This is a genomic window from Pseudomonas entomophila (assembly GCF_023277925.1).
Taxonomy (GTDB): Bacteria; Pseudomonadota; Gammaproteobacteria; order Pseudomonadales; family Pseudomonadaceae; genus Aquipseudomonas; species Aquipseudomonas entomophila_D.
Map to the genome: position 1 here is coordinate 5,067,501 of NZ_CP063832.1, position 57,671 is coordinate 5,125,171.

Here is a 57,671-nt window from a genome sequence, read left to right on the forward strand (position 1 = left end):
CGCGCTTGACTGCGAGACAAACACGTCGAGCAGGTACGAAAGTAGGTCTTAGTGATCCGGTGGTTCTGTATGGAAGGGCCATCGCTCAACGGATAAAAGGTACTCCGGGGATAACAGGCTGATACCGCCCAAGAGTTCATATCGACGGCGGTGTTTGGCACCTCGATGTCGGCTCATCACATCCTGGGGCTGAAGCCGGTCCCAAGGGTATGGCTGTTCGCCATTTAAAGTGGTACGCGAGCTGGGTTTAGAACGTCGTGAGACAGTTCGGTCCCTATCTGCCGTGGACGTTTGAGATTTGAGAGGGGCTGCTCCTAGTACGAGAGGACCGGAGTGGACGAACCTCTGGTGTTCCGGTTGTCACGCCAGTGGCATTGCCGGGTAGCTATGTTCGGAAGAGATAACCGCTGAAAGCATCTAAGCGGGAAACTTGCCTCAAGATGAGATCTCACTGGAGCCTTGAGCTCCCTGAAGGGCCGTCGAAGACTACGACGTTGATAGGTTGGGTGTGTAAGCGCTGTGAGGCGTTGAGCTAACCAATACTAATTGCCCGTGAGGCTTGACCATATAACACCCAAGCAATTTGCTCATGCGAATTGCGGTGGTGAAGACGAAACGAACCGAAAGTTCGCGACGAACCACAAGATCACATATCCGAATTGGCTGGAGTATCCATCTGGATCTTCTGGCAACAGAATTTCTTGACGACCATAGAGCATTGGAACCACCTGATCCCATCCCGAACTCAGCAGTGAAACGATGCATCGCCGATGGTAGTGTGGGGTTTCCCCATGTGAGAGTAGGTCATCGTCAAGATTCATTTCGCAAAACCCCTATCTGCGCGAGCAGGTAGGGGTTTTGTCTTTGCGCGATCGAAACGCAGCCCCCTGCCGGCGAACACCGGCACCGCCGGTGCCAGCCACCGCGGCGCGCTCTTCGCCGACAAGGCTGGCGCCTACAGGGGCGGCGTCCCCGTGATAAGGTTCCATACCAGTACCACCGCCCTACCAGAGAGCCCCAATGGCCACGACCACCTCACTTCACCCAGGCTTCATGATCGTCCAAGGCAACCGCCTGGATGACCTGCGCAACCTGGTGGTGAGCGTGATGCGTCGCTACCCTTTGGCGCCTCTGGAAAACGAAATCGCCCTGGTGCAGAGCAACGGCATCGCCCAGTGGCTGAAACTGGCCCTGGCCGAGGATCCACAGGACGATGACCAGGGCGGGTGCGGCATCGCCGCCGCCATCGATGTGCAATTGCCCGGTAGTTTCATGTGGCAGCTGTACCGCCGCGTGCTGGGGCGCGACGAAATTCCCGAAGTGTCGCTGCTGGACAAGGCGCCGCTCACTTGGCGCCTGATGCGGCTGCTCCCGGAAGTGATCGAGCTGCCGCACTTCGAACCCCTGCGCCGGTTCCTCACCGATGACAGTGACCTGCGCAAGCGCTACCAGTTGGCCGAGCGCCTGGCCGACCTGTTCGACCAGTATCAGGTCTACCGTGCCGACTGGCTCAAGGACTGGGCGTCCGGCGCCCATGTGCTCAACACTGCACGCGGTGAGCGCAAGCCTTTGGCGGCGGGTAACCGCTGGCAGGCCGAACTGTGGCGGATCCTGCTTGAAGATGTAGGCGAAGAGGGTATGGCCCAGAGCCGCGCCGGTGTGCACCAGCGCTTCATCGAACGCATCAACAGCCTGGAGCAGGCGCCTGCCGGCTTGCCGGCCCGGCTGATCGTGTTCGGCATCTCGTCGCTGCCCGCGCAGATTCTCGAGGCGCTGGCGGGCCTTGCCCGTTTCAGCCAGGTTCTGCTGTGCGTGCACAACCCTTGCCGCCACCACTGGGGCGATATCGTTGCCGACAAAGACCTGCTGCGTCACCAGTACAAGCGCCAGCAGCGCAAGCAGGGCACGCCCCTGCAACTGGATGACGAGCTGCTGCACCAGCACGCCCACCCGCTGCTCGCCGCCTGGGGTAAGCAGGGCCGTGACTACATCAACCTGCTCGACAGCTACGACGACCCGGGTAGCTACCAGACAGTTTTCAGTGACGGCCGCATCGATCTGTTCAGCGACGCTGATCCCCAGACGCTGCTCAACCAGCTCCAGGACGACATCCTCGAACTGCGCCCACTGGCAGAAACCCGTGAGCAATGGCCTGCGGTCGATCCGGCGAAGGATCGCTCCGTGCGTTTTCATGTGGCCCACAGCCCCCAGCGCGAAGTCGAGATCCTGCATGATCAGTTACTGGCTCGTTTCAGTGCCGACCCTACACTGCGGCCCCGGGACATCATCGTCATGCTGCCGGCGATCGACACCTATGCCCCGCACATCCGTGCGGTGTTTGGCCAGTTGGAGCGCAACGACCCCCGCTATATTCCCTTCACCCTGACCGACCAGGGCCAACGCGGGCGTGACCCACTGCTGATTGCCCTCGAGCATCTGCTGAAACTGCCTGACAGCCGTTTCGCCGTCAGCGAGGTGCTCGACCTGCTTGATGTTCCTGCAGTACGGGCCCGCTTCGCCATCCAAGAGAGCGACCTGCCCACCCTGCATCGCTGGATCGAAGGCTCCGGCATTCGCTGGGGCCTGAGCGCCGAGCAACGCGCCAGCCTGGGGCTGCCTGACGGGCTGGAGCAGAACAGCTGGCGATTCGGTTTGCGGCGCATGCTGCTGGGGTACGCGGTTGGCGTAGGTGAAGGCTGCGACGGTATCGAGCCATACGATGAAATCGGCGGGCTCGATGCGGCCCTGATCGGCCCGCTGGTGGCCTTGCTCGATGCCCTGGACATCGCCTGTCAGGCGCTTTCGCAACCGGCAACGGCGACACAGTGGGGCGAGCGTCTGCATGCTTTGCTGCAGATATTCTTCCTGGCCGAAGACGACCACGACGAGTTGTTGCTGGTCCAGCTCCAGGACCTGCGCGATACCTGGCTGGAGACCTGCGAAGCGGTCGGCCTGCAGGATCTGTTGCCGCTCACCGTGGTTCGCGAGGCCTGGTTGTCGGGCCTGGACCAGGGCAAGTTGTCTCAGCGCTTCCTCGCCGGCTCGGTGAACTTCTGCACCCTGATGCCCATGCGCGCCATCCCGTTCCGCGTGGTCTGTCTGCTGGGCATGAACGATGGTGACTACCCACGCGCCCAGCCGCCACTCGATTTCGACCTGATGGCCAGTGATTACCGCCCGGGCGATCGTTCACGCCGGGAGGACGACCGCTACTTGTTGCTCGAGGCGCTGCTGTCGGCCCGCGACCAGCTTTATGTCAGCTGGGTCGGGCGCAGCATTCGCGACAACAGCGAACGGCCCGCTTCGGTTCTGGTCGGTCAGCTGCGCGACCACCTGGCCGCGGGTTGGCAACTGGCAGGAGCTCGGCAGGGGCAACGGGAAGACCCGGGCCAACAGTTGTTGCACGCACTGACCCAGGAACACCCGCTACAGCCATTCAGCCTGCGTTATTTCCAGAAAGGCAGCCCGTTGTTCAGCTTCGCCCATGAGTGGCGGGTGCTGCATCAGCAGGACACGGACAACGCTGCGCAGCACACACCGCTATCGGCCTACAGCAGTGATGAGCCATTGAGCCTGGTGCAGTTGCAGGACTTCCTGCGCCACCCGGTACGGCACTTCTTCAGCCAGCGCCTCAAGGTCTTCTTCGAGGCGCTGGAAGCACCGACCCCGGATGAAGAACCCTTCATCCTCGATGCGCTGCAACGTTATGGCTTGAGCGAAAGCCTGCTGGGCGCGGCGCTGGCCGACCCGGACAACGCCGAGCGTGCCCTGCAGGCCCAGGCCCGACGCCTGCAGGCCTGCGGCCTGCTGCCCCTGGCCGGCTTCGGTGAAGCGTTGCAGGCCGAGCTGATCCAGCCGCTGCCGGACTTGTTGCAACGCCACCGTCAGCTGTTGCAGCGCTGGCCGACGTTGGTCGAAGGCGCCTTACCGCTTCATTTCAAGCAGGGCACGCATCGATTGGAAGGCTGGTTGGGGCGTGTCTACCAGGCCGAGGACCAGAGCCTGTTGAGCATCGCCACTGTACCCAATACCCTCGGTGCCGGGCGCAACAGCCTGAAGTGGCATCGGTTGATCCCGGCCTGGGTCATGCACCTGGCCGCGTGCGCCTCGGGTTACCCCTTGCACAGTGCACTGGTGGCCAGCGACCTGACCCTGCTGCTCGCCCCGTTACCGCAAGCCGAGGCCGGCGAGCGGCTGGGCGAGCTGCTGGTGGCGCGCCAGGCCGGCATGAATACCCCGCTGCCGGTGGCGGCCAAGACGGCGTTCGCCTGGCTCGCCCAGGAAGACCCGGACAAGGCGCTGGCCGCTGCCACCCGCGCCTACGAAGGTGACGGGCAGATCAGCTACGGCGAACGCAGCGAGAGCCTGGCTCTGGCCCGCCAGTACCGTGACTTCGCCGCCCTCGCCCTGGACGAGACCTTCGAGGGCTGGTGCGAGACGCTTTACCGCCCCCTGTTCGCAGCACCCTGGCAGACCCTGGGTAACCCGGAGAGCGCCCAATGAGCCAAGCCCGCCCCCTGGCGTTGCGGTTCCCACTGCACGGCAGCCAGCTGATCGAAGCCAGCGCCGGTACTGGCAAGACCTTCACCATCTCGGCGTTGTACCTGCGCCTGATCCTGGGGCACGGCGGCGAGCAGGGCTTTGCCCGTGAACTGTTGCCCCCGCAGATCCTCGTGGTGACCTTCACCGACGCGGCCACCAAGGAGCTGCGCGAACGTATCCGCACACGGCTGGCTGAGGCCGCGCGGTTCTTCCGTGATGAGCTGGATGATGCCGACCCACTGCTGCACCAGCTGCGCGATGATTATCCACAGGCACATTGGCCGCGCTGCGCAAGCCGCCTGGAGATCGCCGTGCAGTGGATGGACGAGGCCGCGGTGTCGACCATCCACGGTTGGTGCCAGCGAATGCTGCGCGAGCACGCTTTCGACAGCGGCAGCCTGTTCACCCAGAGCCTGGAAACCGATCACAGCGAACTGCTCGGCCAAGTGATGCGCGATTACTGGCGACGTTTCTGCTATGCCATGCGTGGCGAGGCACTGGCCTGGGTGCGTGGCAACTGGGGCAGCCCCGATGCATTGCTGCCGCGTATCCGCCCGCTGTTCGGCCGGGTGCACGGCGAGCAGGACGACGCTGAACCCCAGGCCTTGATCGAAGCCACCCTACGCCTGCGCACCGAGCAGTTGGGCCAGCTCAAGGCGCCCTGGAGCGCTTGGGCGGATCAATTGCAACAGCTGTGCCGCGATGCCGTGGCCGCCAAGCAGGCCGATGGCCGCAAATTACAGGCACGCTACTTCGAGCCCTGGTTCGACAAGCTGCGCGCCTGGGCGGGCGATGAGCAGGCCATGGAGCTGGACCTGGGCACCGGTTTCACCCGGCTGACCACCGCCGGCCTGGCCGAGGCGTGGAAGTCCGGTGAGCCTCCGGACCACCCAGCCCTGCGCGCCATGGAAAGCCTGCGCGAACAGTTGCAGGGGCTGGCCAGCCCCGATGTCCGATTGCTCGAACATGCCGCCGCGTGGGTGTCGGCGCGCTTCGAAGTGGAGAAGCGCCGCCGCGCGGAGATGGGCTTCGACGACATGCTCCTGCGCTTGCAGCATGCCCTGGGCAGCGAGGCTGGCGAGCGTCTGGCCGGTTTGATCCGCGAGCAATTTCCAGTCGCGCTGATCGACGAGTTCCAGGACACCGACCCGGTGCAGTACGGCATCTTCGAGCGCATCTATCGCATCAGCGAGAACAACCCGGATACCGGGCTGTTCATGATCGGTGACCCGAAGCAGGCCATCTACGCCTTCCGCGGTGCCGATATCCACACCTACCTGGCGGCGCGCCGTGCCACCAGCGGCCGCCTGCACAGCCTGGACACCAACTTCCGTTCGAGCCAGGCCATGGTCGCGGCGGTGAACCGTGTATTCCTCCACGCCGAGGAACGTGGCGAAGGCCGCGGCGCCTTTCTGTTCCGCGCCCACGGTGACAACCCGTTGCCCTTCGTCGAGGTTCACGCCAAGGGGCGCGCCGAGCAACTGCTGGTCGATGGCCAGCCTTGCGCGGCCTTGCACTGTTGGCAACTGGAGAGCGACGAGCCGGTCTCCAACACCCTCTACCGCCAGCGCCTGGCAGCCAGCTGCGCCAGCCATATCGTGGCCTTGCTCAATGGTGGGCAGCGGGGTGTCAGTGGTTTTGCCGACAAGGACGGCACGCTGCGCCCCTGCCTGCCCTCCGATATCGCCATCCTGGTGCGCGATGGCCGCGAGGCGCAGCTGGTCCGCACGGAACTGGCCGCCCGCGATGTACGCAGCGTGTACCTGTCGGACAAGGACTCGGTGTTCGCCGCCCAGGAGGCCCATGACCTGCTGGCCTGGCTCAAGGCCTGCGCCGAGCCGGATTCCGAGCGCCTGCTCAAGGCCGCCCTGGCCAGCCTCACCCTTGACCTGCCGCTGATCGACCTGGAGCGGTTGAACCAGGATGAGCGGGTCTGGGAGAACTGGGTGATGCGCTTTCGGCGCTACCGCGACACCTGGCAGCGCCAGGGCGTGCTGCCGATGCTGCGCCGCCTGCTGCACGACTTCCAGCTGCCGCGCGGCCTGATGTCGCGCAGCGATGGCGAGCGGGTGCTGACCAACCTGCTGCACCTGGCCGAACTGTTGCAGCAGGCCGCCGGCGAGCTCGATGGCGAGCAGGCGCTGATTCGTCACCTCGCCGAGCACCTGGCCAATGCCGGGCAGGTGGGGGAGGAGCAGATTCTGCGCCTGGAAAGCGACGAGCAACTGGTCAAGGTGGTGACCATCCACAAGTCCAAGGGCCTGGAGTATCCCCTGGTGTACCTGCCGTTCATCTGCACCAGCAAACCGGTGGATGGCCAGCGCTTGCCCCTGGCCTGGCATGACGACGATGGCGTGGCGCACCTGACGCTCACCCCCGATGCCGAGCAGATCGAGCGCGCCGACGACGAACGCCTGGCCGAGGACCTGCGCCTGCTCTATGTCGCCCTGACCCGTGCCCAGCATGCGTGCTGGCTGGGTGTCGCCGACCTCAAGCGCGGTACGCAGCGCAGCTCGCAGTTGCACCGTTCGGCTCTGGGTTACCTGCTCGGCGGCGGCTTGGCATTGAAGTCGTCGGGTGAACTGAGCGAATGGTTGCAGACGCTGGTCGCAACCAGCCCGGCCATCGCCAGCGGGCCGGTGCCGGAGGCGGACGTGCAGTGCTATCGCATGCCCGAGAGCCAGCGTGAGCTGCTGGCGCCACGCAAGCCGCGACGAGCGGCGGCTGAACACTGGTGGATCGCTTCCTACAGCGCCTTGCGCGTGGGCGACCAGACCCTGGTCGCCGACAGCTCCCAGGCCCAGCAACTGCTGGATGACGAGGTGCTGGACAGCCTGCAATTGCGCGAAGTACCGGCCGAGGCGGGTGATATCCACCGTTTCCCCCGAGGCCCGAACCCCGGTACCTTCCTTCACGGCCTGCTGGAGTGGGCTGGCAATGAAGGTTTCGCCGAGGTCGCCGCACAGCCGGATCGGCTCGCGGACACCGTTGCCCGACGCTGCAACCGGCGCGACTGGAAAGGCTGGATCCCCACGCTCACCCAGTGGTTGCAGCAGATGCTGGTGCAGCCGATGCCGCTGGCGGATACCAGCCTCACCCTCGCCGAACTGGGCCAGTACCAGATCGAGATGGAGTTCTGGTTCGCCAGCCACAACGTCGATGCGGTGCAGCTCGACCAACTGGTGCTGCGCCACACCCATGGCGGCGTGGCCCGTCCGGGCGCGCAGCCGACCCAGCTCAATGGCATGTTCAAGGGCTTCATCGACCTGGCCTTCGAACTGGACGGGCGCTACTACGTGGCCGACTACAAATCCAACTGGCTCGGCCCGGATGCCCAGGCCTACGGGCCGCTGGCCATGGAGCAAGCGATTCTTGATCATCGCTACGACCTGCAATACGTGCTCTACCTGTTGGCCCTGCACCGGCAGTTGCGCGCCCGCCTGCCCGATTACGATTACGACCGCCATATCGGCGGTGCCCTGTTCATCTTCCTGCGTGGCGTAACGCCTGCGGGGCACGGCCTGTATCACGCCCGTCCGCCCCGTGCGCTGATCGAGGCGCTGGACGCGTTGTTCCAGGGGATCCATGCCCCCGAACAGCAGGACCTGTTTGCCGGAGCCGTGCCATGAGCCGAAGCCTCGATGACCTGCTGCCCACCGCGCTGCAAGCCGAGCACCTGAGTGCGCTGGCCCCCCTGCGCGACAGCCAGGACCTGCTGGCCCTGCTCGACCGTTGGGTGGAGCGCGGCTGGCTGCGGGCCTTGGACCGCGCGTTCGTGAGCTTTCTCGAAGAGCGTGCCCCTGGCTGCGACCCACTGGTGCTGCTGGCGGCGGCCTTGGCCAGCCATCAGCTGGGCCATGGCCATGTCTGCCTGGACCTGGCGCAGACCCTGGCCGAGCCGGACTTCGCCTTGTCGTTGCCCCCGGAAGGGGATGCCCTGGCCGGGCCATTGCTGCTGCCTTCGCAACTGCTGGCCAGCCTTGACCTGAGCACCTGGCTGCAGCGCATCGACGAAAGCGCTCTGGTGGCCAATGGCGACGCCATTGAGCAGCGCTCCCGGCCAATGGTGCTCAGCGCACAGCGCCTGTACCTGCGGCGCTACTGGACCTACGAGCGACGCATCGACGCTGCCCTGCACCAGCGTCTGGCTTGCCTGCAACCCCTGCAGGACGACCTCTCGCTGCGCCTGGCGCAGCTGTTCGAAGGCGGTACGCCGGGTGCCGAGGTGGACTGGCAGAAACTGGCCTGCGCCCTGGCCACCCGCGCCGGGTTCAGTGTCATCACCGGTGGCCCCGGTACCGGCAAGACCACCACGGTGGTGCGCTTGCTCGGCCTGTTGCAGGCGCCTGCGGTGGAGCAGGGCCGCCCCTTGCGCATCCGCTTGGCGGCGCCCACCGGCAAGGCCGCGGCACGCCTGACCGAGTCCATCGGGCAACAAGTCGAGCGGCTGCAGGTGGCTGAAGAAGTGCGCGCGCACATCCCCACCGAAGTGAGCACCGTTCACCGTCTGCTCGGCAGCCGCCCAGGCTCTCGCCATTTCCGCCACCATGCGGGCAACCCGCTGCCGCTGGATGTGCTGGTGGTCGACGAGGCGTCGATGATCGACCTGGAAATGATGGCCAACCTGCTCGATGCCCTGCCACCCCATGCGCGGCTGGTGTTGCTGGGTGACAAGGACCAGCTGGCGTCGGTGGAGGCCGGAGCGGTGCTGGGTGACCTGTGCCGCGATGCGGAAGACGGCTGCTACTGGCCGCAGACCCTCGCCTGGCTGGAACAGGTGGGCGGGCAGTCGCTCAGTGGCATCGGCTTGAAGCCGGGCGATGGCCAGCGCAACCCGTTGGCCCAGCAGATCGTCATGCTGCGCCACTCCCGACGCTTCGGTGAAGGCAGCGGCATTGGCCAGTTGGCGCGTCTGGTCAACCGTCAGCAGGCCCGGCAGGCTCGCGAGCTGTTGACGAGCAATTCAGGGGATGTCTTCTGCCTGACGGGTGCTCAGGACAAACGCTTCGACCGCTTGCTGCTCGATGGTCTCGACCAGGGCCCCGAAGGCCCGCAAGGCTATCGCGGTTACCTGCGTGCCATTGGCCGCCTGCGCCCGCCACCGGGTACCCTGGCTGACGATCCACGTTGGGAGCTGTGGGCTGGAGACGTGTTGCGCAGCTTCGAGAACTTCCAGTTGCTTTGCGCCGTGCGCAAGGGCGCCTGGGGCGTCGAGGGCCTGAACGAGCGGGTGGCGCGGGTGCTGCACAATGCAGGGCTGATCGACAGCCAGCAAGCCTGGTACGAGGGGCGCCCGGTACTGGTGACGCGCAACGACTATGGCCTGGGGCTGATGAACGGCGACATCGGCATCGCCCTGCGCCTGCCGGACGATCAGGGCCAGGCCCTGCTGCGCGTCGCCTTCCCGCGCAACGACGGCAGTGGCGGTGTGCGTTTTGTCCTGCCCAGCCGCCTGAGCGAGGTGGAGACCGTGTTCGCCATGACCGTGCACAAGTCCCAGGGCTCGGAGTTCAGCCACACTGCGCTGGTGCTGCCCGATGCGCTCAACCCGGTGCTGACCAAGGAACTGGTGTACACCGGCATCACCCGGGCCAAGCACTGCTTCAGCCTGATCGAGCCACGGGCCGGGGTGTTCGAGGAGGCTGTCGGGCGCAAGGTCAGGCGTGTCTCCGGCCTGATGCTGGAACAGGTGTGATGCGGGTGTAGCGACGCGGTGTGCTATCGTTGCGGCATTATCCGGAAACCTTCTGAGAGATTTCCCTCCATGACAGTGGCTGTCTCGGCCTTGAGACGCGTGATGGGCTGTGTGCTCTCGCTGCTGACGGCCATGCTGTTGTCGAACGGCGCTCCCGCCTGGGCGGGCAGCGCCGCGTCGGATGCGCAGGTCCAGCAGCGGGCCAAGGCCGTGACCCAGGTTGTGCTTGGCATTCTGAGCTACGCGCGCTGGCCCGCCGAACCCAACCCCCTGCGTTTGTGCCTGGTCGGCCCCACCGAATACGCGGACGACCTGATCAAGGGCAATGTGCAGAATTCCGGGCACGCCTTGCAGGTACGGCGTTTGCTGGCCGGTGATGCCAGTGTCGGCAGTGGCTGCGACGCGGTGTACATCGGCAAGCTCGACAACGCCCAGCGCGAGCAGTTGTTCAAGGCCATCAACAGCCACCCGGTGCTGAGCATCAGTGAAGCCGATGACCCGTGCACCGTTGGCAGCCTGTTCTGCCTGCGCGTCGGCGACCAGCAGGTGGCTTTTGACGTCAACCTCGATTCGGTGGCACGCAGCGGTGTGCGCATCCACCCCAGTGTGCTGCAGCTGTCGCGGCGCCGGGCGGGGCAGCCATGAAGCGGCGTTTCAGCCGGCCGACCCTGCGCGCGGTGCTCGGCCGCGGCCACCTGAGCGTGGCGCTGCTCGCCGCGGGCCTGGCCGGTGTGCTGGTAACCCTGCTGGGCGTGGCGGCGCTGCGGGTTTACGCCAACCACAACCTGCACTTGATCGCCCGTTCCATCAACTACACCGTCGAGGCCGCCGTGGTCTTCGACGACAGTGCCGCAGCCAATGAAGCCCTGGCGTTGATCGCCGCCACCGAAGAAATCGCCGACGCCAAGGTCTATGGCAACGACGGTGACTTGCTCGCCCACTGGCAGCGCGACGAGCAGGGGATGATGGCGCAGTTGCAGAGCCAGGTGGCGCGCAGCCTGCTGGAGGAACCGATCAACCTGCCGGTGCAGCACATGGGCCAGAAGGTCGGCCATATCGAGTTGACCGGGCAGGGCGGCAGCCTGGTGCGTTTCCTGCTCAGCGGCCTGGTGGGCATCCTGGTGTGCACCGTGCTTAGCGCGGTGCTCGCCCTTTACCTGTCGCGCCGCCTGTTCGGCGACATCATCCGCCCGTTGCGCCACTTGGCCAGCGTTGCCCACGCCGCCCGGCGCGAGCGCAGTTTCGACCGGCGCGTGCCGGAAACCCAGATCGCCGAACTCAACGAGCTGGGCAACGACTTCAATGCGCTGCTCGACGAACTGGAGGTCTGGCAGAGCCACCTGCAGAGCGAGAACGAGACCCTGGCGCACCAGGCCAGCCACGACAGCCTGACCGGCTTGCCCAACCGAGGCTTCTTCGAGGGCCGCCTGACCCGCAGCCTGCGTAACGCCGCCCGCCAGCAGGAACACCTGGCGTTGCTGTTCCTCGACAGCGATCACTTCAAGCAGATCAACGACAGCCTCGGCCACGCGGTGGGTGACCAGGTGCTGATCAGCGTCGCCAGCCGGGTGCGTGCGCAGTTGCGCGAGCATGACCTGGTGGCGCGCCTGGGCGGTGACGAGTTCGCCGTGCTGCTATCGCCGCTGCAGGCGCGCGAGGACGCCGAGCGCATCGCCGAGAAGATCGTCGCCAGCATGAAGCTGCCGGTGCAGCTGGAGGATGGCAACAGCATCACCACCTCGCTGAGTGTCGGTATCGCCTATTACCCGGACGACGGCCAAGACCCGGCCAGTCTGCTCAATGCCGCCGACGCGGCGATGTACCAGGCCAAGCGCAAGCGCCGTGGCCATTGGCAAGTGGCCCAGCCGGAACGCTGCGCCACTGACGTTAAGAACAGGAGCTGAACCGTGATCTACCGCCTAACTTCCCTGCGTTTTCCCGTTATGGCCGTGCTGCTGGCACTGCTCACGCTCACGGCTTGCCAAAGCGTGCCGCCCAAGGGGCTGACCCCCGAGCAGGTGGCCGTGCTCAAACGCGAGGGCTTTGCCCCGACCGACGAGGGCTGGGCGTTCGACCTGTCGGGCAAGGTGCTGTTCGGCAGTGACCTGGACAGCCTCAACAGCGCCAGCGAATCGATCGTCGAGCGCATCGGCAAGGCGTTGCTGTCGGTGGATATCCAGCGCGTGCGCATCGATGGCCATGCCGATGCCTCGGGCAAGGCGGCTTACAACCAGCAGTTGTCGGAGCGCCGCGCCCAGAGCGTGGCCAAGGCGTTGATCGGCATCGGCATGCAGCCGCAGAACATCCAGACTCGCGGGCTGGGCAGCAGCCAGCCGGTGGCGGACAACCGCACCAGCGCCGGGCGCCTGGAAAACCGGCGGGTGTCGATCGTGGTGGCGTCGGATTGACGGGCCCTGTTCGCCGGCAAGCCGGCGCTAATTGACCTGGCGTGGCCTCTGTAGGAGCGGCTTTAGCCGCGATCACCCGCAAGGCGGGTGCCAGATGCCGCGATGCCTGCATCGCGGCTAAAGCCGCTCTTACAGAGGACTTGCAGCCCCAATCAATCCTGAGCGAATTTCATCTCGCGGGTTTCCCCCATGAGCAACGGCGCATTGGCCTCGGTCACTTCACGGATGTAATCCCACAGCAAGGTGATCCGCTTCAGCTTGCGCAGATCCTCCCGGCAGTACATCCAGAACTGCCGCGTTACTTCGATCTCCTCCGGCAACACCGTCACCAGCCGCGGATCCTGCGCCGCCAGGAAGCACGGCAGGATCGCCAGCCCACGCCCTTGTAACGCCGCCGTGTACTGGGCAATCACGCTGGTGCTGCGCAGGTGCGCGTTGGCGTTGGGGATCAGGTTGGCCAGGTACAGCAGCTCCGAGCTGAACGCCAGGTCGTCCACATAGCTGATGAACGGGTGGCGCGCCAGGTCGACGACTTCGCGGATAGGCTCATGGCGGTCGAGATAGCCCTGGGTCGCGTACAGGCGCAAGCGGTAGTCGCACAGCTTGCAGCACACATACGGGCCATGTTCGGGGCGCTCCAGGGCGATGACGATATCGGCCTCGCGCTTGGACAGGCTGATGAAGTGCGGTAGCGGCAGGATATCCACCGAGATCGCCGGCCAGGCATCGACGAAGTGGCTCAGTTGCGGGGTGACGAAGAAGCTGCCGAAACCTTCGGTGCAGCCCATGCGCACATGCCCCGACAAGGCCACGCCCGAGCCCGAGACCTGCTCGCAGGCCATGTGCAACGTGCTTTCGATCGACTCGGCATAGCCCAGCAAGCGCTGGCCTTCGGCAGTAAGAACGAAGCCGTTGGTCCGCGATTTCTCGAACAGCAAAGTGCCCAGCGCCCCTTCCAGTGAGCCGATGCGCCGCGACACCGTGGTGTAGTCCACGGCCAGGCGCTTGGCCGCGCTGCTGGCCTTGCGGGTGCGCGCTACCTCAAGAAAGAACTTGAGGTCGTCCCAGTTCAGCGCGCTCAGGGAGGTGAGGTCTTTTTGCATGATGATCCGGTTTTTTTGTGCATTCTTGTTGGATGTTTGCACATCTATACTCGAACTCAGCCCCCAAGCGCCACCCCGTGTTCGCTCCGGCGTAGGCGTCTTCGTTCCGACAATAATTCCAAGGAGAGCGCAGATGAACGCACCCCAGGCACCCGCCCATACCCAGGTCGAACAGGTCAAGCTGCTGATCGACGGCCAATGGGTCGAGTCGAAGACCACCGAATGGCGCGACATCGTCAACCCGGCCACGCAACAGGTGCTGGCGCGAGTGCCGTTCGCCACCACCGAGGAAGTCGACGCCGCCGTGGCCGCCGCCGAGCGCGCCTTCAAGACCTGGCGCGACACCCCCATCGGTGCGCGCATGCGCATCATGCTCAAGTTGCAGGCGCTGATCCGCGAGCACAGCAAGCGCATCGCCGTCACCCTCAGCGCCGAGCAGGGCAAGACCATTGCCGACGCCGAGGGCGATATCTTCCGCGGCCTGGAAGTGGTCGAGCACGCTGCGTCCATCGGCACCCTGCAGATGGGCGAGTTCGCCGAGAACGTCGCCGGCGGTGTCGACACCTACACCCTGCGCCAGCCGATCGGCGTGTGCGCCGGCATCACCCCGTTCAACTTCCCGGCGATGATCCCGCTGTGGATGTTCCCGATGGCCATCGTCTGTGGCAACACCTTCGTGCTCAAGCCGTCCGAGCAGGACCCGCTGTCGACCATGATGCTGGTCGAGCTGGCGCTGCAAGCCGGCATCCCGGCCGGCGTGCTCAACGTGGTGCACGGCGGCAAGCAGGTGGTCGATGCGATCTGCACCCACAAGGATATCAAGGCGATCTCGTTCGTCGGTTCGACCGAGGTTGGTACCCACGTCTACAACCTGGGCAGCCAGCATGGTAAGCGCGTGCAGTCGATGATGGGCGCCAAGAACCACGCCGTGGTGCTGCCCGACGCCAACCGCGTGCAGACCGTCAACGCCCTGGTCGGCGCCGCCTTCGGCGCGGCCGGCCAGCGTTGCATGGCCACCTCGGTGGCGGTGCTGGTGGGCAAGGCCCGCGAGTGGCTGCCGGATATCAAGGACGCGGCGAGCAAGCTCAAGGTCAACGCCGGCAACGAGCCGGGCACCGATGTCGGCCCGGTGGTTTCCAAACGCGCCAAGGAGCGTGTGCTGGGCCTGATCGAGAGCGGCATCAAGGAAGGCGCCACGCTCGAGCTCGACGGCCGTGACGTGAAGGTGCAGGGCTACGAGCAAGGCAACTTCATCGGCCCGACCCTGTTCTCCGGGGTGAAGACCGACATGCAGGTGTACACCCAGGAAATCTTCGGCCCGGTGCTGGTGACGCTGGAAGTGGACACCCTCGACGAGGCCATTGCCCTGGTCAACGCCAACCCGTTCGGTAACGGCACCGGCCTGTTCACCCAAAGCGGCGCGGCGGCGCGCAAGTTCCAGAGCGAGATCGATATTGGCCAGGTCGGCATCAACATCCCGATCCCGGTACCGGTGCCGTTCTTCAGCTTCACCGGCTCGCGCGGCTCCAAGCTCGGCGACCTCGGCCCGTACGGCAAGCAAGTGGTGCAGTTCTACACCCAGACCAAGACCGTCACCGCCCGCTGGTTCGACGACGACAGTGTCAACGACGGTGTGAACACCACCATCAGCCTGCGCTAAGCCATCAGCCTGCTCAAAGGAGAACGCCATGCGTATCGCATTCATCGGCCTGGGCAACATGGGCGCGCCCATGGCCCGCAACCTTATCAAGGCTGGGCACCAGCTCAACCTCGTCGACCTGAACCAGACCGTGCTGGCGGAGCTTGCCGGGCTGGGCGGGCAGGTCAGCGCATCGCCGAACGCGGCCGCCGCCGACAGCGAGCTGGTGCTCACCATGCTGCCCGCGGCTGCCCATGTGCGCAGCGTGTACCTGGACGAAGAGAACGGTGTGCTGGCCGGCATCCGCCCCGGCACCCCGACCGTGGATTGCAGCACCATCGACCCGCAGACCGCCCGTGACGTGTCGAAGGCCGCGGCGGCCAAAGGTGTCGACATGGGGGATGCGCCGGTCTCCGGCGGTACCGGCGGTGCGGCGGCCGGCACCCTGACCTTCATGGTTGGCGCCAGCGCCGAACTGTTCGCCACGCTCCAGCCGGTGCTGGCGCAGATGGGCCGCAATATCGTGCATTGCGGCGAGGTCGGTACCGGGCAGATCGCCAAGATATGCAACAACCTGCTGCTGGGCATCTCGATGATCGGTGTGTCCGAGGCCATGGCCCTGGGCAACGCGCTGGGCATCGACACCCAGGTGCTGGCCGGCATCATCAACAGCTCGACCGGGCGCTGCTGGAGCTCGGACACCTACAACCCGTGGCCGGGCATCATCGAGACCGCCCCGGCCTCACGCGGCTACACCGGCGGCTTCGGCGCCGAGCTGATGCTCAAGGACCTGGGGCTGGCCACTGAAGCCGCGCGCCAGGCGCACCAGCCAGTGATCCTCGGCGCGCTGGCCCAGCAGCTGTACCAGGCCATGAGCCTGCGCGGCGAGGGCGGCAAGGACTTCTCGGCGATCGTCGAGGGTTATCGCAAGAAAGACTGACGGAGCAAGCTGGACTTCATCGCGGGCCGGATGGCCTTCCCCCTGTAACTGCGCACCAGGGGGAAGGGTGTCGGGTTCGCGATTTTTTTTGTGTGCAACTGGGGACCCTGTGCGCGGTCTGGCGTGAGCTATCGCCTTGGTTTGTTCGCCGGCAAGTTCGGCGCGGCCCCTGTAGGCGCCGGCTTTACCGGCGAACCAGGCGACGCGATGGGCGAGGGCGCTTTGCGTTTCCTTCATGTGTTCAAGTACCGCGTACCTGGCATTTTTGCCAGTTTCTCGAATCGCGGTGCAGGCCTAGCATCCAGCGTAAACCACAACAGCGCTGCCACGGGTGGGTTGTCGGGGGCGCTCACGTCCAGGATGCCAAGGGGGCAACATGACCAAACGCAAGGGTCGCAAGCAAGATGCATTGATCGAGAAAATTCTCGATACAGAGCCTGGGATCAAAGCCAAGCTCGCTGGCGGCAATTTCGCCCAGGCATCGGTTCTGGACTTGCAGCGCAAGACGCCCACATCGTTGATGGCGCTCTACCCCCCGCTTCGCGCGAGCGAGGCGACGCGGCTCAAGGCCCGCCTCGACGTTGCTGCAGCGGCCATGATGCGCGCGTTCCGGGAAAAGCGCCTGAGTTCGGGCATCCGCCGAGCAGCGGATGAAATGAAAGGCTCCCTGGTGCTGAACAGCGGCCCCACCTTCGAAAACCAGTTCAACCCCTCTTGGGACAATCACACCCACCCCGGCGCCGTGGATGCCACCACGTCACCGGCGGCCTACCTGATCGATATGTTGACCTTTGCCCGTGACCATATCGAATTGCAGGGTGACCAAGACAAAGTCCTGCGCTTGGAGACCCGGCGCCCCGACCTGTTCGACCTGTTGATCGACGAACAGACCATGAACCAGGAGGTGACCCAGGTCGAAATCGTCAACGATGTGATGGCGCGCGCAATCGACGACCAGCGCAAGGGGCAGGACCTGACTTCCGTCGAAGACAAGCTGCTCGAAGTGCGGTACCCGTTCAGGCATTTCCCCTACGAAGCCTACTGGGAGCAGATCCGCACGGTACTGGCGTTCAACCAGCTGCACATCAGCGACCTCACGCACCTGTCGGATATCGACAGCCCCTACTTCATCCAGCCAGGTGCCAACTCGACGATCTCGAACATGGCCTTGCAGCAGAACTCCTCGCTTGGGCCGGCCTTGCGCGCCATTCTGTTGGAGCCTCCCTACTTCAGCGGGGCCGGAGGCGTACAGTTCAATCCGCAGACGCGTCGGTTGCTGGCGTTGCCGGCGAAGAATGCGCTGCAGCTTGCAGAGCGAGTGTTGGAAACAGCCACCACGTTCTATCGGAGCAACTTCGGCGTAGTGGGCTACCCGACGTTGCAGAATGTGGTGAACTTCTGTCAGGCATTGGAGATGACGCAAGACGAAATGGAGTCGCTGTTCGGTTTGGCAGCATACGCGCCCTCGCTGTCGGAGAATGCCGGTAAGGCTGGGGCAACGGTCAGCCCTGGTGAGTTCGGTGCGCGGTTCCTGAATGGCGGCGTATCAGACCCCGTTTCAGTCGAAAGTGATCCCGACGCCCCCGAACACCATCGATTCCGGAACTTGTCCGAGGACCGCTGTGATCGGCTCAACCGCCTGGTGCGCCTGGCCCATGCGCTAAAGCTTTCCTACGCGGAAGCCGACCAGGTGGTGTGCGCGATCATCGATGCGGAAAGGCGTGAACAGGCGGAGCTCAGGCGGTCAGACCTAGATGACGAGCCGCTATGGATGACAGTCAATACCGTCAGAGGGCTAGGGTTGTTCCAGTTCTTGCGTGAACGCTTCTCGTGCAGTGCCGAAGAGTTTGCCGCGCTGATGTCGGACATGGGCATACATGCCATTGGCGAGAAACGCAGCCACTTCGACCGTGTGTTCAACACCGACGCCGTCACGCCGCTGCAGATCGATGATACTCAGTTCAATCTCGATGGTGAGGATGCGCAGAGCAAACGCACCATCGATCTGTTGTGCCGTGGTCTGGGTATCAACATGGAAACCTTCCGCTACCTGTCCCGGGTCGTCATGGAGGGGCAGGGCGGCGAGGAACAGAAGCGTTCGATCAGGCTGTTCAGTGCGTTCTATCGGATTACCTTGCTGGCCAGGCTGCTCTCGATCACAACGATCGAGTTGATGTCGCTGATGGAGGTCCTGAGCCCGGAAGGCCTCTATACGCTGCGGCTGGCGGGCATTCCCAGCAATGCCATGTATGAGCATTTCTCGCGCACGGATACCGTCAACGTCACCTATGCCATCTGCCAATGCGTGCTCTGGTGCCAGGAGCAGCAACTGCCTATCAGCTGGCTGGTCCAGCAATTGCTGCCGATCGAGACGCCGGACATCGTGCCCGAGGCGTTCAGGGCCCTGTTCATCGAGCTCCAGAGCGACCTGGCGCCGTTTCGCAACTTCGATCAGGCCATGGAGGAAGCCGGCGTTCCCCGGCTGGTGGGCAAGCGCTGGATAAAGGAGTTGTCGCGGATCGTGGATGAAAGCGGCTTGATCATGGACAGCGGTATCAGCTCGATGGACTTCGATTACCTCGACTACGAGAACTTTGCCGAGCGAGATATCAACCTGGTCATCAATCAGTTGGCTAACGACGAAGCCGGGCTACCAGGGCTGGAACTGGAGGAATACGAACGCTTGAAAGCGCTCGTCAAGGGGGTGGTGTTACGTATTCGCACACAGCAATGGGGCGTCGTGCAGGAGCGCTTGTCACATGTGCTGGCGCTCAGTACCGAGAAAGTGGTTCCGGTGATTTACTGGGCCGAGGGGCGAGTGCACACGCTCATGGAGAGTGTTGTGGCCTTCAACCCGGACATGGTCGAGTCTGAATCCCTGAAAGCGATGATGCCGCTGCTCCTGCGCATGCAGCGATGCGCTCAGGTCGCCACGCAGTTCAACTTGAGCCCTGCGCTGTTGTTCAGCCTGCTGAAACGCTCGCAAAGGCCGCGCTTCAACCTCAGAAGTACAGCCCTGACGTTGCATACGCTGTATCTGCTCGAGCGGTACTCACGCAGCTTGCGTTTGGCCAAACAAACGGAAGGGCAGTTGCTGGACTACTTTTCCGCGATCGAGGGGCTGGGAGAGCTCACCGCCAATGAGCGACGGCTGATCAAGGATGTTGCCGCAGACAAGCTTGCCAGTTGGCTAGGGTGGGGCATTCGCGAAGTGCTCGATGTGGCGGCCGTGTTGGCGCCCGATGGCATCATTCGCAATCTGGTACAACTGCTCTCCCTGGTGAATACACGGCAACTCTGCGAGCGCACCGGGCTGAGCGCAGTGTCGCTGATGAAACTCAGCCGACTCACTGCCAACTCCGACACGCAAGCGTACCGCGGCGTCGCACAGGAGATGCTCAGCAGCCTGCGCCGCGATCCCGAACAGCGCCGCGACGAGGTGGAGTTGCGCCAGAGCCTGAGGTCGCGTTGCGAAGTGAGCGAATCGCGGTTGATTGCCAAGATGAATGGAGGCAGCGAAGAAACGACCGTCTCACTGACCTTGCTGGACATGAACAACCAGCCGGTCTCCGATATCCGCATTGCCTGGTCCACCGACCTTGGGAGGTTGCGCAAGAACCACAGCTACACCGACGAGAACGGCGTGGCGCAGGTAACGCTGCAGGCCGGGGATCAGCAGGGTATCGCCCATGTGAAAGCGACCTACCTGCTGGACAGCCAGGCCATCGCGCCTGGTGTGATTATCGACTGCGACGAGGCTTCACTGCGGTTGCTTCCAATTCTAGGTAAGCCGGACAGCTCGGAGCCCAAGGCATTGTCAGGGGGGGTGGGGGTCTACAGGTTTGTGGCCTCGCTGGTGGACGATCATGGCAACGTGGGTATCGACAGACGGATCAACTGGGCCACCGAGATCGGCTATTTCGTCGATACCACAGCAGGGGAAACGCTGACGGACAATGAGGGCCGCAGTGCCATCGATCTGCGAAGCCAGAGCGACGGCGAAGGCATCGTGACGGCCTGGTATGCGCCCGGAGACGACGGCTCCGAAGGCTTCATGGTGGGCTTCGAGAACAAGCCATACGTCGGTTCGCTCATGCTGACGTCCTGGACCGTTGCGGGTGACGATATCCAGGTCGAGGCGACGATATTGGGCCTGGATGGCCAGCCTGTCGGAGGGCAGAAGGTAACGTGGCGCTCGGTGCCGTCACTCACGATCGATCCAGAAGGTGACAGTGATGCAGGCGGCAAGGCGAGGGCTGTCGTGAAGGGCGCTGCGGCAGGAACGCTGAGCGTGACCGCCGCGCTCGTGACGGAAGTGGATGGACGCGAGAAGGAGTACCACTCGCAAACGTTGTCCATCGATGTGTTGGCCGATGCCAACGATATCAGCTACGTGGGTAGCGAGAAGTGGCCAATTACGGACGGCATCGAAGCTGGCGAGTATGAGGTTCATGTCAAGACCAACGAGGGCATACCCGTTGCCAGGTACCCGGTTGATTGGGATATCAAGGAAGAAACGGGAGATCATGTTCTTACGGTTACCGGGTCGGATGGCATCGCACGCTTCGCGCTGAGAGGCACAACGGAAGGGCCACGCACTGTTATTGCAACGGTGCGCGGTCAGGCCCCCCACGAGTTTGCTGAAGTGCGTGTCATGCCACCTCTAGAGCTGGAAATCGAGAATACCGGCGAAGCAGTCGTCGATCTGATCACTTTCGTTCAGGATGAGGCACTTGAACAGAAATATAGACTGACTTATACGTTGCCCGAAAATCATCCACTGTTGGTGAATAGTATGCAACTTCACTACTCTGGCCGCGACTCGGATACCTCCTTGGGTTTGACATTCGAGCCGTTGCTAGGCGAAGACACTGGATTCCAGGGACGAAGCGTGAGTTGGGTGATTTTAATAAAAAACACGGGGCTGCGAAATGATGTGGAACTGAGACTTGGGCTCTGGTGCAAGCAATTGGTCGAACCGATATGGACTGATGTTGTTGTCAAACCAGCCTTGAAAAGACCGTAGGCCTTTCATCCTGTGCCCTATTTACAGAGGTTTCCATGAACAGTGAATTGACCCATGCCCTGGCCGAGCAGTGGCGCGACGCGCTGAGTGCCTATGTGATCCATCATGTGTTGCCGGAAAAGTTGCAAGCCGGCGCCCAGAACATGATCACGGCCGATCACCTGGATCGTTACTTCATGCTGGACACCCAGGCTACGTCCAAGGTGACAACGTCTTACCTGGCGGAAGCACTGGCTTGTACCCAGTTGTATATCAACGCGATCTTCAACAACCTCGAGCCTGGGTATCCGCAGGATTTCGATCCGAAGATGATCACGTTCTGGCAGCAGGCCATGTCGAACTATTCGATCTGGGCGGCGTACCAGATGCTGGAAGATTACCCCGAGAACTACATCCGCGCCGACCTGAGGCTGGACAAGACCACACTGTTCCAGACATTGGAAAACGACCTGAGCCAGGGGCGGATAACCGACGCCGCGGTACAGAACGCGTTGCTGACTTATCTCAAGGGCTATGAGCACCAGAACAGTATTCGGGTGCAGTCCGGTTACATTGATTACCGCGAAGATAATCTTGATGGGTCGCGGTTTAAAGGTTACGCCTTTGCCCACTCGGACTACTACTTGCTGGGCAAGGATACCGCTTCGCCTCCCCAGTATTACTGGCGCAAGGTCGATGTGCGCCTGGACGCTAACGCCACCTACATCCAGCCAGACGCCTGGACGGAATGGCAGCCGGTACCCGTGCCTGCCGGGACCACGGTGGTCCTGGCCCGGCTGGTTCTGTTTTGTGGGCGCCTGCACTTGGTCTGGTTGCATTATGCGGCGCCGGTCATGGTGCCAGACACCGACGGGGATGAGCTGGAGCGTTACACGCTGAAGCTCGAGATCATCTACCTGGGGCTGGATAACGTGTGGTCGGTACCGGAGATGCTCTGGAGTGAGCATATAGAACGACCCCCTACGCAGAAAGCGTTCGAAGAAAGCGTTTTCGACTGGGCGTCCTACAGGTTATTGGCACTGGCACTGGGGCGTGCACAGGGTAGCAATGACCAGCTGTATGTTGCGCTTGCCACGCAGACTGAAGCCATTTACACAGAAAAGTATGTCGTTCAGCGCGATGTACTGAAGCGAGCGGTGGATGTGGACTTCCCGCCCGATGAGGGTCACACGGGCGGCCTCATGGGGGCACTGTTCAAACACTTCAGTGACGAGACGGGTAAGTTGAATTTGCAGCGTCGCCTGAGTTCCAGTGACTGGCAAGTTGAGCGTGTCGAGTCGGATAGTATAGACAGCTACATGGAGCTTGATGTCCTTCTGCTGCAGTTGGGTAAAGATAGTTACCAACTGTATTTGCGTGCACGCTCCACTCAGGTGCTCAAGTACTTACTGATACATGCATTGAACTTGAGTGGTTCGATGGTTGAGTTTGCGGGCAGTCTAGGCCAGTTTCAGGTTCGTTCCAATAAATTTAATAAACTCGAATTGCGCTGTTTGACCATCTCAAGCCCCAGGTTTACCACACTCACGCTATCGCATGGGACGGGCTCAATAACGACGCTGTCCAAAGATAAATTCGATATGAAGCCCTATGGATGGTATGAGGCAACGATCGAGATTGAACAGACCGTACCGCTGATGAACGCGCTGGCCAACTACACCGCCGCACAAGTCCGTGAAGGGGCAGGGTTCACGGTCAAGGTCGATGAGTCAGAGGTGCAGCGGGGGCTGGTCTCTGACAGTAACTTCATCATTGGGCTCCCTGTGTTTACAACCGTACAGGACATGATGTTGAAGGTAACGGCCCCCCCAGAAACTCTGTGGACCGGTCTGTTCAGCTACAACGGCTCCGCCACCAGTCCCTGGGTGGCCCATACATGGGACATCAATGTAGACGAGAAAATCGTGTTCACGGTCGGGCGTGACGGTCAAGACGTAACGACCTTCACGCTGACGGGGTCGTCCCTATCCACCCTCGGCATAGAGGATATGCCGTACATCCATCAACAGGCCACCGGTACAGACTTCCTGGTCCTCAGCTTCATCAAGGATTCAGGCTCACCACTGGCCGCACGCTTGAATTCCCAACAGGTCCCGGACCTGATCAACCGTGCCCAGGTTGCTCCCCAGGCCGTGTTCGGCTGGGACGCGCAGCATTTGCAGGAGCCGGCTTATGAGTCGACGAGTACCAGCGGGGTGTATCAGGCCAGGCGAAGATCTGCCGATGACCCGTTGCTGAACGTGTACGATGCCAACGGCATGTACCTGCGTGAACTGTTCTTCCATGTGCCACACCTGATTGCCTCGCGTTTGCAGGAGGAGGAGCGTTTCGACGAAGCCCGAAGCTGGCTGCAGTTGATCTTCAACCCACAAAGCAAGCAAGCGCCAACGGAAACGCCCGGTGTCGATTATTGGAACTGCGCATGGCTGATGCAGGACGATACCGAGGCCGCCGCGCCCGATCACGAATTGATCGACCCGCATGTCATCGCGCTGCGTAACCCATCGCATTATCGCAAGGCGGTATTCGTACAGTACGTGAACCTGCTGATCGGCGAAGCCGACCTGCTTTATCGTCGGCAAACCCGAGACAGCCTGGGCAATGCCTGGCTGCTGTATCGAATGGCGGCGGACCTGATGGGCGAGGCGCCGGATGCGCGCTCGATCAATACCTGGGTACCGCAAACCGTATCCGACCTGCTGCACCCGCCAGCGGGCGGCACGCAGTGGGAAGACCTCGCGCACGCTGTCATGCCGCAGAACCTGCCCAAGCAACTGTCCACGTTCTTCTGGGCCGGCGTGGCGGCGCACGAGGCTTTCCGCCTGCCGGCCAACCGGGAACTGCTGGATATCTGGGAGTTGCTGACGCAGCGGTTCTACAACCTGCGCCATTTCCTCAGCATCGAGGGGTACCCGATGGAACTGCCGCTGTATGCACCCGCGGCGAATCCGTTCGACCTGCTGATGGCGCGTATGGGCGGCAATGCCAACCTGGCCCACTTGCTGGGCTATCGCACCGTGGTACCGCCTTACCGGTTCCGCACCCTGGTGGCCAAGGCCCAGGAAACGGTGACGGCGTTGATCCAGTACGGCGAGCAGTTGCGCAGTTTCCTGGAACTGGAAGAGCGCACCGAACTGGAAGCCATGCAGTACCAACAGGCGGCGGAAATTGCCGGCTACACCATCGGTATCCAGGAGCAGTTGCTCAACCAGCAACAGAAGAATGAGGACGTGCTGAAGGAGCAACGTGCTGCCACGGCGTTGCGACAGGCGCATTACCAGCGCTTGTACGAAGACAATCTATCGCCTGGGGAAACGGCGGCGATCGCTAATAGCGCCCTGGGGCGCGGTGTCTCCACGGGCCTGGGCGCTGTCTATGCTGCGGCCCAGTTGGCGTCAATGGCGCCCAATGTCTTTGGTATGGCCAACGGCGGCCAGGAGTACGAAGGCGCGTTGAATGCAACAGGGCTAATCGCGGAGATCGCAGCGGGCGCTTTGGTTATCTCTGCCGATGTGTTGCGAGAAACGGAAGGTTACCGCCGTCGCCGCCAGGAATGGCAGTTGCAAGCCAGGCTGGCCGGCAAGGAGCTGGACGTCATCGACAAGCAACTCGAAGCGCAACAGCACACGACGCTGGCCGCCCAGGCCTCGTTGGCGCACAGCCGCAAGGCTCTGGCGCACGCCCAGCAGCTGTATGCGCACTACCAGAACAAATCCACCAGTGTGTCGCTGTATCGCTGGTTGCGCTCCCAGGCCACCACTTGGCACGCGACCCTGTTCGATGTGGCGGTCAGCTTGTGCAACAGTGCCCAGGCCTGCTGGCAGTTCGAGACGGGCAACTACGACAGGCAGATCATTCGCACCCCCATCTGGCAGGCGGACCGCCATGGCCTGAATGCCGGTGGCGAGCTGCGCCTGGACTTGCACCGGCTGGAGGCCGAGGCGCTGCTGCGCAACGAGCGGCACCTGGAGCTGCGCAAGACAGTTTCGTTGCAGGCATTGGTGGGCCAGAAACTGGTCTTCGATGGAAATGGTGAGGTGCTTGAAGATTGGGACAAAGTGCTCGCTGCCTTGGCAGGCCAAGGGGCGCTGGCGTTCAGCCTGTCGGAGATGCTGTACGACCAGGACTATCCTGGGCACTACCTGCGCCGTCTGCATAGCGTGGCGCTGACACTGCCCGCCCTGCTGGGGCCCTACCAGAACATCCGCGCGACCCTGACCCAGACGCAGAGCCGACTGTTGGCCGAGCCGAGCTCGGGTGGGGTGCTCTTCCTGTCGCCGGAGCTGCACGACAGCGAAGGCACGGGCGATGGGCGCTTCGTGAGGATGAGCCTGCGGCCGCGGCAGCAGGTCTGCCTGTCCTCGGCCAGCCAGGATATCGGGCTGGTCTCCGCCCCCGAGACCGACGACCGCTACCTGCCATTCGAAGGTACCGGCGCGGTGTCCGATTGGCACCTTAAGCTCCCGCGTCACGAAGCGCAGAAAGAGCTGATCGAGAGTCTTAGCGACGTCATCGTGGAGGTTCGTTACTTTGCCAAGTACGGCGGTGCGGACTTCGAGTCGCAGGTCAACGCTCTGGTCGAGAAGTATGAAGCGCTCCCTTGACGCTAGCCAACGTAAAGTCAGTGGCCTTTTGGCATAGCGGTGTGCTTGTTCGTCTGGCCAGTGAGAGTGGTTGTTCTTTCCGGATGTTTGTCGGTTCATCAAGCGTGATAATGGAGATGCCCATGTCCATCAGCCCCAATCCAGTATCCAGTGCCTTACCAGCAGCAGAAAACGAAACCAAGAGTCATCAATTGCTGAAAGCTCATTCGTTTCCCACCAATTCCATCGGCCCGATGGATGACGAGAGACCCTGGAAGTGCGATAAACCTAACTCACGTTATGCCACGAGAACAGACGCAGATGGCAATCCCTATGTAGAGCTTCTTGAAGGTCTTGAACTCTGGCAGGACTTTGAAATTCACGCTCCAGCGAAGCTGGGGCCCGAGGGGCGGCCTGAGTACCTGATTGAATGTCAGTACAACATCGAAAAGTTGAGAGGCTGCAGGCTCCAGGTGTTCTTGATCACGGAAGCGGGGCCCCAGAGGGACCCGTTTTTCGACGAACCTCTGGGGATAACGGAGAAGGATGTAACCTGGCAGACCTTTAGTCTCAAAAGAATCAATGTGGTTGAGGTCGGTACATGCCTGCGAATCAAATTCAAGATTCCAGGGGACGAGAACGGGTATGAACGTGTTTTCCTGAGAAACGTCCTCACCGAGTTGCGTCTGCCTGCCTTTGATGACGTCGGGTAGACCCGTATTCAACCGGGTGAGAACGCAGAGGCGTCAAGCAAACACGAAGTACTTGCGCACTGTCTCGACCACTTCCCAGGTACCCTTCATGCCGGGTTCGATCACGAACACATCACCTGCTTTCAGGTGCTTGGGCGCTTCGCCTTCAGGGGTGACGATGCAGTACCCCTCGAGGAAGTGGCAGTACTCCCATTTCTCGTAGTGGACCTCGAACTTGCCCGGCGTGCAGATCCAGGTGCCCATGATCTTGCTGCCGTCGGCCGACAGGTAGGCGTTGAGGTTGACGGTGTGTGGGTCGCCGCCGATGCGCTGCCACTTGGTGGCGTCGACCACTGGAGTGGGGCAGGTTTCGCGCAGGACGGTGATGAAATCAGACATGGCGTGGCTCCAGGCAAGGGTTGAAGTGACGCATCACCATAGGGGGATCGCATCACACGCAGTTGCCTGGGCTCGACGTCCAGCTGTCTGCCCGCGCTATGGCAGGGGTAGGCGCGGCTTTAAGCCGCGATGCAGGCAACGCGGTGCCTGGCACCCGCTTTGCGGGTAATCGCGGCTAAAGCCGCTCCTACAGAGGCCGTGCCAAATCAACGGGGGCCGGTTTGTGCCTGCCGGGGAAGCATCGGCCTCATGCCCACCAGTAGCGCACGAAATGGAAGAACACCGGTGCTGCGAAGCACACCGAGTCCATGCGGTCGAGCATGCCACCATGGCCTTCGATCATGTGCCCCCAGTCCTTTACCCCACGGTCGCGCTTGATCGCCGACATCACCAGCCCGCCGAAAAAGCCCATGGCGTTGACGGTCAGCGCCATCATTGCCGCCTGCCAGAAAGTGAACGGAGTGATCCAGCACAGCAGCGCGCCCACCAGTGTGGCCAGGGTCACGCCACCGGCCAGCCCTTCGACGGTTTTCGACGGTGACAGGTTGGGTGCCACCTTGCGCTTGCCGAACAGCTTGCCGCACACATACTGCAGCACGTCGCTGATCTGCACCACGAGGATCAGCCAGGCGATCAGCAGCAAGTTGCGGCCCTCGTAGCCGGGGATGTCGAGGGTCATCAGCGCCGGCACCGACGACACGCAGTACACCGCGATCATCAGTCCCCACTGCACCTTCGAAGCGCGCTCGAGAAAGCGCGTGGTATCGCCGCCGAAGCTGGCGAGAATGGGCAGCAGCAGGAACAGGTACACGGGGATGAAGATGCTGAACATCCCGTACCAGTCCATGGCGATCAGCAGGTATTGCACCGGCAGCGCCACGTAGAACGCCGCTACCAATGCCGGGTAGTCGCTGCGCCGGGTGGGAGTGAGGGTCATGAATTCGCGCAGGGCGTAGAACGACACGCCGTAGAACAGCACGATCACACCGTACTTGCCGAACAGGAAGGCGATGCCGATCACCAGCACCATCACCCACCAGGCGTTGATGCGGGCGTTGAGGTTGTCGATCACCGCGTGCGGGGTGGGGCCGGCGCGCCACTTGAGCAGGCGGCCGATCAGGCTGGCGAGCAGCAGCAGGGCGCCGATGCCGGCGAACAGCGACAGGGTGTTGTGGTCCATTTCAGGCTTCCTTCGGGGCCAGGTTCAGCAGGGCCTGGCGGGCCCGCTCGAGAAACGCGTGCTTGGCTTCGTCGGCTTGCAGGTGCAGCGGCTCGCCGAAACTCAGGGTGCACAACAGGGGCAGTGGCAGCGCGCGGCCTTTGGGCATGACCCGGTTGAGGTTGGCGATCCACACCGGCACCAGCTCGACCTGCGGGTTGGCCGAGGCCAGGTGGAACAGGCCGCTCTTGAACGGTAGCAGCGGGTCGTCGGTAAGGTTGCGCGTGCCTTCGGGGAAGAAAATCAGCGAGTCGCCCTGAGCGAAGGCGTCGAGCACCGGTTGCAGTGGGTTGCCCTCGCCGGCCGGGCGCTGGCGGTCGATCAGCACGCCGTTGAACACCTGGCGGATGAGGAAGTCGCGGATGCCCGGCTTGCACCAGTAGTCGGCGCCGGCCACCGGGCGGGTGTGGCGGCGCAACGCCTCGGGCAAGGCCGCCCAGAGCAGCACGAAGTCGCCGTGGCTGCTGTGGTTGGCGAAGTACAGGCGCTGCACCGGTTGTGGGCTGCAGCCCAGCCACAGGGCGCGGGCGCCGGTGATCAGGCGGGCGGCGGAGGTGATGACGAAGGCGGTCAGGCTGGCGAGCATGGCGGCGGTCTTATCCGGTGAAGGGGAGAACGAGGGCGAGCACGACCTGTACCGCGAGGCACAGGGCCTGGCGCCGCAGCAGGGCCAGGGCGCCCTGGCTGCGGGCCGGCCAGTCGCGGGTGTCGCTGGCGGTGGGTTTCAGGCGCAGGTCGAACAGCGCGCGGTCCAGGGCCTGGGTGTCGGCGGGCAGCTCATTGCTGGCACCGAGACGGGCGAACAGTTCGGCATCCAGGGCGACACGGGCGGCCCAGTACTTGTGAACCAGGCCGATCACCAGCAAAGCCGCGCAGAGCATGCTGGACAACGCAGGCAGCGGCATGCCCAGCAACGGTACGAGGTTGTAGGCCAAGCCCAGCAGGGTGATGCCATCCGACAGGCGTTCCAGCTGGCGCCCGCGCGCGAGCAGGCTGGCGACGACAAACAGCTTCATGGGTGCGCTTCCAGTGTTTGCAGGGCGAGGCGATGGGCCGGGTGCAGGACCACGCCGGGGCGGGCCTTGCGAATCAGCGCTTCGGCCTCATCAACATCGTTGCTGCGACCGCTGAGCACCAGCCAGGCGGCCACCGCGCTGGCGCTGCGCGAATAACCCAGGGCGCAGCAGACCAGCAGAGGGCCATGCTGGCGCAGGTCTTCGATGGCTTTGGCTGCTTGCTGCAGCAGCTGGCTGTCCGGGGCGACCAGGTCGAGGGTTGGCAGGTTGTGGTAACGCCGTGGCGACGCGCTCTGTGTAGGAGCCGGCTGGCCGGCGAAAGGGCAGGGTAGTTCGGCGCACAAGTCGACAATACCGACGAACAATGAGGCTTCGCTGCGGCCAGGCATGCGCCCGAGGTACACGTCATCGCACACTTCGTCCGGTTGGGGATGGCGCCATGTCCACAGCCGCGAGTTAACCCATGCGGCCAGCAGGTAGGGCGCCAGCAAGCAGGTCGTGGCAATGGACAGCCGGCCATCCGCGCCCTTCTGGAAACCATCTGCCCCGAATACGGCATAGTTCATCCCTACCAGCAACAGCGACACGGCAGGCCACAGCAGCCACAATCCTCCATGCCCAAGCTTGAATCCGATCACCGCGAACAGCACGGCCCCGAGCCCGTAGCGCAACGCCAGCCGCCAGCGTTTGGGGGCACAGGCAAACCGGGCCTTCTGCCAAGGCAATGGTCCCTGCCGTGGCCATAGCCACAGGCAGACGAAGCCGGCCAGGGCGCCGGTCGGCACATCGATGAAATGATGCTGCCAGGTGGTCAGCACCGACAGACCGATCAACCCCATCCAGCCATGCACCAGCCAACGCCACAGGCGCCTGTGGGTATGCCGGGCAAACATCGCCCAGATGATCACCAGCAGCGCGATATGCAGCGAGGGTGCCTGGTTGTAGGGCTTGTCGAAGCCCATCAGCACATCGAACAACCAGCCGAACAGCCCCGACAGCTCGGGGCGCTCGAAGGTGAAACGCAGTGGCCAGAGCAGGAAGCAAGTGACGCTGATGAACTGCGCGGTCAGCAGCGCCAGGGCATGGCGGTCCATCTCCCGGCGCGTCAGCGGCAGCAGGAACGACAACCCGTAGAGCAGGTCGATCGACCAGTACGGGATGATCGTCCACGGCCACAGCGGCATCTGCGATTCCCAGGCGAACACCAGGCTGCCGACGTCATCGCGGCCTGCGGTGTAGGTGTTGCTCAGGCCGTAACTGAGAAAGAAGAGCGGCCCAAGCAGCAACAGCCAGAGCACGCCCCGGCGAATCAGCCCAGCTTCACGCGCCATCAACGCACCCGCTGCGCCAGGCTGACGCTGAAGATGCCCCACTCGTCGATGCGCTGGGCGATCTTGCGGAACCCGGCTGCTTCCACCAACTGGTCCATCTCTGCCTGGCTGCGCCGACGCATCACCCAGGCCTGCCCGCCGCGATGGCTGGTCAGGGCGCGGGCGATCATCTCCAGCTGCGGGTGCCAGGGCTGGCCGGTATAGACCAGGTAGCCGCCGTCCTCGACGGCATCGGCCAGGCCCGCCAGCGAGTTGCCCACCTGCTCGTTGCTGGGGAACAGCTCATACAAGCCCGAGACCACGGCCAGCGTCGGGCGCGGATCGAGGCCGGCCAGGCTCTGGCGGTCGAAGGCGTCGGCCTGAATGAACTGGGCGATATCGCCCAAGCCCTTTGTGTTGATCAGCGCGCTGCCCTGTTGCACGTTCAGCTCGCTGTAGTCGCGCAGCAGGATCGAATCGGGCAACTGCTGCAGGCCCTGCAGCGCCTCCAGGATGTAACGGCCGTGCCCGGCGGCGATGTCGACGATGTGCACCGGGCGCTGTTGCTCACGCAGCCTGGCGATGGCCAGGCGCAGCAGTTCCTCGACATTCAGCTTGCGTTGGCGGATGCCGCGCCAGCCGATGGCGTCGAGGTAGTTGCGGTCGATCAATTCGCCGACCCGCCCTTTGCCGGTCGGTTGGTTGCGGTAAACGTAATCGAGGGTGGAGCCCGAGTCGAAGCCGGTGTCGAAGCCCAGCTTCACGCCCTCGGAAAGCCCCTTGCCCAGCTGCAGGCTGGCGCGGGTGGCGCGCCAATAGAGGTCACGCGGCGAGTTGCGCGGCAGCGGCGCGGCCAGGCTCTCGGCCTCGGCGCAGCTGGCGCCGGCCTTGTCGGCATCCAGCAGCGAGGGCACGGGCACCGGGGCGTCGAAGCAGTGTTCGACAAAGCGCTTGATCCGCGCCAGGGCATGGGCGCGGTCGCGCTCGCCGAGGGTGTCGTGGAAGAAGCCGGGGAGGATGTGTTTCTCTTTGCGCGCACTGCCCAGGCGCTCGAAGAACTGCTCCTGCGGCTTGCGCTCGACGACGAAGTCGGCGCCGGAGATCAGCAGTTGCGTCGGGACCTGGATCGCCTGGGCGTCGGCCACTACGCGGTCGGCGGCGTCATACAGGCCCAGCAGCATGGTGACCGAGATGGGCCGGCTGATCAGTGGGTCGGCCACGTACGACATGACGCGCTCAGGATCGTGGGTCAGCAGGCGCGGCTTGACGTAGCTGTTGACGAAGAAGTTGCCGCGCCAGGCCTTGAGCAGTTTCAGCCCCGGCCGGGCGAAAGGCACGTAGAGCTTGACCTTGAACGCCGGCGAGGCCAGCACCAGGCAGCGCACCTTGGGCGCGTAATCGTGGGCCCAGGTGGCGATCAGCACGGCACCGACACTTTGCGCCAGCACCACCATGTCCGGCTCGGCGATGCCATGCTGCGCCTGGATATGCTCGATGAAGGTCTGCACATCGCGCACGCTGGTGGCGAAGCCTGGGCTGTCGCCGCGCGCCCCGGGCGACTGGCCGTGGCCACGGGCGTCCCAGGCGAAGAAGTCGTAGCCGGGCAAGTCCAGCTCATCGGCCAGGTGCGCCAGGCGCCCGCCGTGTTCGTGGCCACGGTGGAACATCACCACGGCGCGCCGAGGCTGGTGTTCATTGCGTGTGGCGGGCCAGTGACGGTAGTGCAGCTCGACCCCGTCATGGGTGGAGAAATACAGCGATTGCGCTTGGCGCATGGCGAATATCCTTGTTCGACAGCGAGGGGGCTCAGCGGGCTTCGATCAGGCCGTGGCGAACCCGGTTGTACAGGGTATAGAGCGAGAGCAGCAGGATGACCAGCAGCAGGCCGTTGAGCCATGCAGCGTTCAATAGCCCGATGGCGACGCCGGTGCCCAGTACGCCGAAGGCGAACGCTCTGTCGCTCTTGCCCATCGGCCCGTCGTAGCGACGCGAGGCGCCAGCCAGCGGGCCCATCACCCCGGCGTATTCGCTGATCACCGCGAACAGCACCACCAGCACCACCAGGGTGGGCGACACGCCCGCCAGCAAGGCGAAGGGCAGGTACAGCGCGGCATCGGCGATCACGTCGCACAGTTCGTTGAGGTAGGCGCCCAGTTTCGACTGCTGGCCGAATTCGCGGGCCAGCATGCCGTCGACCGCGTTGAGCGCCATGCGCAGCAGCATCCAGATAGGAACGAAGATGAACAGCCAGGTCAGGTGCGGTAGCCAGGCCAGCAGCAGGCCCAGCAGGACGGAGACGAGGGCAGCGGTCACGGTGACCTGGTTGGCTGTGACACCACGGTCATGCAGGCGCTGGACCGAAGGGCGCAGCAGTGCCTGGAAACGGGGTTTGAGTTGGTAGATCGATGGCACGTGGAACTCCCTGTCATGGTGCGGCGTGGTGCCGATTGTGGGGAATTCGTCTGGCCGCGGGCAAGCTGCAAATCGCCTACTTGTGAACCGGACGAGGCTCGCGTGGCTGAAGGAATGCGCCGCTTGTCGGTTGTAGTGTGCATGGTGTGTATTCGGCTTTGTTTTTATCCATTCCGATGTGTACGCTACACATCGCCTGCCAAAGGAATGCCGAATGCGCAGCAGGGACGTGATTCAGCTCATCGAGGCCGATGGCTGGTACGAAGTCGAGGTGAAGGGCAGCCATCATCAGTTCAGGCACCCGTTCAAGCGGGGGCGGGTCACGGTGCCGCATCCCAAGCGCGATCTACCCAGAGGCACCGCCCACAGCATCCTCAAACAGGCGGGCTTGAAATGAGGCCGATGAGGCTATCCAGGGTGATCCGTCACCCTGAAGATCAAGGGAGACAGAAAATGAAATTTCCAGTTGTGCTGCACAAGGACGAGGGCTCGGACTACGGCGTGATCGTGCCCGACGTACCTGGCTGCTTTTCCGCCGGCGCCAGCGTCTCGCAAGCGCTGGACAACGTCCAGGAGGCTCTGGCGCTGCATTTCGAAGGGCTGGTGGCCGATGGCGAGGCACTGCCCCAGGCCCAGGAAGTGGACGTGCATGTGGCGAACCCCGACTACGCCGGCGGCGTCTGGGCGGTGGTGGAGTTCGACGTCACTCCGTACCTGGGCAAGGCGGTACGCTTCAACGCGACGCTGCCGGAGAACCTGCTGCAGCGGATCGACGAGAAGGTCAAGCGTGACCATCGCTACGCCTCGCGCTCGGGTTTTCTTGCTTCGGCGGCGCTGCGCGAGCTGGCCGTGGCGCATTGAACATGAGGGGCCACGGCGTGGCCCCTTCGTCGTGGCCGATTCAGCGTTTGGCCGACGAGGCGCTGAGCATGTCGATCAACTGGATATCGAAGTCGCGTTCCAGGTATTCCATGCGTTTCTCGCCGAACGCGACCATGTACGGCAGCGCAGAGTGCACGTCCAGGTCGGCCTTGCTGGCCCAGACCTCGAAGAACACGAACAGGCTCGGGTCTTCCTTGTCGCGCAGCATGTGGTACTCGATGCAGCCCGGCTCCAGGCGGCTGGGCTCGACGTAGGCACGGAACAACTGCTCGAAGGCTTCGGCTTTTTCCGGACGGGTCTTGGCTTTGAGGATGAAAGCGTACGGCTTGCTCATGGGGGTTGCCTCTTTGGATGGCGGGATGAGGGCATTCTAAGTCAACAATATGCTTATCATTCGTGACTCTTGGGCAAATGTATTTTGACCTCACGCCGCTTTTTCCTCTCTCCGTGACTGCTTAACCTGCCGCCATTCCAAATGACTCGGTCGGTAGGCTCCCCGCCTCGGATCGACACCGATACTTTCGAGGCTTGCGATGAAAAAGTTTCTCCTGCTCAACGGTGGCAAACAGTTCGCCCATTCCGACGGCCGCCTGAACCAGACCTTGCACGACGCCGCCCTGGCCCACCTGGACCGTGCCGGCTTCGATGTGAAACAGACCTTCATCGACGGCGGCTACGACGTCCAGGAAGAAGTCGAGAAATTCCTCTGGGCCGATGTGGTGATCTACCAGATGCCGGGGTGGTGGATGGGCGCGCCGTGGACCGTGAAGAAGTATGTCGACGAGGTGTTCACCGCCGGGCATGGCAGCCTGTACGCCAACGATGGCCGGACCCGTTCCGACGCCTCGCAGAAGTACGGCAGCGGTGGCCTTGTGCAGGGCAAGCAGTACCTGTTGTCGCTGACCTGGAACGCGCCGCAGCAGGCGTTCGACGACCCAAGTGATTTCTTCGAAGGCAAAGGCGTGGATGCGGTGTATTTCCCGTTCCACAAGGCCAACCAGTTCCTTGGTATGAGCGGGTTGCCGACCTTCCTGGCGGTGGATGTGATGAAGCGCCCGGACGTGCCGGCGGCGCTGGCGGCGTATGAGCAGCATCTGGACGAGGTGTTCGGCAAGGCCTGAACGCTTTGACACGACCTCTGTAGGAGCGGCTTCAGCCGCGATCACCCGCGAAGCGGGTGCCAGAACCGCGGTGCCTGCATCGCGGCTAAAGCCGCTCCTACAGGGGGCTGGGCGCTTGCATGTAAGTTGATCAACGGCTATCAATCACGGCATCTTCCCACCAGGTTCACTCGCGTGAAAACTCGCTCCGAAGAACTCCAGGTTTTCGTCGCCGTCATCGACTGCGGCTCGATCTCGGCCGCTGCCGAGCAGATCGGCCAGACGCCCTCGGCCGTCAGCCGCACCCTGTCACGGCTAGAGGACAAGCTCGGCACCACCCTGGTCAACCGCACCACCCGGCGCATGGACCTGACCGAGGAGGGGCGATTCTTCCTTGAGCGCGCACGGCAGATCCTCGAGCAGATCGACGACCTGGAAGAGCGCCTGTCGATGCACCACCAGACGCCGTCCGGGCGCTTGCGCATCAACGCCGCCGCGCCGTTCATGCTGCACGCGATCCTGCCGTGGATCGGCGAGTTCCGTCAGCAGTACCCCGGTATCGAGCTGGAACTGAACACTGATGACCTGATCATCGACTTGCTGGAGCAAAGCACCGACGTGGCCATCCGCATCGGCGAGCTGGCCGACTCCAGCCTGCACGCCCGCTCGCTGGGCTGCAGCCCGGTGCAGGTACTCGCCAGCCCCGAGTACCTGGCGCGCAATGGGACACCGCAGACGGTCGAAGAGCTCGATGATCATTGCCTGCTGGGCTTCAGCACCCTTGAATCGCTCAACCAGTGGCCACTGCGCCATGCCCAGGGCGACCGCTGGGCGGTCCGCCCGCAACTGCTCGCCTCCAGTGGCGAAACCCTGCGCCAGTTGGCCCTGGCCGGTGAAGGTATCGTCAGCCTGTCGCATTTCATGACGCACGAGGACATTCGTTCGGGGCGTCTGCAGGTGGTGCTTGGCGAATACAACAACGGTTACCGCCAGCCTATCCACGCGGTGTACTACCGCAACACGCAGTTGGCCCTGCGAATCCAGTGCTTTCTCGACTTCATCCAGAAAAAACTGGCGGCCTACGCCTGCTGAAGTTACCTGAACACGACACGGGGTATCCCCTGGCGGCGCAAGCACCCCACGGTGTTTGCTTAGTCGGAGGGCTTCGGCCTTAATGACTGATCAACAAAAACAACACCAAGGAAGTGCCCATGCGTATCGTCCTGTTCCCGCCCCTGGCCCTTGGGGCCGCCATCCTGAGCTGTTCTTCCGCTTACGCCGTCACGCTTGAAGGTGGCGCGGTGGCCGCGCCTGATCAATATGGCGCACAGGTGGCCGCCGATATTCTGAAGAAGGGCGGCAACGCCGTGGATGCCGCCGTCGCCACGGCCTTCACCCTGGCCGTCACCTATCCCGAGGCCGGCAACATCGGCGGTGGCGGTTTCATGACCTTGTTCGTCGACGGCAAGCCGTACTTCCTCGACTACCGCGAAGTGGCGCCCAAGGCCGCCACCAAGACCATGTACCTGGATGACAAGGGCGAGGTCATCGAGAACCTGAGCCTGGTCGGTGCCCGCGCCGCGGGCGTGCCGGGTACGGTGATGGGCCTGTGGGAGGCGCACCAGAAGTTCGGCAAGCTCAAGTGGAGCGAGCTGCTGACCCCGGCCATCGGTTATGCGCAGAACGGTTTCAAGATTGCCCAGAAGCAGTACCAGTACCGCGACGACGCCCAGGGCATGTTCAAGGCCGCCACCAACTTCAACGACTACTTCGGCACTATGAAAGTCGGTGAGCTGTTCAAGCAGCCGGAGCTGGCCAAGACCCTGGAGCGCATCGCCGACAAGGGTGTGAGCGAGTTCTACCAGGGCCAGACCGCCGACCTGCTGGTGGCGCAGATGCAGGCCGACAAGGGCCTGATCAGCAAAGAAGACTTGAAGGACTACAAGGCCGTGTGGCGTAACCCGATCGCCATCGACTGGCGCGGCAACGTGGTCTATACCGCGCCGCCACCTAGCTCCGGTGGCGTGGCGTTGGCCCAGCTGCTGGGCATCAAGGAGGACCGCGCGGCGGACTTCAAGGGGGTCGAGCACAACTCCGCCAAGTACATCCACCTGCTGGCCGAAATCGAGAAACGGGTGTTCGCCGACCGCGCCGACTACCTGGGCGACCCGGCTTTCACGAAAGTGCCGGTCGACCAGCTGATCGCCAAGGACTACCTGGCCAAGCGCGCCGCCCAGGTCAACCCGAGCGCCATTTCCGAGACCGACAAGGTCAAGCCGGGGCTGGAGCCGCACCAGACCACGCACTTCTCCATCGTCGACAAGCAGGGCAACGCGGTGAGCAACACCTACACCCTCAACCTCGACTACGGCAGCGGCGTGGTGGTGAAGGGCGCGGGTTTCCTGCTCAACGACGAGATGGATGACTTCAGCGCCAAGCCCGGCGCGGCCAATGCCTTTGGCGTGGTGGGCGGCGACGCCAACGCCATCGCCCCGGGCAAGCGCATGCTGTCGTCGATGAGCCCGAGCCTGGTGACCCGCGACGGCAAGGTGGTGCTGGTGGTGGGCACGCCGGGTGGTTCGCGGATCTTCACCTCGATCTTCCAGGTGATGAACAACCTGTACGACTTCGGCATGCCACTGGAGAAAGCCGTGGCGGCGCAACGGGTGCATCACCAGTTGCTGCCCAAGGATACGATCTACTTCGACAGCTATGCGCCGCTGACCGGGGCGGTGGCGGATGACCTGAAGAAGATGGGGTATGTGCTGGAGGATCAGGGCTGGGAGATGGGCGATATCCAGGCGATCCGGGTGACCGGGGAGAAGCTGGAGACCGCGTCCGACCCGCGTGGGCGCGGGGTGGGGATGATCGTCAAGTGATTCGTGTTGGCTGAGCTGACGTATTCGCCGGCAAGCCGGCCCCTACAGGGTTAACCGTAGGAGCCGGCTTGCCGGCGAACCTTTTGCGGGTCAGACGCGGAACTGGCTGACCAGCGTCTGCAGGTGACCACCCAGGCGCGCCAGCTCGACGCTGGAGGCGGCGGTCTCGTCGCTGGCCGCGGCGGTCTGCTCGGACACATCACGCACATTCAGGATGCTGCGGCTGATCTCTTCGGCCACGGCGCTCTGCTGCTCGGCGGCGGCGGCGATCTGCTGGTTCATCGACTGGATGTTCGACACCGTGCGGGTGATGCTCTCCAGCGAACCCCCGGCCTTGCGTGCCAACTCGACGCTGCTGTCGGTCAGGCTGCGGCTGCCGTTCATCACTTCGGCGACCTGCTGGGTGCCGTTCTGCAGGCTGGCGATCAGGCCCTCGATCTCTTCGGTGGACTGCTGGGTACGCTGGGCCAGGCCCCGCACTTCGTCGGCGACCACGGCGAAACCACGGCCGGCTTCACCGGCACGGGCCGCTTCGATGGCGGCGTTGAGCGCCAGCAGGTTGGTCTGCTCGGCCACCGACTTGATCACGTCCATCACGCTGCCGATCTTCTGGCTTTCCTGCTGCAGCAGGGTCATCGCTTCGGTGGAACGGTGCACTTCGTGGGCCAGGCGTTCGATCTGGCTGATCGCCTCGCTGACCACCTTGTCGCCGGTACGGGCTTCGTCGTCGGCGTTGGTCGCGGCGTGGGAGGCTTGCTCGGCGTTGCGCGCGACTTCCTGCACGGTGGCGGCCATCTCGTGCATGGCGGTGGCCACCTGGTCGGTTTCGACTTTCTGGCTGTTGGCGCCGGCGCTGGTCTGCTCGGTCACCGCCGACAGCTCTTCGGCGGCGCTGGCGATCTGGGTGACGCCGTCGCGAATGCCGGTGATCAGGTCGCGCAGGGTGGTGCCCATGCGCGCGATGCCTTCCTGCAGGGCGCCCAGCTCATCGCGGCGGGTGACACGCAGGTTCTGCGTGAGGTCGCCGCTGGCGATCTTGTTGACCACGTCCATGGTTTCGCGCAGCGGGCGGGTGATCTGGCGGGTGATGATGAAGGCCGCCAGGATGCCGACCAGCAGCGCCAGCAGGGTGGCGGTGGTCTGCAGGCTGCGGGCCTGGACGCTTTCGTCGTCGCGGCGCTCGATCTGGATCTTGTACAGCGCGTCGCTGCGCTTGACGATGTCGGCGCCCTGCACGGTCATTTCGGCACGGGCCACACCAATGGCGGCGGTGGCGTCGCGGAACTGGCGCACGGCGTCACGGTAGGCGAGCACGGCGCTCTCGAACTGCTGGATGCGCGAGGCTTCACCTGGCAGCTGGCGCTTGAGGCTATCGATTTCGGCCAGGGCGGTCTCCAGTTGGCGCACGGCGGCCTGTTCGGCTTCCGTGGTCAGGTCGGCGATGTAGCTGCGTACGTCCAGGCGCACTTGCACCAGTTGCTGCTTGGCCTTGCTGATCACCAGGTACTGGGCCAGGCGGCTGGCATCACTTTCGGCGTTGGACAGCACGGTGGCACTGATGGCCTCGATCGCCTCGTTGGCGCGGCCGGCGGCCTGGTTCATCGCATCGCGGGCGGCGAGGGTGGTCTTGTAGCCCTGACGCATCTTCTCCAGCGAAACCCGGTACTCGCTGATGCTCTGGCCCTGCTCGCGCAGCAGCTTGACGTTTTCCGGGCTCTTGAAGGAGTTGACCAGGTGCTGCTGCTGGCTGCCGAAGGCGTCGAGCTTGGCCTGGACGTTGGCCGCCGAGGCGTCGTCGCCGTTGGTCAGCATCCATTGCAGGCGCGCCACGCGCAGGTTGGTCAGGTCACTGTTGAGCTGGGTGATGTCGCTCATCCAGTTGCTGCGGTCGATAAGGCTGCCCAGGCTGTTCCAGCCGGTCAGGGCCAGCAGGCCGGTCAGTACGAGGACCAGGCCGAAGCCCAGGCCGAGTTTGAGGTTGACGCTGATGTTGGCGAACCAGCTGTTCATGCACGCTCTCCCAGAAAATGATTTCGCTCACTTGATCTCAATCGCTGGGCGTTGTTCTTGTGGGGAGCCCTGCTGATTCGTGCAGGGGTTATCGGCAAGGCGGGGCGAAGCTGAAACGCTTTTTCAGCCTATTTGTAACTGGTTGAAAACGTTTGCTTTTTGCGTGTGGCGAGGGGCTGCTGTGCAGCCCATTCGCGGGTAAACCCGCTCCTACAGGGCCTTTGGATGGCCGTGGCGCTGGGGTAAACTTGCCGCCTTCGCTGAACCCCCTGACGGTATTGCCATGAATTTCGCCAAACTCGGCCTGATCGAACCGCTGCTGCGCACCCTGCAAGCACTGGACTACACCACCCCGACCCCGGTCCAGGCCCAGGCCATTCCCGCCGTGCTCGCCGGCCGCGACCTGATGGCCGCGGCCCAGACCGGCACTGGCAAGACCGCGGGCTTCGCCCTGCCGGTGCTGCAGCGCCTGGCCCTGGAGGGCGAGAAGGTCGCCGCCAACTCGGTGCGCGCGCTGGTGCTGGTGCCCACCCGCGAGCTGGCCGAGCAGGTCCACGCCAATGTGCGTGAATATGCCGAGAACCTGCCGCTGTCCACCTACGCGGTGTATGGCGGGGTCAGCATCAACCCGCAGATGATGCGCCTGCGCCGTGGCGTCGACCTGCTGGTGGCCACCCCGGGCCGCCTGCTCGACCTGTTCCGCCAGAACGCCATCAAGTTCGGCCAGGTGCAGACCCTGGTGCTCGACGAAGCCGACCGCATGCTCGACCTGGGCTTCGCCGAGGAGCTGCAGGCGGTGTACGCAGCGCTGCCGCGCAAGCGCCAGACACTGCTGTTCTCCGCCACCTTCTCCGACCAGATCCGCCTGCTCGCGGGCCTGGCGTTGAATGACCCGCTGAGCATCGAGGTCAGCCCGCGTAACGCCGCCGCCAGCACGGTCAAGCAGTGGCTGGTGCCGGTGGACAAGAAGCGCAAGGCCGACCTGTTCTGCCACCTGCTGCGCAAGCAGCGCTGGAAGCAGGTGCTGGTGTTCGCCAAGACCCGCAACGGTGTGGACCAACTGGTCGAGCGGCTGCTCGCCGAAGGCGTCAACGCCGATGGCATCCACGGTGACCGCCCCCAGGCGACCCGTCAGCGGGCGCTGGACAGCTTCAAGGCCCGCGAGGTCCAGGTGCTGGTAGCCACCGACGTCGCCGCTCGTGGCCTGGACATCGACGACCTGCCGCTGGTGGTCAACCTCGACCTGCCGATCGTCGCCGAAGACTACGTGCACCGCATCGGCCGTACCGGTCGCGCGGGCAACAAGGGCGAGGCGATCTCGCTGGTGTGCGCTGACGAAGTGCAACTGCTGGCGTCGATCGAGACGCTGATCCGCCAGGTACTGCCGCGCCATGAAGAGCCGGACTTCATTCCCGACCACCGGGTGCCGGTGACCGATGCCAGTGGGCAGGTGCTGAAGAAGCCGAAAAAGCCCAAGAAACCGAAGGAGAACAGCGCCAAGCGTGGCCTGGGGCGCTGGATGGACAGCACCGAGTCGGGCGCATCGGCGCCGTCGGTCAAGGCGGTGCGCAAGGTGCCGAGCTTCGGCGGCAAGCCGCGCAAGCCCAAGCCTTGAGATCGGTTCGCCGGCAAGCCGGCTCCTACGGAAGATGCGCCATGCACGGTCTGTAGGAGCCGGCTTTGCCGGCGAACAGGGCCATCAAGCCTGACGCGCCAGCCAATCCGCCGCAGCCCGTCCAGCCCGTAATCCACTGGCAAAGCACGCCGTCAGCAGGTACCCCCCAGTCGGCGCCTCCCAGTCCAGCATTTCCCCCGCGCAGAACACGCCGGGCAGCTTCGCCACCATCAAGCCCTCGTCCAACCCTTCGAAGCGTACCCCGCCGGCACTGCTGATCGCCTCGTCCAGCGGCCGCGTGCGCACCAGGGTGATCGGCAGTGCCTTGATCGCCGCCGCCAACCGCTCGGTGTCGGCAAAGGTCGCCGGGTCCGTGAGTTCACGCAGCAACGCCGCCTTCACCCCATCGATCCCCAACTGACCCTGCAGATGCTTGGCCATCGACCGCGAGCCACGCGGCTTGGCCAGGGCCTGGGCGATCTTGTCCACCGGCCGGTCCGGCAGCAGGTCGAGCAGCAGCGTGCCATGCCCGTCACGGTTGATCGCTTCACGCACGGCAGCCGACCAGGCATACACCAGGCTGCCTTCCACCCCTTGCGCGGTGAGGATGAACTCGCCCTTGCGCGGCGCCAGGCCGGGCACGCTCAGGGCGATATTCTTCAGCGGCGCGCCGGCGAACTTGTCCTTGAGCAACGCACTCCAGCCTTCGACCTCGAAGCCGCAGTTGCTGGCCTGCAAGGGTGAGATATCCACACCCCGTTCACCCAGCAGGGTTGTCCACGCGCCGTCCGAACCCAGCCGCGCCCAACTGCCGCCCCCCAAGGCGAGGATAACGGCATCGGCGTGCATGGCCAGCTCGCCCTGTGGATAAGCGATCCGCAGGCTGCCATCGGCGTTCCAGCCCAGCCAGCGGTGGCGGGTGTGGATAACCACCCCGGCGTCGCGCAGGCGCTTGAGCCAGGCACGCAGCAGGGGCGCGGCTTTCATGTCGCGGGGGAACACCCGGCCCGAGGTGCCGACGAAGGTTTCGATGCCCAGGCCATGAATCCACTGGCGCAGGATATCGGCGTCGAAGTCGCGCAGCAGCGCGTCGATCGCGTCGCGGCGTTCGGCGTAGCGGCCGACGAACGCGGGGTAGGGCTCGGAATGGGTGATGTTCATGCCGCCCACGCCCGCCAGCAGGAACTTGCGGCCCACCGACGGCATGGCATCGAACACCTGCACAGCCACGCCACGCCGGGCCAGCGCCTCGGCGGCCATCAGGCCGGCGGGGCCGCCACCGATCACGGCGACTAGGGGTTGGGAGGCGGGGCGGGGATCGTTCATGGCGGGTGACAGGCTGTGGAAAAGAGCGCGCATTCTACCCCAGCAGGCCTGGATGAAACACTGCTCAAAAAATGACCAGTTTCTTGCAGGTCAGGAAGTTAAAGGGCTGGGAGGGCTTTCCCGCAGGTTATCCACAGGCGGTTCCACAGTCATTGTGAACAACCGATGACCCGCGCCGCACTGTGATGAAGGATGCCGTGACGCCGGGCCAGGGCCGCGCGGTCCTTGCTGTAGCCGCCACCGATCACCCCGACCACCGGGATATCGCGACCCAGGCAGTGGCGCAGCACCCGTTCGTCGCGGGCGGCCAGGCCTTCGTCGGTCAGTTGCAGGTAGCCCAGGGCATCGTCCTTGTGCACATCGACGCCAGCGTCGTACAGCACCAGGTCCGGCTGGTACAGCGGCAGCAGGTAGTTCAGCGCATCGTCCACCACCTTGAGGTAGGCGTCGTCGTGCATGCCCCGTGGCAGGGGAATGTCCCAGTCGCTCTGGGCCTTGCGCGCCGGGAAGTTTTGCTCGCAGTGCAGCGACACGGTGATCGCCTCGGGGGTGTCCTGGAGGATCCGCGCGGTGCCGTCGCCCTGGTGCACGTCGCAGTCGAAGATCAGCACCCGGTGCACGCGGCCGGCGGCCAGCAGGTAACGGCTGATCACCGCCAGGTCGTTGAAGATGCAGAAGCCGGCCGGGTGGTCGTAGTGGGCGTGGTGGGTGCCACCGGCCAGGTGGCAGGCGATGCCGTGCCGCAGCGCCATCTCGGCGCTGAGCAGCGAGCCGCCGACCGCGCGCACGGTGCGCCGGGCCAGGGCCTCGCTCCAGGGCAGGCCGAGGCGGCGCTGGTCTTCCCGCGACAGCTCGCCGTTCATGTAGCGCTCGATGTAGTCGCGGTCGTGGGCCAGGGCGAGGATGTCGTTGGGGCAGATCTGCGGGCGCAGCAGCGCCTGGTCGGTGGTCAGCCCGCTGTCGACCAGGTGATCGCGCAGCAGGCGGAACTTGTCCATTGGGAAGCGGTGCTCCGCTGGGAACTCGGGGCTGTAGTCATCGTGGTAGATCAGCGGCAGCGGCATGGGGGTGTCGTGGTCAGGGCCAGTGCTGATCTTGCCAGCAGTGCCGGGCGGGGCGCTATCCTGTTGCGCATCGCAATCGACAGGGGGAAGGGCATGGGTAACGGTCTGCTGTCATCCTGGACATTCTGGGCCCTCCTGTCGGCGCTGTTCGCGGCGCTGACGGCGATCTTCGCCAAGGTCGGGGTGGCCGGCATCAACGCCGACTTCGCCACCCTGCTGCGCACGGTAGTGGTGCTGGTGAGCCTGGCGCTGATCCTCTATGCCACCGGGCAGTACCAGGCGCTGGGCTCGATCTCGCCGCGCAGCTACCTGTTTCTGCTGCTCTCGGGCCTGGCCACCGGGGCGTCGTGGATCTGCTACTTCCGTGCCCTGCAACTGGGCCAGGCTTCGCAGGTGGCGCCTGTGGACAAGTTGAGCGTGGTCTTGGTGGCGGTGCTGGGCGTGACCTTGCTGGGGGAGCGGCTCGACCTGCGCCAGTGGGCCGGCATCAGCCTGATCACCCTAGGCGTGGTGATGCTGGCCTGGCGCTAGGGGCTATCAACGGCCGCTGCTGGCCAGCACTCGCTGCCAGTCGGGCGCGTTCATGCGCCCGAGGATTCGCGCCTTGCCTTCAGTGTTGACCGAGACGAACAGGGCGCTGGCATAGCCGCTCTCGCGCTCGCCACCGGGTACGTGCTGCTGGCGCTGGAAATGGTCGATACAGCCGTTGTGGGTGACCAGCACCAGATTGTGCCCCACACGCTTGCGGGCCAGGGCCTCGCTGGCGAATCTGGTGTCGCAGCGCTCCAGCCAGTCGGCGCTGTCCACCGCCTGGCCGAGGATGAAGTGCGCGGTCTGGCGTGTGCGCAGCTTGGGGCTGGTCAGCAGGTCGGCGTTGGCCAGCCCGAGTTGCTCCAGGCCCTGGCCGACGCGCCGCGCTGCCTGGCTGCCTTTGATGGTGATGCCGGAGGGGGCGTCCAGGCACGGGCCGGGGGCGCTGTCGCAGCGTTCGGCATGGCGGATCATCACGATCACCGCGCCGTCCTTCCAGTCCTGCAACAGGCCGCTGTCACTCAGTTGCTGTTCGTTGCCAAGGTCCACGATGTGCGTCCTCGTCGCCAGCCAGGTGGTCACCCCGGCCAGGGCCATGATCAGGCCAAGGGCGGCGCCCAGCACCTTGCGCGATCGGCGCTGTGCGAGACGGGGCGGGTTGGCCGGGTTGTCCAGGGTGTTGCTGGAAAGCATGCGTCGCTCCATTGGCAGTGCGGCGTCGATTGTGGCCGCTATGGTTGCCGGCATTCTGCGAAGCGTGCCGTTGGGAGGCGGTGAAGCCGATGTGAAAAAAACATCCGCTGGCCGGCGCCTGGGTGAGCGTGCGCCGACGGCCTACGCTATACACTGGCAAGCCGCGATATCGGAGCCGCCCTGATGACCCCCATCCCTGAACTGGAAAGTGCCCGGCTGGTGCTGCGCCAATGGCAGGACGACGATCTGCGCGAGTTCGCCGCCCTGTGCGCCGACCCCCAGGTGATGCGCTATTTCCCCGCGCCGATGACGCGCCTGGAAGCGGCTGCGCTGATCGGCCGGATCCGTGGCCACTTCAATGAGTACGGGTTCGGTCTGTGGGCGCTGGAGCGCAAGGACAGCGGTGCTTTCATCGGTATGACCGGGCTGCTGCACGTCAATTTCGACGCGCCGTTCGGCCCGGCGGTGGAGATCGGCTGGCGCCTGGCGCGGCGCCACTGGGGGCTGGGGTTCGCCAGCGAGGCGGCGTGGACCTGCCTGCGTTGCGCGTTCGCCCAACTGCACCTGGACGAGGTGGTGTCGTTCACCACCGAAGGCAACCTGCCGTCGCAGAAGGTCATGCAGGCCATCGGCATGCGCCACGACCCGGACGGTGCTTTCGAGCACCCGCGTCTGCCCGTGGGCCACCCGCTGCGCGCCCATGTGCTGTACCGCATCGACCGCGCGCAGTGGCAGCAGAACCTGCGCGGCTGAATACACGGGCATCGACGGGGCGAATGACAAACGCTGTATCATCTGCCGCTATAACAGCGCCGTAATGCCTTGCCAGGAGAACCTTCCATGAGCCACGTACTGGACGACCTCGTCGACCTGCTGAGCCTCGAATCGATCGAGGAAAACCTGTTCCGCGGACGTAGCCAGGACCTGGGCTTCCGCCAGCTGTACGGCGGCCAGGTACTCGGCCAGTCGCTGTCGGCGGCCAGCCAGACCGTCGAGGACGCCCGCCATGTGCATTCGCTGCACGGTTACTTCCTGCGCCCGGGCGATGCCAGCATGCCGGTGGTGTACTCGGTGGACCGTGTGCGCGACGGCGGCAGCTTCAGCACGCGGCGGGTGACGGCAATCCAGAAAGGCCAGCCGATCTTCACCTGCAGCGCTTCGTTCCAGTACGACGAAGAGGGTTTCGAGCACCAGGCCCGGATGCCCGATGTGGTGGGCCCGGAGAACCTGCCGTGCGAAGTGGAGCTGGCCCGGGCCATGGCCGACCAGTTGCCCGAGCGTATCCGCGACAAGGTGCTGTGCGCCAAGCCCATCGAGATCCGCCCGGTCACCGAGCGCGACCCGTTCAACCCCAAGCCGGGCGACCCGGTCAAGTACGCCTGGTTCCGCGCCGACGGCACGCTGCCGGACATCCCCGCGCTGCACAAGTACCTGCTGGCCTACGCCTCGGACTTCGGCCTGCTGACCACCGCGCTGCTGCCCCATGGCAAGTCGGTGTGGCAGAAGGATATGCAGATCGCCAGCCTCGATCACTCGCTGTGGTTCCACCGCGACCTGCGCGCCGACGACTGGCTGCTGTACGCCACCGACAGCCCCTGGGCCGGCAATGCCCGCGGTTTCACCCGTGGCAGCATCTTCAACCGCGCCGGGCAACTGGTGGCGTCCTCGACCCAGGAAGGCTTGATCCGCCATCGCAAGGACTGGGCATGAGCCTGGGGCAGATCCGCCACTGGGTGTTCGACATGGACGGCACCCTGACCGTGGCCGTGCACGATTTCGCAGCCATTCGCGAAGCCCTGGACATTCCGGCCGCGCACGACATCCTCACCCACCTGGCGGCGTTGCCGGCGGCGGAGGCTGCGGCCAAGCATGCCTGGCTGCTGGAACACGAGCGCGACCTGGCGATTGCCTCGAAAGCCGCAGACGGGGCGGTGGAGCTGGTGCGTGAGTTGCACGCGCGCGGTTGTCGCCTGGCGATTCTCACCCGCAATGCCCGCGAGCTGGCCCATGTCACCCTCGAAGCGATCGGCCTGGCCGACTGTTTTCCGGTGGAGCACATTCTTGGCCGGGACGAGGCCGCGCCCAAGCCGAGCCCGGACGGGTTGCTGCAGATCGCCCAGGCTTGGGACGTCGCGCCTGCGCAGATGGTGATGGTTGGCGATTACCGCTTCGACCTCGATTGCGGGCGGGCGGCGGGCACCCATACCGTGCTGGTCAACTTGCCGGACAATCCATGGCCGGCGTTGGCCGACTGGCATGCCGCGGATTGTCGGGCGCTCAGAGCATTGCTCTGCTAACCCCTTGATCCGATACGACCTCCGTAGGAGCGGCTTCAGCCGCGATCACCCGCGAAGCGGGTGCCAGACAACGCGATACCCGCATCGCGGCTAAAGCGCCTACAGAGCCGGCTTTGCCGGCGAACAGGCCCGCAAGGGCCTAAGCTGCACTGCACCCTTTTTCCAGATGGAGACCCCACCCATGAGCACCAAGGCTCTCTACGTCCTGCCCGGTGGCGGCTACGACAAGGTCCAGCTCGGCACCTGCGAGGCCGCCGCGCCCCAGGCCGGCGAAATCACCGTGCGCCTGCACGCCAGCTCCCTCAACTATCACGACTTCGCCGTGGTCAGCGGCATGTGGGGCCCGAGCGAGCGCCGCATTCCCATGGCCGATGGCGCCGGCGAAGTGATCGCGGTCGGGGCCGGTGTCAGTGAATTCAAGGTTGGCGACGCGGTGGTGAGCACCTTCTTCCCCAGTTGGCTCGACGGCCAGGCCCAGGTCGAAGGTTTTGCCAGCGTGCCGGGCGATGGTATAGACGGCTACGCCCGCGAGCAGGTAACGGCCCGTGCCACTTCGTTCACCCACGCGCCCAAGGGCTACAGCCATGCCGAGGCCGCGACCCTGACCACCGCCGGCCTCACCGCCTGGCGCGCGCTGATGAGCGACGATCACCTCAAGCCGGGCGACAGCGTGCTGGTGCAGGGCACGGGGGGCGTCTCGATCTTCGCCTTGCAGTTCGCCAAGCTGGCGGGCGCCACGGTGATCGCCACGTCGTCCAGCGACGCCAAGCTGGAGCGCCTCAAGGCGCTCGGCGCCGATCACCTGATCAACTACAAGCGCACCCCGGCCTGGGGTGAGAGCGTGCGTGAGCTGACCGACAACCGCGGCGTCGACCATGTGATCGAAGTCGGCGGCCCGGCGACGCTGGAGCAATCGATGATCGCCGCGCGCATCGGTGGGCATGTGTCGTTGATCGGTATCCTCACCGGTGTGGCGGGGCAGTTACCGCTGGTGCAGGCGCTGGTGCGCCAGATCCGTCTGCAGGGCGTGCTGGTGGGCAGCCGCGCGCAGCAGCAGGCGATGGTCCGGGCCATCGACGCCAATGGCCTGCGGCCGGTGGTGGACAAGCATTTCGAGCTGGAACAGATGGTCGAGGCGTTCAAGTACCAGGAAAGCAACAAGCATTTCGGCAAGATCTGCCTGACCTGGTGAACACTAACAGCCCCTTTGGGCTTTTCGGCGCGAAGGGATGAGGTTAGCGCGGTCGGGGTAGGCGCGGCTTCAGCCGCGATCACCCGCAGAGCGGGTGCCGGGCACGGTGTTGCCTGCATCGCGGCTGAAGTCGCTCCTACCGGGACAATGTCGCGATCAGGTGTGCGAGAGCACGGGGAAACGCATCGGCGCCTGATCGAGCGGCGTCTCTGACGCGCCCCAGACGAAGAGGGCGTCATCGTTTTCCACATCCCGCGTGGCGAAGCCGTCGTCGCGCAACGGCGTGAACCCCAGCACCACCTCCCGCGTCCCTGGCTGTACCAGTTCCGGCAGCACCTCGTGCAGGTCCACCACCCGCGCACAGAACACATCGACCAGCAGCATCCGCTCGTCTTCCTGCGCCACCACCACATACGCCTCATGCCGAGGCGAATAGCGCAACGCTGCCCGGTACGGCCCGTCGCAGTAGAACATCGTCAGTGCCACATTGGGCATCAGGCTCAAGCGAGCCTGTGGGCAACTGCCCGCCACCGCTGCCATGAAGCGCTGCAATTGCCCACCGTCGTCCAGGTCCACCGGGCTGAAACTGCTGGCGCGCCGTGCCCCGGACCATTCCAGGTAATGCTCCCGCTCGACCACCCGGCGAAAACCGAACTTTGGATAGAAGTCCAGCACGCTGCCATTGGCGAACAGGAACAACAGGTCGCAAGGTGACGCCCAGCGTTGCACCAGGCACTCCATCAGGTGGCGGCTGTAGCCCCGGCCACGGGCCTCGGGCCGGGTCATCGCCGTGCCGATCTGCGCACAGTGCAGGTACTGCCCTGCATGAATGAACGCCAGCGGGCTGACCGAGACATTGGCCAGCATCCGCCCTTGGCGTACCAGCGAGCAGGGTTGGTAATTGTCCTCCCAGAAACCCGCCAGGTACCAGGCTTCGAAATCGAAACCGTAGGTTTGCTCGGTCAAGGCGTTCAACTCGCCACGCAGGTGCGAGTCGTCGCGGTAGTGTTCGACCCGTTCGAGGTCGGGGTCGTCGAGGATGATTGCCATGGTGTCCGTTCCAGGCCGTGAAAAGGGGCAATACATTAACGCCGATGGGGAGGAAAAGCTGCAATCAACTGTGCCTCGCCGACCGCATGCCGCCCCGGTAACCCGGGGCTTTTTTCGTTTACGCCGCCGTTGCATACACCAGCACCGCCGCGCGCAGCTTACGCCCGCCGAACAGGCTCATGCGCTGGAACTCCTGGTGGCTCACCGGCAGGTGCTGGCAATCCAGGGCCTGGCGGTGGCGGCCATGGTCGATGTCGGGGTCGTGCAGGTAGACGAAATCGTCGTCGCAAGCGGTGACCAGCACCCAGTGCGGCGCCTTGCTGCCGGTCAGCCGGTAGTTGCTGATCAGCACCAGTGCCAGGCCGCCCTGCGCCAGTACCCGAGGCAGGTCGGGCGCCTGCCGGGCGATCTGCACGTCGCTGCCCTGCAACTCGGCGCAGAAGTCCTCGTGCACCAGGCGCATGACCTCTTTCTTGCCCGCCTGGCGCACACCGTCGAGAAACAGTGGCCCTTCTGTATTGAGCCTCAGCTGTACGCGAAAACCCCGTCGCCAGGCGGCCAGGGCCAGGCCGTGGGGGCTGCAGCCGCCGTGGCCGGAGGTCATGAACACGGTGGTCGCCTCGCGCCACAGGCGCAGTTCCTCGCGGCGGGTGGGCAGGCGTTGCGGCTGCAGGGCGGCCATGGCCATCAGCAGGCAGGCCGGGCCACAGGTGAAGTCGGTGGTCTGGGCGTAGTAGGGGACTGGCCGCGTCTCGCCCGTCGGGTGCTGGAGGATGCGTTTCTCGTAGCGCAGGGCACTGGCGTGGTCCTCGTAGTAGTCGTCCACCTGGGCGAAGCGCCGGTAGCCATGGCGCTCGTACAGGGCAATGGCGGTGGGGTTGTCGGTGCGCACTTCGAGGCGCAGGTAGGCGCGCTCGTGGTCCAGGGCGCAACGTTCGGCCTGTTCCAGCAGGCGCGCGCCAAGCCCCTGGCCGCGAGCCTGTTCGGCGATGGCGATGGAGTACAGGCGCGCCAGTGACGTACCGCGATGGAACAGCAGTAACGCATAGCCCATCAGTTGGCCATCGCGCTGCGCCACCAGCAGGCTGGCGTTGGCGTGGGAGAGCATCCAGCGGAAGCTGCGCGGGGTAAGCCGGTCCAGTGCGAAACACTGGTTTTCCAGTGCCAGCAGGGCCGGCAGGTCGTCGACAGTTGCCAGGCGAAATTCGATCTGCATAGGGCCGCCGTAAAAGTTGCGTAATGAAACGGGACATTCGAAAAACTTCGTGCTTAATAGAAACCGTGTCTACCCAACACAGGGCTTCCAACATGTCTTCGTTTCAGGAACCTTTACCGGCATGGCCCGGGGAAAGTTCAAACTCAAGTGCAACTGGCGTTATTTATCCACTGCAGCTGGACAACAAGTCAAGTCAGTTGGTGATCATTGTGGAGCGGCGTGATGACTGGTCTTCGTACCTACAAAGCGAAGATGTCGTGACGGCCCAGGAATATCTGGAGCAGCCCCGCGAGAGCGACAGCGGCAAGCGCGTCCAAGTTATAAACTTATGTCGTAATTATAAATATCTAGGCCATGGTTATTATTGTTCGTTGTTGGCCGAGGCGCGCGGTCATAAAGTCATTCCCTCGGTCAGAAGTATCAGCGAGTTGACCCGCAAGTCGTTATACGGATTGGCCCTCGACGACATGGCGCGCAGCTTGGAAAGCGCCTTGGCCAATCACCCCTACGGCGAAACCGAAGGCTTCACCCTGACCCTGTATTTCGGCCGTACCGATCTGGAACCGCTGCAGGACATTGCCCGCCAGCTGTTCGAAAGTTTCCCTTGTCCGATCCTGCTGGTCGAATTTCGCAAGACCAGCACCTGGCATATCGCCGGGGTCAAGGCCGGCGCGCTGCACAAACTGCGCGAAGACCAGCAGGATCAGTTCGCCAACGCCCTCGATGGCTTCAGCCGCAGGCTCTGGCGTCAGCCGCGTTCGCGCCGGGTGGCGCGCTACGACCTGGCGATCCTCCACGACCCCGACGAAGCACTGCCGCCGTCCAACCCCAAGGCGCTGGAGCAGTTCATTCGCGCCGGGCATCAGTTGGGCGTCGACGTCGAGCTGATCGGCAAGAAGGACTACGCCCGCCTGGCCGAATACGACGCCCTGCTGATCCGCGAGACCACCAGCGTCGACAACCACACCTACCGCTTCGCCAAGAAGGCCGAGAGCGAAGGGCTGGTGGTGATGGACGACCCGGCGTCGATCCTGCGCTGCACCAACAAGGTCTACCTGACCGACCTGTTGCGCAGCCATCGCCTGGCCATGCCGGCCAGCGAGATCCTCTACCGCGACAACCCCCAGGCGCTGGAAGGCATCGGTGACCGGCTGGGCTTTCCGCTGGTGCTGAAGATCCCCGATGGCTGTTTCTCCCGGGGCGTGATCAAGGTGAAGGACCACGCCGAACTGCAGGCCGCCACCGCCGAACTGTTCGAGCACTCGGTGCTGCTGCTGGCCCAGGAGTACCTCTACACCGAATACGACTGGCGCATTGGTGTGCTCAACCGCAAGCCGATCTTCGCCTGCCAGTACTTCATGTCCAAGGGCCACTGGCAGATCTTCAACCACCAGGCCCAGCGCGACGAAGTCAACGGCGAGTGCCGCACCCTGGCCGTGCACGAGGCGCCGCGGGCGGTGGTGGAGTTGGCGGTGAAGGCCGCCAACCTGATCGGCGATGGCCTGTACGGCGTCGACCTCAAGCAGGTTGGCGACCGGGTGGTGGTGATCGAGGTCAACGACAACCCCAACCTCGACGCCGGCATCGAAGACGCCTACCTGCACGACGACCTCTACACCCTGGTGCTGGAGGAATTCATCCGCCGCCTGGAGCAGAAGCGCCGGGGGCAAGCCTGGTAACGAGGTGCTGGCATGATCGAAAGCTACAGCTTGGCCCACGGCCAGTTGCGCAAGCGCGAAGGGCTCGATTGCGAGGTGCTGTTGTTCGTTGAGCCAGACAGTGCCGAGCGCGAACTGCTGCAGGCCTGGTTCCACCTGGACGCCCATGCCCTGGCTTCGGCACTGGACCCGGACGAAGTGTCGCGCCTGGAGCTGCACCGCGATGGCCTGTTCCTGATCTGGAAGCGCCCGGAGAGCTACACCGGTGGCGACAGTTTCGCCTTTCAGGTGTCGTCGTTCGGCATGCTGATGGTCGACGGCCACCTGGTGCTGATCGCCCCGGATGATTCATTGCTCGACGGCCTCGGGCAACGCCACGCGCTGCACGAGCCGATGGACGTGCTGCTGGCCATCCTGCTGGACAACCTGCACCACTACCTGGGGCACCTGAAGGTGATCAAGATGGTCGCCCGCGAACTGCAGCAGCGTTTCGAGCAGTCGCTGGAAAACCACCACCTGATGCAGATGTTCAACCTCAGCGAGAGCCTGATCCACTACATCAATGCCATCCACAGCAATGGCGCGGTGCTCTCGCGCTTGCGCGCCCACGGCGAGAAGCGCCACTTCAACCCCGAGGTGCTGGCGCTGATCGACGACCTGGTGATCGAGAACAACCAGTGCCACAAGCAGGCCGAGATCTACTCGACGGTGTTCGCCGGCTTGATGGACGCGCGCGGCAACCTGGCCAACAACGCGATGAACGAGACCCTGCGCAAGCTCACCCTGATCAACGTGGTGTTCCTGCCGCTGAACCTGATTGCCAGCATCGGGGGCATGTCCGAGTTCAGCATGATGACCGCAGGCGTGCCCTGGTGGCTGGCCTACACGTTGCTGGTGCTGGCGATGATGGTGCTCGGGGTGCTGATGGTGCTGGCGCTCAAGCGCCTGGCCCGAGGGCGCGGTCAGGTTGCGCCAGCTGCCACCCATAGATGCCCGCCTGTGCGGCCCGCGCCTTCCTACCCAGGCATCGCCAATTGGAGAACCCCATGAGCAACCTACAGATCGGCCTGATGATCGTCTCCGTGATCCTCACGTTCGCGGTGGTGAACTTCTATTGGGATTACCGCCGTGACCGAGATTGACGCTCCCAGGCATGCCGAGGGGCTTGACTGACGCGGATAGGCACGTGGTGTCGTGATCGAACCGTTGTCTGACGTTTTCGAGCATTTTGCTCGCGCCGCGCCCGGCTTAAAGTGAAGCCCGCATCTTCACGGTGCGTTGCCCCGGGCGCGTGAGAAGGCCGTAACAGAGCGTGCGCAACGTACTCCACCGTTCATCGAGGAGCCCCTTTCGCCCCGCCTGCCCGTCCCTTCCATGTGTCAGCAAAAAGAGAACAACACCAATGAACACCGTGGGATCCGATGGCAACCTTGCCCAAGGTTTCAAGCCGCGTCACGTCACCATGCTGTCCATCGCCGGCATCATCGGCGCCGGGCTCTTTGTCGGTTCCGGGCACGCCATCGCGGCGGCCGGGCCAGCCACCATCATCTCCTACTTCGTGGCCGGCACCCTGGTGGTGCTGGTCATGCGCATGCTCGGCGAAATGGCCGTGGCGCACCCCGACACCGGTTCGTTCTCCACCTACGCCGAGCAAGCCATCGGCCGCTGGGCCGGCTACACCATCGGTTGGCTGTACTGGTGGTTCTGGGTACTGGTGATCCCCATCGAGGCGCTGGCCGCAGGGCACGTGCTCAACGCCTGGTTCCCCCAGGTGGACAGCTGGATCTTCGCCCTGGCCTCGGTGCTGCTGCTGGCCTGCACCAACCTGTTCAGCGTGGCCAAGTACGGTGAGTTCGAGTTCTGGTTCGCCATCCTCAAGGTCACTGCGATTCTCGGGTTCATTGGCCTGGGCTTCGCCGCGCTGCTGGGCTGGCTGCCCAACCGCGAGGTCAGCGGCCTGAGCACGCTGATGGCCGAGCAGGGCGGCTTCGCCCCCAAAGGCTGGTCGGCGGTGGTGGGGGCGTTCATCACCGTGATGTTCAGCTTCATCGGCACCGAGGCGGTGACCATCGCCGCTTCCGAGTCCAGCGACCCGTCGCGCAACATCGCCAAGGCCACCCGTTCGGTGATCTGGCGCATCAGCACCTTCTACATCCTGTCGATCTTCGTGATCATCTCGGTGGTGCCGTGGAACGACCCGCAGTTGGCGGTGGTGGGCTCGTACCAGCGCGCGCTGGAGATCATGAACATCCCCAACGCCGCGCTGATGGTCGATTTCGTGGTGCTGATCGCGGTGACCAGCTGCATGAACTCGTCGATCTACATCGCCTCGCGGATGATGTACTCGTTGGCCAAGCGCGGTGACGCCCCCGCGCTGCTGAACAAGACGTCGAAGGTCGGCGTGCCGCGCGCGGCGGTGTTCGGCAGCACCTTGATCGGCGCGGGCATCGCCATCCTCAACTACTTCGCGCCCAAGGGGGTGTTCGAGTTCCTGCTGGCCAGCTCCGGGGCCATCGCCTTGCTGGTGTACCTGGTGATCGCCATCTCGCAACTGCGCATGCGTGCGAGGCTGGAGCGGGAGAACGCCAACCTGAAGTTCCGCATGTGGCTGTTCCCCTGGCTGACCTGGGCGGTGATCGTGTTCATCAGCGGCGCGTTGGCGGTGATGCTGTTCACCCCGGAGCACCGGGCCGAGGTGACCGCGACGCTGAGCCTGGCGATCGTCATCTCGTTCCTGGGCATCGTCACCACCCGGGGCCAGGCGCGTCGGGCGGTGGGGGCACGGTCGCTGGGGTGAGCACTCTGAGGTGTTTGGTTGAAGCGTTGCAGCGCCCATGAGATCGAGCGCCGCCCGCGCGGCGCATCGCGGATAAATCCGCTCCTACGTTCGTTGCAACGTGCCTATGCCTGACAGGCCATGGTTGTCCGCCTTGTTCGCGATCTATTGATTGACGCTGCCGCCCTGTAGGAGCGGATTCATCCGCGAGCGGCGCTCGATCCCAAGAGCGCCACAAGGCTTTCGCCTACCCCAGACTGCCCCCCGGATCTTCATTCGCGTGATATATCCGTGCCATCATTTTTTGCCTTACACTCCCGCCACTAGCTCGCAAGGGAGTGCGCAACATGCTTCGCGGTTTCTGTCTGGCTTTGACCCTGGGTCTGTTGCACCTGCCGCTGGCGCTGGCCGGCGAAGCGCCCGCCGACCCCTTGCTCGACGCCCCCGCCACAAATATCGCCAGCAGCGGGCAGAACCCCCGTGGCGTGCTGCGTGCCCGCGACCAGGCGGTGCTGTCCAGTGAACTGGCCGGGCGCATCGTCGAGATGCCCTATGCCGACGGCCAGGACTTCAAGCAGGGCAGCACCCTGGCGCGCTTCGACTGCAGTGCCTATCAAGCCCAGCTCAACGCCGCCCAGGCCGCTGTGCGCGCCGCCAGTGAAGAACTCAGACACAACCGCCAGCTGGCCGCGCTGAAGTCGGTCGGCCAGTTCGAAGTGTCGCTGGCCGAGGCCAAGCAGGCCCAGGCCCAGGCCGAAGCCCAGGTGTACCAGGTGCAGATCAAGCGCTGCGTGGTCAGCGCACCGTTCGACGGGCGGGTGGTGCAACGCCGGGCCCAGCCCCATGAAAGCGTGCCCAGCGGCTCGCCGTTGATCGAGGTGGTGGACAACCGCTCGCTGGAAATCCACCTGCTGGTGCCTTCACGCTGGCTGGGGCGGCTCAAGCCCGGCCAGCCGTTCGAGTTCGTCCCCGATGAAACCGGCAAGCCGTTGCAGGCCCAGGTCAAGCGCGTGGGCGCGCGGATCGACGAGGGCAGCCAGACCCTGCAACTGATCGGCGAGCTGCCCCGCGATAGCCAGGGGTTGCTGGCCGGCATGAGCGGCACCGCCCACTTCCCGGAACAGCCATGACCGTCGCGGCGGGCGTGGCCGAGCACGCCTTCGCATTGTTCCTCGGTTTGCAGCGCCAGGCCCGGCAGGCCGCGAGCAGCGAGCAACTGGCCTATGCCATGGTCAACGATGGCCAGGCGCTGTTCGGTTTTCGCCATGCCGCCTTGCTGATTGCCGGCAAGGTCCAGGCACTGACCGGCATCAGCGTGGTGGAACCCCATGCGCCGTTCGTGGCGTTCGTCGAACGCGCCGCCCACACCCTGCAGGCCGCTGGCGTGGCGGGCCAGCCCGCTGTCGTCGACCCCGCTCGGCTGGATGCCCAGGCCGTGGCCGACTGGCAGTCGCTGTCGGCCGCCCATGCCTACTGGCTGCCACTGCTGGATCGCCAGGGTGAGATGTTCGGCGGCCTGTGGCTGGCCCGTGATCAAGCGTTCAACCCAGCCGAGCAAGCCCTGCTGAATCACCTGGGGGACACCTACGCCCACGCCTGGCTGGCCTTGCGCCCGGCTCGGCCCTGGCGCGTGCGCTGGCCAAGGCGGCGTTTGCTGGCGGTGGTGGGGGCGTTGCTGCTGGTGTTGCTGGTGCCGGTGCGCCAATCGGTGCTGGCACCGGCCGAAGTCGTGCCGCGGGCGGGGCGTGTGGTCGCCGCGCCGCTGGACGGGGTGATCGCCGAGTTCCTGGTCAAACCCAACCAGACCGTCGCCATGGGTGATGTGCTGGTGCGCTTCGATGCCACCACGCTCAAGGCCCAGGCCGATGTCGCCGAGCGCGCCCTCGGGGTGGCCGAGGCCGAGCTCAAGGCCAGCACGCAACGGGCCTTCAGCGATGCCGAATCCAATGCCCGGCTCGACTTGCTCGCTGCCCGCGTGGAGCAGAAACGCGCCGAGCTCGATTACGCCCGCCAACTGCTCGGGCGCAGCGAGATCCGTGCCGAACGTGCCGGGATTGCCGTGTTCGCCGATGCCGAGCGCTGGATGGGCAAGCCGGTGCAAACCGGCGAGCGCCTGATGCAACTGGCCGACCCGCAGCTGGCCGAGTTGCGCATGGAGCTGCCGGTGGGCGACGCCATCGCCTTGCAGCCTGGCGCCGAAGTGGCGCTGTTCCTCGACAGCGACCCGCTGCACCGCCACGCGGCGCGCCTGGAGCGCGCCGCCTACGAGGCCCAGGCCACCGCGGCCGGGCAGTTGGCCTACCGCCTCGATGCCGGTTTCGAAGACGCGCCGCCGCGCATCGGTTTGCGCGGCACCGCCAAGCTGTACGGCGAGCGCGCGCCGCTGGTCTATTACCTG

At 64.3% G+C, this 57,671-nt stretch carries 42 protein-coding genes, 2 rRNA genes and 1 pseudogene (2 of these 45 cut by a window edge); 29 read left to right on the forward strand and 16 right to left on the reverse strand.

Features of this window, described 5'->3' with window-relative positions; genetic code table 11:
• The 8 genes from IM733_RS22565 to IM733_RS22600 form a co-directional block, all read left to right on the forward strand.
• Positions 1-567, forward strand: a 23S ribosomal RNA gene (locus IM733_RS22565) (it extends 2,326 nt beyond the left edge of the window).
• Between the two features lie 133 nt (positions 568-700).
• Positions 701-816: ribosomal RNA gene (gene rrf / locus IM733_RS22570) — 5S ribosomal RNA — on the forward strand.
• A 204-nt stretch (positions 817-1,020) separates the two neighbouring features.
• A complete protein-coding gene (gene recC, locus IM733_RS22575) occupies positions 1,021-4,503 on the forward strand; it encodes an exodeoxyribonuclease V subunit gamma (protein WP_248918537.1) in 3,483 nt (1,160 codons plus the stop codon).
• The gene (gene recB / locus IM733_RS22580; RefSeq protein WP_248918538.1) at positions 4,500-8,171 is read left to right on the forward strand and encodes an exodeoxyribonuclease V subunit beta; all 3,672 of its coding nucleotides are present in this window, start codon (positions 4,500-4,502) and stop codon (positions 8,169-8,171) included. Before recC ends, recB begins: the two co-directional genes overlap by 4 nt.
• Entirely contained in the window at positions 8,168-10,237 is a 2,070-nt protein-coding gene (gene recD, locus IM733_RS22585; protein ID WP_248918539.1) for an exodeoxyribonuclease V subunit alpha, read from the forward strand. The genes recB and recD overlap by 4 nt, the downstream gene beginning before the upstream one ends.
• A 69-nt stretch (positions 10,238-10,306) precedes the next feature.
• Positions 10,307-10,882, forward strand: a complete 576-nt coding sequence (locus tag IM733_RS22590; RefSeq protein ID WP_248918540.1) for a YfiR family protein — start codon at positions 10,307-10,309, stop codon at positions 10,880-10,882.
• Complete coding sequence (locus tag IM733_RS22595; RefSeq protein ID WP_248918541.1) at positions 10,879-12,141, forward strand: diguanylate cyclase domain-containing protein; 1,263 nt, start codon at positions 10,879-10,881, stop codon at positions 12,139-12,141. Before IM733_RS22590 ends, IM733_RS22595 begins: the two co-directional genes overlap by 4 nt.
• A gap of 39 nt (positions 12,142-12,180) precedes the next feature.
• Positions 12,181-12,645 (forward strand): OmpA family protein, encoded by a 465-nt coding sequence (locus IM733_RS22600; RefSeq protein ID WP_248921222.1) that lies wholly within the window; start codon positions 12,181-12,183, stop codon positions 12,643-12,645.
• Positions 12,646-12,797: 152 nt separating this feature from the next.
• Here the strand turns inward: IM733_RS22600 and IM733_RS22605 are convergent, their stop codons facing one another.
• On the reverse strand, positions 12,798-13,748 hold the full coding sequence (locus IM733_RS22605) for a LysR family transcriptional regulator (RefSeq protein ID WP_248918542.1): 951 nt from the start codon (positions 13,746-13,748) through the stop codon (positions 12,798-12,800).
• Between the two features lie 133 nt (positions 13,749-13,881).
• Between IM733_RS22605 and IM733_RS22610 the strand changes: the two genes are divergently transcribed.
• The 5 genes from IM733_RS22610 (at position 13,882) to IM733_RS22630 (ending at position 26,649) form a co-directional block, all read left to right on the forward strand.
• Positions 13,882-15,408 (forward strand): CoA-acylating methylmalonate-semialdehyde dehydrogenase, encoded by a 1,527-nt coding sequence (locus IM733_RS22610; protein WP_248918543.1) that lies wholly within the window; start codon positions 13,882-13,884, stop codon positions 15,406-15,408.
• A gap of 28 nt (positions 15,409-15,436) precedes the next feature.
• The gene (gene mmsB, locus IM733_RS22615; protein WP_248918544.1) at positions 15,437-16,327 is read left to right on the forward strand and encodes a 3-hydroxyisobutyrate dehydrogenase; all 891 of its coding nucleotides are present in this window, start codon (positions 15,437-15,439) and stop codon (positions 16,325-16,327) included.
• Between the two features lie 376 nt (positions 16,328-16,703).
• A complete protein-coding gene (locus IM733_RS22620; RefSeq protein ID WP_248918545.1) occupies positions 16,704-21,353 on the forward strand; it encodes a Tc toxin subunit A in 4,650 nt (1,549 codons plus the stop codon).
• A gap of 35 nt (positions 21,354-21,388) precedes the next feature.
• On the forward strand, positions 21,389-25,957 hold the full coding sequence (locus IM733_RS22625) for a neuraminidase-like domain-containing protein (RefSeq protein ID WP_248918546.1): 4,569 nt from the start codon (positions 21,389-21,391) through the stop codon (positions 25,955-25,957).
• A gap of 122 nt (positions 25,958-26,079) precedes the next feature.
• Complete coding sequence (locus IM733_RS22630) at positions 26,080-26,649, forward strand: hypothetical protein (protein ID WP_248918547.1); 570 nt, start codon at positions 26,080-26,082, stop codon at positions 26,647-26,649.
• 33 nt (positions 26,650-26,682) lie between these two features.
• Here the strand turns inward: IM733_RS22630 and IM733_RS22635 are convergent, their stop codons facing one another.
• The 7 genes from IM733_RS22635 to IM733_RS22665 form a co-directional block, all read right to left on the reverse strand.
• Positions 26,683-27,027, reverse strand: a complete 345-nt coding sequence (locus IM733_RS22635; protein ID WP_248918548.1) for a cupin domain-containing protein — start codon at positions 27,025-27,027, stop codon at positions 26,683-26,685.
• A gap of 247 nt (positions 27,028-27,274) precedes the next feature.
• Positions 27,275-28,207 carry a phosphatidate cytidylyltransferase gene (locus IM733_RS22640; protein WP_248918549.1) on the reverse strand — a complete coding sequence of 311 codons (933 nt, stop codon included), beginning with the start codon at positions 28,205-28,207 and terminating at the stop codon, positions 27,275-27,277.
• A gap of 1 nt (position 28,208) precedes the next feature.
• A complete protein-coding gene (locus tag IM733_RS22645) occupies positions 28,209-28,832 on the reverse strand; it encodes a lysophospholipid acyltransferase family protein (RefSeq protein ID WP_248918550.1) in 624 nt (207 codons plus the stop codon).
• Positions 28,833-28,842: 10 nt separating this feature from the next.
• Positions 28,843-29,262: a hypothetical protein gene (locus IM733_RS22650; protein ID WP_248918551.1), complete on the reverse strand. Its 420-nt coding sequence runs from the start codon at positions 29,260-29,262 to the stop codon at positions 28,843-28,845.
• Entirely contained in the window at positions 29,259-30,593 is a 1,335-nt protein-coding gene (locus IM733_RS22655) for a phosphatase PAP2/dual specificity phosphatase family protein (RefSeq protein WP_248918552.1), read from the reverse strand. The genes IM733_RS22650 and IM733_RS22655 overlap by 4 nt, the downstream gene beginning before the upstream one ends.
• Positions 30,593-32,347, reverse strand: a complete 1,755-nt coding sequence (locus IM733_RS22660; RefSeq protein WP_248918553.1) for a bifunctional alpha/beta hydrolase/class I SAM-dependent methyltransferase — start codon at positions 32,345-32,347, stop codon at positions 30,593-30,595. Before IM733_RS22660 ends, IM733_RS22655 begins: the two co-directional genes overlap by 1 nt.
• 31 nt (positions 32,348-32,378) lie before the next feature.
• Positions 32,379-32,984 (reverse strand): CDP-alcohol phosphatidyltransferase family protein, encoded by a 606-nt coding sequence (locus IM733_RS22665; protein WP_248918554.1) that lies wholly within the window; start codon positions 32,982-32,984, stop codon positions 32,379-32,381.
• A 214-nt stretch (positions 32,985-33,198) separates the two neighbouring features.
• Here IM733_RS22665 and IM733_RS22670 point away from each other — a divergent pair, with 214 nt between their 5' ends.
• Entirely contained in the window at positions 33,199-33,381 is a 183-nt protein-coding gene (locus IM733_RS22670; RefSeq protein WP_248918555.1) for a type II toxin-antitoxin system HicA family toxin, read from the forward strand.
• Positions 33,382-33,437: 56 nt separating this feature from the next.
• Positions 33,438-33,845: a type II toxin-antitoxin system HicB family antitoxin gene (locus tag IM733_RS22675; RefSeq protein WP_248918556.1), complete on the forward strand. Its 408-nt coding sequence runs from the start codon at positions 33,438-33,440 to the stop codon at positions 33,843-33,845.
• A 40-nt stretch (positions 33,846-33,885) separates the two neighbouring features.
• Here the strand turns inward: IM733_RS22675 and IM733_RS22680 are convergent, their stop codons facing one another.
• Positions 33,886-34,200: a putative quinol monooxygenase gene (locus tag IM733_RS22680; RefSeq protein WP_248918557.1), complete on the reverse strand. Its 315-nt coding sequence runs from the start codon at positions 34,198-34,200 to the stop codon at positions 33,886-33,888.
• Between the two features lie 199 nt (positions 34,201-34,399).
• Between IM733_RS22680 and IM733_RS22685 the strand changes: the two genes are divergently transcribed.
• From IM733_RS22685 to ggt, 3 genes are all read left to right on the forward strand, one after another.
• Positions 34,400-34,987, forward strand: coding sequence for an NAD(P)H-dependent oxidoreductase (locus IM733_RS22685; RefSeq protein ID WP_248918558.1), 588 nt, complete (start codon positions 34,400-34,402; stop codon positions 34,985-34,987).
• A 174-nt stretch (positions 34,988-35,161) separates the two neighbouring features.
• Positions 35,162-36,058, forward strand: a complete 897-nt coding sequence (locus IM733_RS22690; protein WP_248918559.1) for a LysR family transcriptional regulator — start codon at positions 35,162-35,164, stop codon at positions 36,056-36,058.
• Positions 36,059-36,177: 119 nt separating this feature from the next.
• A complete protein-coding gene (gene ggt, locus IM733_RS22695) occupies positions 36,178-37,845 on the forward strand; it encodes a gamma-glutamyltransferase (protein WP_248918560.1) in 1,668 nt (555 codons plus the stop codon).
• Between the two features lie 90 nt (positions 37,846-37,935).
• Here the strand turns inward: ggt and IM733_RS25840 are convergent, their stop codons facing one another.
• Both IM733_RS25840 and IM733_RS25845 read right to left on the reverse strand, forming a co-directional pair.
• Positions 37,936-38,799, reverse strand: a complete 864-nt coding sequence (locus IM733_RS25840) for a methyl-accepting chemotaxis protein (protein WP_432760439.1) — start codon at positions 38,797-38,799, stop codon at positions 37,936-37,938.
• 39 nt (positions 38,800-38,838) lie between these two features.
• Positions 38,839-39,720: pseudogene (locus IM733_RS25845) on the reverse strand (methyl-accepting chemotaxis protein); the annotation flags it as partial.
• A 418-nt stretch (positions 39,721-40,138) separates the two neighbouring features.
• Between IM733_RS25845 and IM733_RS22705 the strand changes: the two are divergent.
• Complete coding sequence (locus IM733_RS22705) at positions 40,139-41,470, forward strand: DEAD/DEAH box helicase (RefSeq protein WP_248918562.1); 1,332 nt, start codon at positions 40,139-40,141, stop codon at positions 41,468-41,470.
• Between the two features lie 84 nt (positions 41,471-41,554).
• Here IM733_RS22705 and IM733_RS22710 read toward each other — a convergent pair whose 3' ends face one another.
• A complete protein-coding gene (locus IM733_RS22710; protein WP_248918563.1) occupies positions 41,555-42,796 on the reverse strand; it encodes a TIGR03862 family flavoprotein in 1,242 nt (413 codons plus the stop codon).
• Positions 42,797-42,945: 149 nt separating this feature from the next.
• Entirely contained in the window at positions 42,946-43,860 is a 915-nt protein-coding gene (locus IM733_RS22715; RefSeq protein WP_248918564.1) for a histone deacetylase family protein, read from the reverse strand.
• Between the two features lie 93 nt (positions 43,861-43,953).
• Between IM733_RS22715 and IM733_RS22720 the strand changes: the two genes are divergently transcribed.
• Positions 43,954-44,391, forward strand: coding sequence for an EamA family transporter (locus IM733_RS22720; RefSeq protein WP_248918565.1), 438 nt, complete (start codon positions 43,954-43,956; stop codon positions 44,389-44,391).
• 6 nt (positions 44,392-44,397) lie between these two features.
• Here IM733_RS22720 and IM733_RS22725 read toward each other — a convergent pair whose 3' ends face one another.
• Positions 44,398-45,084: a histidine phosphatase family protein gene (locus IM733_RS22725; protein ID WP_248918566.1), complete on the reverse strand. Its 687-nt coding sequence runs from the start codon at positions 45,082-45,084 to the stop codon at positions 44,398-44,400.
• Positions 45,085-45,267: 183 nt separating this feature from the next.
• On the opposite strand from IM733_RS22725, the gene IM733_RS22730 reads away from it, so the two are divergent.
• From IM733_RS22730 to IM733_RS22745, 4 genes are all read left to right on the forward strand, one after another.
• Positions 45,268-45,837, forward strand: a complete 570-nt coding sequence (locus IM733_RS22730) for a GNAT family N-acetyltransferase (protein ID WP_248918567.1) — start codon at positions 45,268-45,270, stop codon at positions 45,835-45,837.
• 87 nt (positions 45,838-45,924) lie between these two features.
• Positions 45,925-46,794 carry an acyl-CoA thioesterase II gene (gene tesB, locus IM733_RS22735; protein WP_248918568.1) on the forward strand — a complete coding sequence of 290 codons (870 nt, stop codon included), beginning with the start codon at positions 45,925-45,927 and terminating at the stop codon, positions 46,792-46,794.
• Entirely contained in the window at positions 46,791-47,381 is a 591-nt protein-coding gene (locus tag IM733_RS22740; protein WP_248918569.1) for an HAD family hydrolase, read from the forward strand. Before tesB ends, IM733_RS22740 begins: the two co-directional genes overlap by 4 nt.
• A 181-nt stretch (positions 47,382-47,562) precedes the next feature.
• The gene (locus tag IM733_RS22745) at positions 47,563-48,573 is read left to right on the forward strand and encodes a zinc-dependent alcohol dehydrogenase family protein (protein ID WP_248918570.1); all 1,011 of its coding nucleotides are present in this window, start codon (positions 47,563-47,565) and stop codon (positions 48,571-48,573) included.
• Positions 48,574-48,729: 156 nt separating this feature from the next.
• Here IM733_RS22745 and IM733_RS22750 read toward each other — a convergent pair whose 3' ends face one another.
• Both IM733_RS22750 and IM733_RS22755 read right to left on the reverse strand, forming a co-directional pair.
• Positions 48,730-49,623 carry a GNAT family N-acetyltransferase gene (locus IM733_RS22750; protein WP_248918571.1) on the reverse strand — a complete coding sequence of 298 codons (894 nt, stop codon included), beginning with the start codon at positions 49,621-49,623 and terminating at the stop codon, positions 48,730-48,732.
• A 118-nt stretch (positions 49,624-49,741) separates the two neighbouring features.
• Positions 49,742-50,839, reverse strand: a complete 1,098-nt coding sequence (locus tag IM733_RS22755) for a peptidase C39 family protein (RefSeq protein ID WP_248918572.1) — start codon at positions 50,837-50,839, stop codon at positions 49,742-49,744.
• A 92-nt stretch (positions 50,840-50,931) separates the two neighbouring features.
• Between IM733_RS22755 and IM733_RS22760 the strand changes: the two genes are divergently transcribed.
• From IM733_RS22760 to IM733_RS22780, 5 genes are all read left to right on the forward strand, one after another.
• On the forward strand, positions 50,932-52,518 hold the full coding sequence (locus IM733_RS22760; RefSeq protein WP_248918573.1) for a RimK family protein: 1,587 nt from the start codon (positions 50,932-50,934) through the stop codon (positions 52,516-52,518).
• Positions 52,519-52,530: 12 nt separating this feature from the next.
• Positions 52,531-53,547, forward strand: coding sequence for a magnesium transporter CorA family protein (locus IM733_RS22765; RefSeq protein WP_248918574.1), 1,017 nt, complete (start codon positions 52,531-52,533; stop codon positions 53,545-53,547).
• A gap of 352 nt (positions 53,548-53,899) precedes the next feature.
• Positions 53,900-55,294 carry a GABA permease gene (gabP, locus tag IM733_RS22770; RefSeq protein ID WP_248918575.1) on the forward strand — a complete coding sequence of 465 codons (1,395 nt, stop codon included), beginning with the start codon at positions 53,900-53,902 and terminating at the stop codon, positions 55,292-55,294.
• A 326-nt stretch (positions 55,295-55,620) separates the two neighbouring features.
• Positions 55,621-56,403: an efflux RND transporter periplasmic adaptor subunit gene (locus tag IM733_RS22775; protein WP_248918576.1), complete on the forward strand. Its 783-nt coding sequence runs from the start codon at positions 55,621-55,623 to the stop codon at positions 56,401-56,403.
• On the forward strand, positions 56,400-57,671 hold the 5' portion of the coding sequence (locus tag IM733_RS22780) for an efflux RND transporter periplasmic adaptor subunit (RefSeq protein WP_248918577.1). Its footprint extends 45 nt past the window's final position; 1,272 of the gene's 1,317 nt are visible here — the first part of the coding sequence; the start codon lies at positions 56,400-56,402; its stop codon lies beyond the right edge, outside the window. The genes IM733_RS22775 and IM733_RS22780 overlap by 4 nt, the downstream gene beginning before the upstream one ends.

Coding starts and splice junctions, on each gene's coding strand:
- recC (WP_248918537.1), top strand. CDS start 1,021: ATGGCCACGACCACCTCACTTCACCCAGGCTTCATGATCGTCCAAGGC.
- recB (WP_248918538.1), top strand. CDS start 4,500: ATGAGCCAAGCCCGCCCCCTGGCGTTGCGGTTCCCACTGCACGGCAGC.
- recD (WP_248918539.1), top strand. CDS start 8,168: ATGAGCCGAAGCCTCGATGACCTGCTGCCCACCGCGCTGCAAGCCGAG.
- IM733_RS22590 (WP_248918540.1), top strand. CDS start 10,307: ATGACAGTGGCTGTCTCGGCCTTGAGACGCGTGATGGGCTGTGTGCTC.
- IM733_RS22595 (WP_248918541.1), top strand. CDS start 10,879: ATGAAGCGGCGTTTCAGCCGGCCGACCCTGCGCGCGGTGCTCGGCCGC.
- IM733_RS22600 (WP_248921222.1), top strand. CDS start 12,181: ATGGCCGTGCTGCTGGCACTGCTCACGCTCACGGCTTGCCAAAGCGTG.
- IM733_RS22605 (WP_248918542.1), bottom strand. CDS start 13,748: ATGCAAAAAGACCTCACCTCCCTGAGCGCGCTGAACTGGGACGACCTC.
- IM733_RS22610 (WP_248918543.1), top strand. CDS start 13,882: ATGAACGCACCCCAGGCACCCGCCCATACCCAGGTCGAACAGGTCAAG.
- mmsB (WP_248918544.1), top strand. CDS start 15,437: ATGCGTATCGCATTCATCGGCCTGGGCAACATGGGCGCGCCCATGGCC.
- IM733_RS22620 (WP_248918545.1), top strand. CDS start 16,704: ATGACCAAACGCAAGGGTCGCAAGCAAGATGCATTGATCGAGAAAATT.
- IM733_RS22625 (WP_248918546.1), top strand. CDS start 21,389: ATGAACAGTGAATTGACCCATGCCCTGGCCGAGCAGTGGCGCGACGCG.
- IM733_RS22630 (WP_248918547.1), top strand. CDS start 26,080: ATGTCCATCAGCCCCAATCCAGTATCCAGTGCCTTACCAGCAGCAGAA.
- IM733_RS22635 (WP_248918548.1), bottom strand. CDS start 27,027: ATGTCTGATTTCATCACCGTCCTGCGCGAAACCTGCCCCACTCCAGTG.
- IM733_RS22640 (WP_248918549.1), bottom strand. CDS start 28,207: ATGGACCACAACACCCTGTCGCTGTTCGCCGGCATCGGCGCCCTGCTG.
- IM733_RS22645 (WP_248918550.1), bottom strand. CDS start 28,832: ATGCTCGCCAGCCTGACCGCCTTCGTCATCACCTCCGCCGCCCGCCTG.
- IM733_RS22650 (WP_248918551.1), bottom strand. CDS start 29,262: ATGAAGCTGTTTGTCGTCGCCAGCCTGCTCGCGCGCGGGCGCCAGCTG.
- IM733_RS22655 (WP_248918552.1), bottom strand. CDS start 30,593: ATGGCGCGTGAAGCTGGGCTGATTCGCCGGGGCGTGCTCTGGCTGTTG.
- IM733_RS22660 (WP_248918553.1), bottom strand. CDS start 32,347: ATGCGCCAAGCGCAATCGCTGTATTTCTCCACCCATGACGGGGTCGAG.
- IM733_RS22670 (WP_248918555.1), top strand. CDS start 33,199: ATGCGCAGCAGGGACGTGATTCAGCTCATCGAGGCCGATGGCTGGTAC.
- IM733_RS22675 (WP_248918556.1), top strand. CDS start 33,438: ATGAAATTTCCAGTTGTGCTGCACAAGGACGAGGGCTCGGACTACGGC.
- IM733_RS22680 (WP_248918557.1), bottom strand. CDS start 34,200: ATGAGCAAGCCGTACGCTTTCATCCTCAAAGCCAAGACCCGTCCGGAA.
- IM733_RS22685 (WP_248918558.1), top strand. CDS start 34,400: ATGAAAAAGTTTCTCCTGCTCAACGGTGGCAAACAGTTCGCCCATTCC.
- ggt (WP_248918560.1), top strand. CDS start 36,178: ATGCGTATCGTCCTGTTCCCGCCCCTGGCCCTTGGGGCCGCCATCCTG.
- IM733_RS25840 (WP_432760439.1), bottom strand. CDS start 38,799: ATGGGCACCACCCTGCGCGACCTGATCACCGGCATTCGCGACGGCGTC.
- IM733_RS22705 (WP_248918562.1), top strand. CDS start 40,139: ATGAATTTCGCCAAACTCGGCCTGATCGAACCGCTGCTGCGCACCCTG.
- IM733_RS22710 (WP_248918563.1), bottom strand. CDS start 42,796: ATGAACGATCCCCGCCCCGCCTCCCAACCCCTAGTCGCCGTGATCGGT.
- IM733_RS22715 (WP_248918564.1), bottom strand. CDS start 43,860: ATGCCGCTGCCGCTGATCTACCACGATGACTACAGCCCCGAGTTCCCA.
- IM733_RS22720 (WP_248918565.1), top strand. CDS start 43,954: ATGGGTAACGGTCTGCTGTCATCCTGGACATTCTGGGCCCTCCTGTCG.
- IM733_RS22725 (WP_248918566.1), bottom strand. CDS start 45,084: ATGCTTTCCAGCAACACCCTGGACAACCCGGCCAACCCGCCCCGTCTC.
- IM733_RS22730 (WP_248918567.1), top strand. CDS start 45,268: ATGACCCCCATCCCTGAACTGGAAAGTGCCCGGCTGGTGCTGCGCCAA.
- tesB (WP_248918568.1), top strand. CDS start 45,925: ATGAGCCACGTACTGGACGACCTCGTCGACCTGCTGAGCCTCGAATCG.
- IM733_RS22740 (WP_248918569.1), top strand. CDS start 46,791: ATGAGCCTGGGGCAGATCCGCCACTGGGTGTTCGACATGGACGGCACC.
- IM733_RS22745 (WP_248918570.1), top strand. CDS start 47,563: ATGAGCACCAAGGCTCTCTACGTCCTGCCCGGTGGCGGCTACGACAAG.
- IM733_RS22750 (WP_248918571.1), bottom strand. CDS start 49,623: ATGGCAATCATCCTCGACGACCCCGACCTCGAACGGGTCGAACACTAC.
- IM733_RS22755 (WP_248918572.1), bottom strand. CDS start 50,839: ATGCAGATCGAATTTCGCCTGGCAACTGTCGACGACCTGCCGGCCCTG.
- IM733_RS22760 (WP_248918573.1), top strand. CDS start 50,932: ATGTCTTCGTTTCAGGAACCTTTACCGGCATGGCCCGGGGAAAGTTCA.
- IM733_RS22765 (WP_248918574.1), top strand. CDS start 52,531: ATGATCGAAAGCTACAGCTTGGCCCACGGCCAGTTGCGCAAGCGCGAA.
- gabP (WP_248918575.1), top strand. CDS start 53,900: ATGAACACCGTGGGATCCGATGGCAACCTTGCCCAAGGTTTCAAGCCG.
- IM733_RS22775 (WP_248918576.1), top strand. CDS start 55,621: ATGCTTCGCGGTTTCTGTCTGGCTTTGACCCTGGGTCTGTTGCACCTG.